At 69.8% G+C, this 56,032-nt stretch carries 56 protein-coding genes and 2 pseudogenes (1 of these 58 cut by a window edge); 22 read left to right on the plus strand and 36 right to left on the minus strand.

The genetic code is table 11. From position 1 onward, the window contains the following. Together AB0I59_RS13030 and AB0I59_RS13035 are read left to right on the plus strand one after the other, a co-directional pair. Positions 1-636, plus strand: a 636-nt coding sequence (locus AB0I59_RS13030) for a hypothetical protein (protein WP_358132530.1), incomplete at its 5' end; no start/stop codon positions are given. Between the two features lie 1,247 nt (positions 637-1,883). Next, positions 1,884-2,852, plus strand: a complete 969-nt coding sequence (locus AB0I59_RS13035) for a pirin family protein (protein WP_358132532.1) — start codon at positions 1,884-1,886, stop codon at positions 2,850-2,852. Between the two features lie 84 nt (positions 2,853-2,936). Here AB0I59_RS13035 and AB0I59_RS13040 read toward each other — a convergent pair whose 3' ends face one another. Further along, the gene (locus AB0I59_RS13040; RefSeq protein WP_358132534.1) at positions 2,937-3,461 is read right to left on the minus strand and encodes a hemerythrin domain-containing protein; all 525 of its coding nucleotides are present in this window, start codon (positions 3,459-3,461) and stop codon (positions 2,937-2,939) included. A 298-nt stretch (positions 3,462-3,759) separates the two neighbouring features. Here AB0I59_RS13040 and AB0I59_RS13045 point away from each other — a divergent pair, with 298 nt between their 5' ends. Together AB0I59_RS13045 and AB0I59_RS13050 are read left to right on the plus strand one after the other, a co-directional pair. Continuing rightward, positions 3,760-3,984 (plus strand): hypothetical protein, encoded by a 225-nt coding sequence (locus AB0I59_RS13045; RefSeq protein WP_061259103.1) that lies wholly within the window; start codon positions 3,760-3,762, stop codon positions 3,982-3,984. 180 nt (positions 3,985-4,164) lie between these two features. After that, the gene (locus tag AB0I59_RS13050) at positions 4,165-4,890 is read left to right on the plus strand and encodes an SDR family oxidoreductase (protein ID WP_061259102.1); all 726 of its coding nucleotides are present in this window, start codon (positions 4,165-4,167) and stop codon (positions 4,888-4,890) included. Positions 4,891-4,907: 17 nt separating this feature from the next. Here the strand turns inward: AB0I59_RS13050 and AB0I59_RS13055 are convergent, their stop codons facing one another. After that, positions 4,908-5,564, minus strand: a complete 657-nt coding sequence (locus AB0I59_RS13055; RefSeq protein ID WP_358132536.1) for a response regulator — start codon at positions 5,562-5,564, stop codon at positions 4,908-4,910. Next, entirely contained in the window at positions 5,561-7,147 is a 1,587-nt protein-coding gene (locus AB0I59_RS13060) for a sensor histidine kinase (protein WP_358132538.1), read from the minus strand. Before AB0I59_RS13060 ends, AB0I59_RS13055 begins: the two co-directional genes overlap by 4 nt. Positions 7,148-7,281: 134 nt before the next feature. Between AB0I59_RS13060 and AB0I59_RS13065 the strand changes: the two genes are divergently transcribed. The 6 genes from AB0I59_RS13065 to AB0I59_RS13090 all read left to right on the plus strand — a co-directional run bounded on the left by AB0I59_RS13065 (position 7,282) and on the right by AB0I59_RS13090 (position 13,672). Next, positions 7,282-7,947, plus strand: a complete 666-nt coding sequence (locus AB0I59_RS13065) for a DedA family protein (protein ID WP_358132540.1) — start codon at positions 7,282-7,284, stop codon at positions 7,945-7,947. 127 nt (positions 7,948-8,074) lie between these two features. Continuing rightward, complete coding sequence (locus tag AB0I59_RS13070; RefSeq protein WP_061259098.1) at positions 8,075-8,932, plus strand: DMT family transporter; 858 nt, start codon at positions 8,075-8,077, stop codon at positions 8,930-8,932. A gap of 24 nt (positions 8,933-8,956) precedes the next feature. Beyond that, complete coding sequence (locus AB0I59_RS13075) at positions 8,957-10,204, plus strand: glycosyltransferase (RefSeq protein WP_358132542.1); 1,248 nt, start codon at positions 8,957-8,959, stop codon at positions 10,202-10,204. Beyond that, complete coding sequence (locus AB0I59_RS13080; RefSeq protein WP_358132544.1) at positions 10,201-10,881, plus strand: DUF998 domain-containing protein; 681 nt, start codon at positions 10,201-10,203, stop codon at positions 10,879-10,881. The genes AB0I59_RS13075 and AB0I59_RS13080 overlap by 4 nt, the downstream gene beginning before the upstream one ends. A 9-nt stretch (positions 10,882-10,890) precedes the next feature. Then, the gene (locus tag AB0I59_RS13085) at positions 10,891-11,772 is read left to right on the plus strand and encodes a phosphotriesterase family protein (protein WP_358132546.1); all 882 of its coding nucleotides are present in this window, start codon (positions 10,891-10,893) and stop codon (positions 11,770-11,772) included. Positions 11,773-11,797: 25 nt separating this feature from the next. Then, positions 11,798-13,672, plus strand: coding sequence for a propionyl-CoA synthetase (locus AB0I59_RS13090; RefSeq protein WP_358132548.1), 1,875 nt, complete (start codon positions 11,798-11,800; stop codon positions 13,670-13,672). A gap of 42 nt (positions 13,673-13,714) precedes the next feature. On the opposite strand, the gene AB0I59_RS13095 is transcribed toward AB0I59_RS13090, so the two are convergent. The 6 genes from AB0I59_RS13095 to AB0I59_RS13120 all read right to left on the minus strand — a co-directional run bounded on the left by AB0I59_RS13095 (position 13,715) and on the right by AB0I59_RS13120 (position 20,891). Continuing rightward, complete coding sequence (locus AB0I59_RS13095) at positions 13,715-15,109, minus strand: NAD(P)/FAD-dependent oxidoreductase (RefSeq protein WP_061259093.1); 1,395 nt, start codon at positions 15,107-15,109, stop codon at positions 13,715-13,717. A 154-nt stretch (positions 15,110-15,263) separates the two neighbouring features. Then, complete coding sequence (locus AB0I59_RS13100) at positions 15,264-16,043, minus strand: ABC transporter permease (RefSeq protein ID WP_061259092.1); 780 nt, start codon at positions 16,041-16,043, stop codon at positions 15,264-15,266. Then, the gene (locus AB0I59_RS13105) at positions 16,040-16,903 is read right to left on the minus strand and encodes an ABC transporter permease (RefSeq protein WP_061259091.1); all 864 of its coding nucleotides are present in this window, start codon (positions 16,901-16,903) and stop codon (positions 16,040-16,042) included. Before AB0I59_RS13105 ends, AB0I59_RS13100 begins: the two co-directional genes overlap by 4 nt. A 76-nt stretch (positions 16,904-16,979) precedes the next feature. Next, on the minus strand, positions 16,980-18,239 hold the full coding sequence (locus AB0I59_RS13110; protein ID WP_061259090.1) for a polyamine ABC transporter substrate-binding protein: 1,260 nt from the start codon (positions 18,237-18,239) through the stop codon (positions 16,980-16,982). Between the two features lie 27 nt (positions 18,240-18,266). Beyond that, positions 18,267-19,409, minus strand: a complete 1,143-nt coding sequence (locus tag AB0I59_RS13115; protein WP_358132551.1) for an ABC transporter ATP-binding protein — start codon at positions 19,407-19,409, stop codon at positions 18,267-18,269. Positions 19,410-19,457: 48 nt separating this feature from the next. Further along, a complete protein-coding gene (locus AB0I59_RS13120; RefSeq protein ID WP_061259088.1) occupies positions 19,458-20,891 on the minus strand; it encodes a gamma-aminobutyraldehyde dehydrogenase in 1,434 nt (477 codons plus the stop codon). Positions 20,892-21,114: 223 nt separating this feature from the next. Between AB0I59_RS13120 and AB0I59_RS13125 the strand changes: the two genes are divergently transcribed. Beyond that, positions 21,115-21,603, plus strand: a complete 489-nt coding sequence (locus AB0I59_RS13125) for an Lrp/AsnC family transcriptional regulator (protein ID WP_061259087.1) — start codon at positions 21,115-21,117, stop codon at positions 21,601-21,603. 43 nt (positions 21,604-21,646) lie between these two features. On the opposite strand, the gene speB is transcribed toward AB0I59_RS13125, so the two are convergent. From speB to AB0I59_RS13145, 4 genes are all read right to left on the minus strand, one after another. After that, positions 21,647-22,597 (minus strand): agmatinase, encoded by a 951-nt coding sequence (speB, locus tag AB0I59_RS13130; RefSeq protein ID WP_358132554.1) that lies wholly within the window; start codon positions 22,595-22,597, stop codon positions 21,647-21,649. Between the two features lie 41 nt (positions 22,598-22,638). Continuing rightward, a complete protein-coding gene (locus tag AB0I59_RS13135; RefSeq protein ID WP_082777347.1) occupies positions 22,639-23,310 on the minus strand; it encodes a cyclase family protein in 672 nt (223 codons plus the stop codon). 45 nt (positions 23,311-23,355) lie between these two features. Continuing rightward, positions 23,356-24,882 carry a purine-cytosine permease family protein gene (locus tag AB0I59_RS13140; RefSeq protein ID WP_061259085.1) on the minus strand — a complete coding sequence of 509 codons (1,527 nt, stop codon included), beginning with the start codon at positions 24,880-24,882 and terminating at the stop codon, positions 23,356-23,358. A gap of 488 nt (positions 24,883-25,370) precedes the next feature. Beyond that, complete coding sequence (locus AB0I59_RS13145; protein WP_358132556.1) at positions 25,371-26,168, minus strand: MHYT domain-containing protein; 798 nt, start codon at positions 26,166-26,168, stop codon at positions 25,371-25,373. Positions 26,169-26,445: 277 nt separating this feature from the next. Between AB0I59_RS13145 and AB0I59_RS13150 the strand changes: the two genes are divergently transcribed. Beyond that, positions 26,446-27,900: a PucR family transcriptional regulator gene (locus AB0I59_RS13150; RefSeq protein ID WP_061259083.1), complete on the plus strand. Its 1,455-nt coding sequence runs from the start codon at positions 26,446-26,448 to the stop codon at positions 27,898-27,900. A 9-nt stretch (positions 27,901-27,909) separates the two neighbouring features. On the opposite strand, the gene AB0I59_RS13155 is transcribed toward AB0I59_RS13150, so the two are convergent. The 4 genes from AB0I59_RS13155 to AB0I59_RS13170 all read right to left on the minus strand — a co-directional run bounded on the left by AB0I59_RS13155 (position 27,910) and on the right by AB0I59_RS13170 (position 31,330). Beyond that, on the minus strand, positions 27,910-29,298 hold the full coding sequence (locus AB0I59_RS13155) for a M1 family metallopeptidase (RefSeq protein WP_061259082.1): 1,389 nt from the start codon (positions 29,296-29,298) through the stop codon (positions 27,910-27,912). Positions 29,299-29,376: 78 nt separating this feature from the next. Further along, positions 29,377-30,153 carry a DivIVA domain-containing protein gene (locus AB0I59_RS13160; protein WP_358132559.1) on the minus strand — a complete coding sequence of 259 codons (777 nt, stop codon included), beginning with the start codon at positions 30,151-30,153 and terminating at the stop codon, positions 29,377-29,379. Between the two features lie 110 nt (positions 30,154-30,263). Then, the gene (locus AB0I59_RS13165; RefSeq protein WP_061259080.1) at positions 30,264-30,560 is read right to left on the minus strand and encodes a DUF397 domain-containing protein; all 297 of its coding nucleotides are present in this window, start codon (positions 30,558-30,560) and stop codon (positions 30,264-30,266) included. Beyond that, complete coding sequence (locus AB0I59_RS13170; protein ID WP_061259079.1) at positions 30,551-31,330, minus strand: helix-turn-helix domain-containing protein; 780 nt, start codon at positions 31,328-31,330, stop codon at positions 30,551-30,553. Before AB0I59_RS13170 ends, AB0I59_RS13165 begins: the two co-directional genes overlap by 10 nt. 378 nt (positions 31,331-31,708) lie before the next feature. Between AB0I59_RS13170 and AB0I59_RS13175 the strand changes: the two genes are divergently transcribed. From AB0I59_RS13175 to AB0I59_RS13185, 3 genes are all read left to right on the plus strand, one after another. Then, a complete protein-coding gene (locus AB0I59_RS13175) occupies positions 31,709-32,254 on the plus strand; it encodes an ATP-binding protein (RefSeq protein ID WP_358132562.1) in 546 nt (181 codons plus the stop codon). Between the two features lie 96 nt (positions 32,255-32,350). Further along, the gene (locus tag AB0I59_RS13180) at positions 32,351-33,103 is read left to right on the plus strand and encodes an ATP-binding cassette domain-containing protein (protein ID WP_061259077.1); all 753 of its coding nucleotides are present in this window, start codon (positions 32,351-32,353) and stop codon (positions 33,101-33,103) included. Next, positions 33,100-33,762: a hypothetical protein gene (locus AB0I59_RS13185; protein WP_358132565.1), complete on the plus strand. Its 663-nt coding sequence runs from the start codon at positions 33,100-33,102 to the stop codon at positions 33,760-33,762. The genes AB0I59_RS13180 and AB0I59_RS13185 overlap by 4 nt, the downstream gene beginning before the upstream one ends. A gap of 55 nt (positions 33,763-33,817) precedes the next feature. On the opposite strand, the gene rlmN is transcribed toward AB0I59_RS13185, so the two are convergent. The 7 genes from rlmN to AB0I59_RS13220 all read right to left on the minus strand — a co-directional run bounded on the left by rlmN (position 33,818) and on the right by AB0I59_RS13220 (position 40,506). After that, the gene (gene rlmN / locus AB0I59_RS13190; RefSeq protein WP_061259075.1) at positions 33,818-34,942 is read right to left on the minus strand and encodes a dual-specificity RNA methyltransferase RlmN; all 1,125 of its coding nucleotides are present in this window, start codon (positions 34,940-34,942) and stop codon (positions 33,818-33,820) included. Positions 34,943-35,184: 242 nt separating this feature from the next. Next, positions 35,185-36,084, minus strand: coding sequence for a phosphatidate cytidylyltransferase (locus AB0I59_RS13195; RefSeq protein WP_082777345.1), 900 nt, complete (start codon positions 36,082-36,084; stop codon positions 35,185-35,187). Positions 36,085-36,215: 131 nt separating this feature from the next. Next, entirely contained in the window at positions 36,216-36,773 is a 558-nt protein-coding gene (gene frr, locus AB0I59_RS13200; RefSeq protein WP_061259074.1) for a ribosome recycling factor, read from the minus strand. Positions 36,774-36,782: 9 nt separating this feature from the next. Further along, complete coding sequence (gene pyrH, locus AB0I59_RS13205) at positions 36,783-37,481, minus strand: UMP kinase (protein WP_228638085.1); 699 nt, start codon at positions 37,479-37,481, stop codon at positions 36,783-36,785. Positions 37,482-37,619: 138 nt separating this feature from the next. Next, complete coding sequence (gene tsf, locus AB0I59_RS13210) at positions 37,620-38,453, minus strand: translation elongation factor Ts (RefSeq protein ID WP_061259073.1); 834 nt, start codon at positions 38,451-38,453, stop codon at positions 37,620-37,622. A gap of 163 nt (positions 38,454-38,616) precedes the next feature. Next, on the minus strand, positions 38,617-39,534 hold the full coding sequence (gene rpsB / locus AB0I59_RS13215; protein WP_358132569.1) for a 30S ribosomal protein S2: 918 nt from the start codon (positions 39,532-39,534) through the stop codon (positions 38,617-38,619). Positions 39,535-39,843: 309 nt separating this feature from the next. Further along, positions 39,844-40,506 carry an ArsR/SmtB family transcription factor gene (locus AB0I59_RS13220; protein ID WP_061259071.1) on the minus strand — a complete coding sequence of 221 codons (663 nt, stop codon included), beginning with the start codon at positions 40,504-40,506 and terminating at the stop codon, positions 39,844-39,846. 72 nt (positions 40,507-40,578) lie between these two features. Between AB0I59_RS13220 and AB0I59_RS13225 the strand changes: the two genes are divergently transcribed. After that, positions 40,579-41,877, plus strand: coding sequence for an MFS transporter (locus AB0I59_RS13225; protein ID WP_358132571.1), 1,299 nt, complete (start codon positions 40,579-40,581; stop codon positions 41,875-41,877). Here the strand turns inward: AB0I59_RS13225 and AB0I59_RS13230 are convergent. After that, entirely contained in the window at positions 41,768-43,279 is a 1,512-nt protein-coding gene (locus AB0I59_RS13230; RefSeq protein WP_358132573.1) for a CoA transferase, read from the minus strand. The genes AB0I59_RS13225 and AB0I59_RS13230 overlap by 110 nt on opposite strands. Before the next feature lie 341 nt (positions 43,280-43,620). Here AB0I59_RS13230 and AB0I59_RS13235 point away from each other — a divergent pair, with 341 nt between their 5' ends. The 5 genes and pseudogenes from AB0I59_RS13235 to AB0I59_RS13255 form a co-directional block, all read left to right on the plus strand. Further along, the gene (locus tag AB0I59_RS13235) at positions 43,621-43,974 is read left to right on the plus strand and encodes a YraN family protein (RefSeq protein WP_061259069.1); all 354 of its coding nucleotides are present in this window, start codon (positions 43,621-43,623) and stop codon (positions 43,972-43,974) included. A 1-nt stretch (position 43,975) separates the two neighbouring features. Continuing rightward, positions 43,976-45,529, plus strand: a complete 1,554-nt coding sequence (locus AB0I59_RS13240) for a YifB family Mg chelatase-like AAA ATPase (RefSeq protein WP_061259068.1) — start codon at positions 43,976-43,978, stop codon at positions 45,527-45,529. Beyond that, complete coding sequence (gene dprA / locus AB0I59_RS13245; protein WP_358132576.1) at positions 45,529-46,794, plus strand: DNA-processing protein DprA; 1,266 nt, start codon at positions 45,529-45,531, stop codon at positions 46,792-46,794. Before AB0I59_RS13240 ends, dprA begins: the two co-directional genes overlap by 1 nt. A gap of 48 nt (positions 46,795-46,842) precedes the next feature. Then, positions 46,843-47,142, plus strand: a pseudogene (locus tag AB0I59_RS13250) (site-specific integrase); the annotation flags it as partial. A 480-nt stretch (positions 47,143-47,622) separates the two neighbouring features. Beyond that, a pseudogene (locus tag AB0I59_RS13255) lies at positions 47,623-48,132 on the plus strand (tyrosine-type recombinase/integrase); the annotation flags it as partial. Positions 48,133-48,370: 238 nt separating this feature from the next. On the opposite strand, the gene AB0I59_RS13260 reads toward AB0I59_RS13255, so the two are convergent. Next, the gene (locus AB0I59_RS13260; RefSeq protein ID WP_061259067.1) at positions 48,371-48,784 is read right to left on the minus strand and encodes a RidA family protein; all 414 of its coding nucleotides are present in this window, start codon (positions 48,782-48,784) and stop codon (positions 48,371-48,373) included. A 72-nt stretch (positions 48,785-48,856) separates the two neighbouring features. On the opposite strand from AB0I59_RS13260, the gene AB0I59_RS13265 reads away from it, so the two are divergent. Next, positions 48,857-49,756 (plus strand): LysR family transcriptional regulator, encoded by a 900-nt coding sequence (locus tag AB0I59_RS13265; protein ID WP_358132578.1) that lies wholly within the window; start codon positions 48,857-48,859, stop codon positions 49,754-49,756. Here the strand turns inward: AB0I59_RS13265 and AB0I59_RS13270 are convergent. The 10 genes from AB0I59_RS13270 to rpsP form a co-directional block, all read right to left on the minus strand. After that, a complete protein-coding gene (locus AB0I59_RS13270) occupies positions 49,713-50,288 on the minus strand; it encodes a murein hydrolase activator EnvC family protein (protein ID WP_358132580.1) in 576 nt (191 codons plus the stop codon). The two genes, AB0I59_RS13265 and AB0I59_RS13270, sit on opposite strands and share 44 nt — an antisense overlap. A gap of 503 nt (positions 50,289-50,791) precedes the next feature. Next, positions 50,792-51,115: a DUF2469 domain-containing protein gene (locus AB0I59_RS13275; RefSeq protein ID WP_030511723.1), complete on the minus strand. Its 324-nt coding sequence runs from the start codon at positions 51,113-51,115 to the stop codon at positions 50,792-50,794. Between the two features lie 39 nt (positions 51,116-51,154). Then, positions 51,155-51,880 carry a ribonuclease HII gene (locus AB0I59_RS13280; protein ID WP_061259128.1) on the minus strand — a complete coding sequence of 242 codons (726 nt, stop codon included), beginning with the start codon at positions 51,878-51,880 and terminating at the stop codon, positions 51,155-51,157. 68 nt (positions 51,881-51,948) lie between these two features. Further along, positions 51,949-52,542, minus strand: coding sequence for a signal peptidase I (lepB, locus tag AB0I59_RS13285; RefSeq protein WP_061259065.1), 594 nt, complete (start codon positions 52,540-52,542; stop codon positions 51,949-51,951). A 16-nt stretch (positions 52,543-52,558) separates the two neighbouring features. Further along, entirely contained in the window at positions 52,559-53,419 is an 861-nt protein-coding gene (gene lepB / locus AB0I59_RS13290) for a signal peptidase I (RefSeq protein ID WP_358132583.1), read from the minus strand. Between the two features lie 111 nt (positions 53,420-53,530). Then, entirely contained in the window at positions 53,531-53,896 is a 366-nt protein-coding gene (rplS, locus tag AB0I59_RS13295) for a 50S ribosomal protein L19 (protein WP_061259063.1), read from the minus strand. A 203-nt stretch (positions 53,897-54,099) separates the two neighbouring features. Beyond that, positions 54,100-54,921 (minus strand): tRNA (guanosine(37)-N1)-methyltransferase TrmD, encoded by an 822-nt coding sequence (trmD, locus tag AB0I59_RS13300; RefSeq protein ID WP_358132585.1) that lies wholly within the window; start codon positions 54,919-54,921, stop codon positions 54,100-54,102. Next, positions 54,922-55,440, minus strand: a complete 519-nt coding sequence (gene rimM / locus AB0I59_RS13305) for a ribosome maturation factor RimM (RefSeq protein WP_061259061.1) — start codon at positions 55,438-55,440, stop codon at positions 54,922-54,924. Positions 55,441-55,518: 78 nt separating this feature from the next. Next, the gene (locus AB0I59_RS13310; protein ID WP_061259060.1) at positions 55,519-55,761 is read right to left on the minus strand and encodes an RNA-binding protein; all 243 of its coding nucleotides are present in this window, start codon (positions 55,759-55,761) and stop codon (positions 55,519-55,521) included. 1 nt (position 55,762) lies between these two features. Then, positions 55,763-56,032, minus strand: partial view of a 30S ribosomal protein S16 gene (gene rpsP, locus AB0I59_RS13315; protein ID WP_061259059.1) — the 3' portion only. It continues 192 nt past the right edge of the window; only the last 270 of its 462 coding nucleotides appear in the window; the start codon falls outside the window, past its right edge; its stop codon occupies positions 55,763-55,765.

Here is a 56,032-nt window from a genome sequence, read left to right on the forward strand (position 1 = left end):
ACGCTCGACGAAGTGCCGGCGAAGCACCGGACGCTCCACGAAGTGCCGGCGAAGCACCGGACGCTCCACGAAGTGCCGGCGAAGCACCGGACGCTCCACGAAGTGCCGGCGAAGCACCGGACGCTGGACGAACGCCCGACGCTCCACGAACGCCCGACGCATCCGCGGATGCTCGACGATCCGCCGCTCCACGAAGTGCCGGCGAAGCACCGGACGCTCCACGAAGTGACGACGGAGCACCGGACGCTCCACGAAGTGCCGGCGAAGCACCGGACGCTCCACGAAGTGCCGACGGAGCACCGGACGCTGGACGAACGCCCGACGCTCCACGAACGCCCGACGCATCCGCGGATGCTCGACGATCCGCCGCTCCACGAAGTGACGACGGAGCACCGGACGCTCCACGAAGTGCCGGCGAAGCACCGGACGCTCCACGAAGTGCCGGCGAAGCACCGGACGCTGGACGAACGCCCGACGCTCCACGAACGCCCGACGCATCCGAGGATGCTTGGCGACGCGGACTTCCTTGACGTACGTCCTGCGGAACCTCGGCTTCTCGACGTAGAGGCGCTCCTGGACGAGCACCCTGCGGACCCGCGTCTGACGATGGCGGCAGGTCTCGCAGCCCCTTCCTGACCAGCAGCCGACTGCGGAACTCGTGACGTTCGACGCGGCGATCGCAGAGGGGGTGACGGCCGCGTTCGCGGGCTGGGAGGAGATGATCATCGGAACGGAGAGGGCAGAAGCCACCATTACGCCGGTGGCGAGAGCTTGTCTGAGCATGAAGATCACTCCGTGTGGTGGTGATGGTTCCACGCTCCCGCTCATGCGCGGGGCTGTGTCTCACGTGACACCGGGCCTGCTGGATGCTCGGCCTGGTCTCAGTCACTACTGATTGACGGAGCGTCGAATCGGTCTTCCGGGAAGACGCCGAAACGGCGTATTGACCTGTCCTCACGGTAGAGGGCACCACGCCGAGCCGGACACCCGTAATAGGCAAAGGGCTCTATTGATGCTGATTACCTCTGTTCGTAAACAGAATTCGGGACTCCGGCACATCGGCGCGGTTCCGCACCGTTCTGGACGGGGAGATCACGTCGCCCACGTACTGATAACCACCTGTCTCACCAAATGTTCTCACCCATGCGGCTCAAAATGATCAACCGGAGCTATGCAGGCCGATCTGGAAAGGCCCTGCGAGGGTGGCCCCTGCGGCGGGCGACGTCGGCCGGAGTGGGCCGAGGACACGGGAAACGACACGGCACAGGCGGCAGCAGTTCCCAGGCGCCACGCGATCGTGGTCGGCGCGCGCGTCTTTCGGAGAGCTCACCGGGTCATGCCATCAGTCGCCTGTGCCGTTCGCGACAGACCGCGACCCGCTTCGCCGGGGTGAAAAAGACTCAGGGGCGATCAGCGTTACGACACCGGAAAGTCTCGCCTGTGAAGAAAACGCATCGGTGAAGCTCGATTCACCTACCACCGTCTGGCCGCACCGACCCGGCCGACGTCGTTAATGCATCCATACACGGCAATGACCGTCCGCGCGATTCTCCCCGCATGACTTCCGGAGAAGGTTGCCCTCGCATGACTGCCGAAGAATCCGCTCCGACCGCGCAGCACCGCGGCAGGTGCCGGTGCACCTGTGACCACGCACACGCTCCGGGCCGGACCCACGGTGATCACGCCCGTTCAAACGGTGACGACGGACCGACACGTGCCCACCCACCATAGAATTCCCAGCCGTGTCATCGAGATCGGCCGGAGTGTCGCCGTTCCGCCCGGTCATCCGCGGATGGACCGGCAAGCACCCGGAGTACCTTGACCTGGTGCCGGAAGAGCGACGTGAGTAGTTCCGGCTCCCGGCCGGGAAGGGATGAGAACCAGTGAGCGACCTCGATCAGCGACCCGCCGTACGCGAGTGCGGTGGTCGTGCCGACATCTCCGCGAAACCCGTTCACGAGCTCCTGGAGCCCCGTGCGGTCCCGCTCGGTGGAAGCACCAAGGTCCGTCGGCTGCTGCCGAACCTCGGGCGGCGGATGGTCGGCGCCTGGTGTTTCGTCGATCATTACGGGCCTGACGACATCGTCGATCTCCCGGGCATGCAGGTGCCGCCACACCCTCACATCGGCCTGCAGACCGTCAGCTGGCTGCACGCGGGTGAGGTCCTCCACCGCGACAGCCTCGGCAGCGAGCTGACGATCCGGCCGCGGCAGCTCGGTCTGATGACCTCCGGCCGGGGGATCTCGCATTCCGAGCAGTCACCGGCGGGTCACGGCCCGGTTCTGCACGGCGCGCAACTGTGGGTGGCACTGCCCGACGCCAGTCGCGACATCGCCCCCGCGTTCGAGCACCACGCCGACCTGCCCGTCATCACCGCCGACAGGCTTCGCGGCACCGTGCTGCTCGGCGAGGTGGACGGTGCCGTCTCGCCCGGGACGGCCCACACGCCCATCGTCGGGCTCGACCTCACGCTCGGCGACGGCGCCGAGGTGCGGCTCCCGGTCGAGCCCGACTTCGAGTACGCGGTTCTCACCATGTCGGGCAGCACCGAGGTCGACGGCGTCCGGCTGGATCCGGGCTCGATGCTCTATCTCGGCTGCGGCCGTTCCGAGCTGCCCCTGCGCGCGTACGGCGACAGCGGGCTGATGCTGCTGGGCGGCGAGCCGTTCGAAGAGAAGATCGTCATGTGGTGGAACTTCATCGCCCGCACCGGCGACGAGATCACCCGGGCACGGGCCGACTGGATGTCGTCAGGCGATCGTTTCGGCATCGTCCGTGGCTACGACGGCGATCCGCTCGCCGCCCCGTCCCTGCCCGACACCCCTCTCAAGCCGCGCGGCCGTACCCGCTGAGCCCCTTCGGGCGCTGATCCACTCCGTCGCATAGTCGACCATGAGACGACCCTCCCGGCGGCCGGGCGGTGCCACGGGAGCCGGTCAGCGCTCCGCGTCGTCGGTGTGCAGAAAATCGGGCCGGGAACGGTTCCAGCCCGGCGCGTTCAACGCGTTGAGCGCCGAGACGATGCGTTTCTCCTCGTAGACGAAGTGCGTCTCCATCAGCGCGGCGAGGCTGTCCAGCTCGGTTCGTACGCCGACGGGGTCCGCGTGCCGGTCCAGACCGCCGAGGAGCGCCTCCAGGCGTTGGAGGGAGTCCTCCACCAGCCGGTGGTCGCGGCGCAGTTCGTCCAGGACCGGGCGCAGCTCGGGAAACCGCTCGGCCAGCCTCGGGAACGCGTCGGCGTCCTCGCCGGTGTGGTGCCTGGTCAGAGCGGAGCAGAAGGTCAGGCAGTGGGTCCGCAGCTCGCGGGGGCGCACGCCGCCAGCGAGGTAGGCGTCGACGCCCTCGCGCAGTGCGGCCAGTTCCTCGCGGAGCCAGAGGTGTACGTCGATCAATTGGTAGCCGAAGGCGGTAAGGCGCTCGTCGGGTGTTTCCATGGTCGTCCCATGTTCCGGCGCCTCCATGCCCTCGATGATCTCTTTACCGGGTGCACCGCGACGCTGGCGGGAACTTCATCATCGTTCCGGCGATCAGTCAACCCGACGATCGGGATCAGCATGCCGACGATTCGTGGGGAGTCCGCTGAGCGGTCGGTTGGGCTCGCGGAGGCGGCCGACCGGGCAGCCTGAACCGGCCCGTATTGCTTGAGGTAGCGCTTTTACCGCGTTCTGTCATCAGATGCCGCTGATAAGCGACTCGATGGGGAAAAGTCTGATCAGTGCCCGGCGTTCCGGCCGGGCGGGGACATCCACGGGGGTAGTCATGGCGGTTACTGCGGACCTGGCCAAGCTGCTGGACAAGGAGTACGAGAACAAGTCCCTCGCGGACCTGATCAAGGCCCCGGTGTCCGCGCTGTCGGGAGTGAGCGAAGGCGACGCCCGGCTGCTCAAGGAGGCCTTCCACATCAACACGATCGGCGACCTGGGCCGCAACAAGTTCTTCCGGGCGGCCACCGCTATCGCCGATCTGGCCGACAGCGCCAAGTAGGGCCCGCGGCCGGCTTCCTGACGTCCACCGCCCCCGCGGGGTGAGGGCCGCTCTGTGAAAGGCTCCTCCCGAAGACGGAGGAGATCACCGTAGCCGGGGCCGCGCTCGACCGCGGACGCTCCGCGCGGCCCGCCCGCGTGAGCGTCGCGCGGCGGTTCCTCCCGGAATGAGAGGAATCCGATGGGAACCGCACTCGTCACCGGCGCATCGCGGGGTCTCGGCGCGATCATCGCCGAGCGGCTCGCGGCCGACGGCTGGGACGTCGCCGTGAACTACGCCCACGACACCGCCGGGGCCTCCGCCGTCGTCGAGCGGATCCAGGCCAAGGGCGGCTCCGCACGGCTCGCCCGCTTCGACGTGACCACCGAGGAGTCCGTACACCAGGGCGTCGCGGAGATCGGCCGGGTGGACGCCGTGGTGAACAACGCGACCGGCCCGCAGCCGATGATGCCCGTGGAGAAGCAGACCTGGGACGACCATCTCGACCAGCTGCGGTTCTTCGTCAAGGCACCGCTGCTCATCCTGCAGGCCGTACTGCCCGGCATGCGGGAGTCCGGGGCGGGGCGGATCGTCAACATCGGCAGCGAGGTCACCGATCTCGGTAACCCCGAGTTCGGCCACTACGTGTCCGCGAAGGCCGCGCTGCACGGCCTGACCCGCTCCTGGGCGCGCGAGCTCGGCCCGTACGGGATCACCGTGAACACGGTGGAGCCGGGATGGATCCCGGTGGAGCGGCACGCCGACATCCCCGCCGAGGACTACGACGGCTATCTGAACGGCGTGGCCACCGGCCACATGGGCGTGCCCGCCGACGTCGCCGAGGCCGTGGCCTTCCTCGCGTCACCCGGCGCCCGATTCGTCACCGGGCAGCGCCTCGCGGTCAACGGCGGCAAGACGATGAGCTGACCCCTCCCCGAGGGGCGTCAGCTCTCCCGCACCAGACCTGCCTCGTACGAGACGATCGCGGCCTGGACCCGGTTGCGCACCTCCAGGCGCGCGAGGATCTCGCTGACGTACGCCTTCACCGTGCCCTCCACCAGGTGGAGGCGCGCGCCGATCTGGGCGTTGGACAGCCCGGCGCCGAGCAGCGCGAGCACCTCACGTTCTCGTGGGGTGAGCCGCGTGATCCGGCTCCGGGCATCCGCCCCGCGGGTCATCCGGCCGCCGCCGAGCTCGATGATCACCCGGTACGCCACGGGCGGCGAGAGGTAGGCCCCTCCCCCGGCGACCGCGTGCACCCCGGCGACCAGCTCTCTCGGATCACCCGACTTGAGCAGGAATCCACCGGCGCCTCCGCCGATCGCGCGGGCGATGTAGTCGTCCTCGCCGAAGGTCGTCAGGATCACCACCCCGGTGTCCGGGGCGACCCTGCGGATCTCGGCGGTGGCGGCGATGCCGTCGAGCCGGGGCATCCTGATGTCGAGCAGCGCGACGTGCGGCCGGTGGGCGCGGGTCAGTTCGACCGCCTCCCGCCCGTCCGCGGCCTCGGCCACCACCTCGATGCCGGGGTCGGTGGCCAGGATGGCCCGTACTCCCGCCCGGATCATGGCCTCGTCGTCGGCCAGCAGTACCTTGATCAAACCGGTCCTCCCTGGGCGTGCGCTTCCGGCGCGGACGCGTCAGACGGCGGTCCCGGCTCTGCCGCCGTGAACCGTGACGCGGTGAACCGTGACGCGGTGAACCGTGACGCGGTGAACTGCGACGGCGCGAACGGTGACGGCCCCGACCGGAGCGCGGGGCCGGACCGGAGCGGCACGCGGGCGGTCACCTCGAACCGGCCGCCCCGCGCGCCCGCGGCGAACACGCCTCCGGCCAGATCGACCCGCTCGGCCAGCCCGATCAGCCCGCTGCCCTCCCCCGCGGGCGTTCCCGGCGCGGGATTGGTCACGGACACGGTCAGCTCCCGGTCCGTACGACCCAGCGTGACCGTCACCGGGGCGCCGGGGGCGTGCTTGGCGGCGTTGGTGAGGGCCTCCTGGACCACCCGGTGGACCGCGCGACGAGCCGCCCGGCGAGCCACGTCACCGGCCGCGTCATACGCCGGGCCACGGGCCGAATCGCCGGTCTCATCACCGGCCGGATCATGAGTCATGTCACCCGCCGTCCCATGAGTCACGTCACCGGCCGGATCAGGGGACGGGTCGCGGGCCGGGGGTTCCGCCCAGGAGGGGTCGTGCGCGTCCCCTCGCAGCTCGATCGTCATGCCCGACGCCGCGGCCCGGTCGATGAGCGCGGCGACGTTCTCGTCCGCCGGTGCCAGCGGCGCCGTCTCCGCGTCGTCGCGGAGCAGGCCGATGACGCCGCGGAGCCGCTCGGTGGTGGCTCCGGCCGCCTTCCTCAGCTCGGCCGCCGCGGCGCGGCTGCGGTCGTCGAGGTCGGCGGACATCTCCAGCGCGCCGGCCCGGAGCGCGATGAGGGCGAGTTCGTGACCGAGGGAGTCGTGCATGTCCTGCGCGATGCGGGCTCGTTCCCGCAGCCGTGCCCTCTCCGCGGTCATCCGCCGCTCACGGTCCCGCCGTTCCACCCGCTGCCGCAGGTGGTGGCCGACGGCCCAGGGCAGCACGCTGGTGAGCAGCACTCCGGTCAGGATGGGGACCCACACCTGCCACACGTGGTCGTCGGTCGGCTGGGGGCCGCACGTCGAGACGAGCGCGAGCAGGACGCAGGCGCCGAGGATCCCCGCGAACAGCCGCGACGCCATCCGGGAACCGGCCATCCTGCGGCCCGCCAGATAGCTGAACACGACGATCGCCAGGGAAAAGCCGTTCACCGGGCCGACCTTGACCGTGGTGTTCAACGGCCACAGCGAGACGGTCGCCAGCGCGTCGGTCGTGGCCCACGGGCCCATGACGAGCACGACCAGCATGGAGGCGAGCGGGGCGGCCCGGCTCACCAGCACGGCGAGGGCGAGCACCGCCGTACCGGCGACGATCACGCCGGCCAGGCGGTGCCCGGTGAGCGGCTCCCAGTCATAGGGGTCGCCGGGAGCCGCGACCATGGGCAGGCAGAGCACCACCCAGAGCAGCAGGTCGAGCCGCGTCTGCCGCCGGTCCGCCCGCCGCGACAACCGTCCCACCGCCGCGCACACCCGCGCCGGGGCACGGCCGCGGCGCCCGGACGGGAAGCGGCGTTCCGCGCTGATCACCCGCGCCTTCCACAACACACCCGAGACGCTACAAGCCGGGCCGGGTGCCCGCCTCCGCCTGAAGGAGCAGGTCGCCCCCTGACGAAGGTCAGGGGTGACCGGTGCCGATCGTGCGCGGCGGCCCGCCCGTCCCCGCTCCTAGCGTCGAGCCCATGACAGACGCGATCCTCGACGGCCTGCACCAGGCCATGACCTCGCCGTGGGTGTATCTGGCGATATTCGCCCTCGCGGCACTCGACGGGTTCTTCCCCGCCGTACCGAGCGAGACCGCGGTCATCACGGCCGGCGTGTACGCGGCGTCGGGCGCGCCCGACCCGATCCCGGTCATCGTCGTCGCCGCGGCCGGGGCGTTCGCCGGAGACCACGTCTCCTACCTCATCGGACGTACCGCGGGCACGCGGCTCCTGCGGCGGTTGAAGCCCGGTGGCAGGAAGCGGGCGGCCTTCGGCTGGGCGGAACGCGCTCTCGCCGCACGCGGCGGGCTGCTGCTCGTGGTCGCCCGCTACATCCCCGGAGGCCGTACGGCGGCCACGATCACGATGGGCGCGGTCCGGTTCCCCATGCGCGCGTTCTCGCTGTTCGACGCGGTCGCGGCGATCTCGTGGGCCGTCTACTCGACCATGGTGGGCCTCGTCGGCGGCATGGCGTTCGAGCGGGACCCCTTCAGGGGCCTGCTGCTGGGGCTGGGCATCGCCCTGACGGTCACGGTCATGACGGAGATCGTCCGCCACGTCCGACAACGCGGGAACCGCCGGGGGAACCGACGGGGGGACATCCCCGAGACCGACACCAGGGAATCCACGCCCATTTCAGGGTGATCCCCGATGGCCGCGCCCCGGCGGCGTGGAGCACGCTCGGGATTGGTCCCACGTTCCCTTTCCGGCCGCCCACGCGAGGTGTTCCGGCCATGTCCCCGTGTCGTCATACAAGCGAGAGGAGTAGCCCATGATCGTGCTGGCGGCGGCCGTCGCGTTGCTGGGCTCCCTGTTCTTCGCATTGGGCGCGGCGCTGCAGCAGTTCGAGGCGGCCCGCGCCGGAGAATCCCGCCTCCGCTTCCTCCTCCGCAGGCCGCGCTGGCTGCTCGGCGGCGTGTCGGTCCTGACCGGCGGCGCGCTGCACATCGTCGCGCTGAGCCTGGGACCGCTGACCGTGGTGCAGCCGATGGGCGTGGCCAGCCTCCTGTTCGCGCTGCCGATCGCCGCCGCGCTGCACGGCCGCAGGCCGGCGCGCGCCGAACTCGTCGCCGCGTCCGTGGTGGCCGCCGGTCTGATCGGCCTGGTCCTGCTGGTCCCCGCCCCCACCGGTGCCCCGACGCTCACCGGGCCGGGCGGGGCCGCCATGCTCGCCGGGGCCGCCCTCGCCGCGCTGACCTGCTTCGCCGTCGCCCGTCGTGCCGCTCCCGCGCTGGGCACCGCGTTGCTGGCGGTCGGCGCGGGCGTCATGTACGGCGCGACCGCGACGATCACCCGGGTCCTGGTCGACCGGGTCGTGGTCCACGGGAGCGGATGGGACCCGTGGCTGCTCGCTGCGCTTCCGCTGCCCGCCCTGGCCGCGTTGATGCTGCTCCAGCGCGCGTACGCGACGCCCTCCCGTGACCCGGAGGCGGGCGGGCACTTCCCCGTGGCCTTCGCCGCGCTGCAGGTGACCGACCCGCTCACGGCCGTGACCTTCGGCGTGCTCCTCCTCGGTGAACCGCTTCCCGTCAACACCCTGGCCGCCGTGGCGGCCGCCGTACTGGCCGGGGCGGGGACCGTCGCGCTGGCCCGCACCACACCGCTCTCCCGGGCGGCCACCCCCTCCTGACCACCGCACCCATCGGAGAACCCCATGACCGCCGTGCACATCCTGAACTCGCCGAACACGGAGAACGCCGGCCCGGCCTCCCCCGCCGGACCGGGACGCCGCGTGCTGATCGCGACGGACACCTACCCGCCGGACGTGAACGGCGCCGCGTACTTCACCCACCGGCTCGCGGCCGGGCTGGCCGAGAGGGGGGACGACGTCCATGTGGTCTGCGCCTCCGACACGGGACCGCCGCGCGGCGACTCCGCCGACGGGGTGACCGTTCACCGGCTGCGGTCGGCTCCCCTCCTCGTCCACCCCACGATGCGGGTCAGCGTCCCCGCCGGGCTCGGCCGTACGATGTCGCGGCTGATCGAGCGGGTACGGCCCGACGTGGTGCACATCCAGGGACACTTCGTCGTGGGACGGGCCGCCGTCGGCGCGGCCCGGCGCGCCGGGCTCCCGGTGGTCGCGACCAACCACTTCATGCCGGACAACCTCTTCCAGTTCGCGCACGTCCCCGCCGGGCTGCGGGACCGGGTGGGCCGGATGGCCTGGCGGGACTTCACGCGGGTGTTCTCCCGCGCCGACCGCGTCACCACGCCCACCCGGATCGCCGCCGGGCTGCTCTCGGCCAAGGGGTTCACCGGTGAGGTGGAGGCCGTCTCCTGCGGCATCGACCTGCACCGGTTCCAGCCCCGGCCGTGGGACCGGAGCCGGGCGTTCGAGCGGTTCGGGCTGCCCGACCTGCCGACCATCCTCTTCGTCGGCCGCCTGGACGAGGAGAAGTGCCTGGACGACCTGGTCCTCGCCCTGTCGCAGGTGCTGAACCGGGTGGACGCGCAGGTCGTACTGGCCGGGACCGGTGGGCGGAGGGCCGCCCTGGAGCGGCTCGCGGCCAGGACCGGGGTCGGCGAGCGGGTGCGCTTCCTCGGGTTCGTTGCCGACGCCGATCTGCCTCTGGTCTACGCGGCGGCCGACGTCTTCGCCATGCCGGGGACCGCGGAACTGCAGAGCATCGCCACCCTGGAGGCGATGGCGAGCGGCCTCCCGGTCGTCGCCGCGGACGCGATGGCGCTGCCGCATCTCGTGGACGGCAACGGCCGCCTGTACGCGCCGGGCGACGTGCGGGCCATGGCCCGGCACCTGACGGCGATCCTGACGGACCCGGGGCTGCGGGCCGCCATGGGACGGGCGAGCCTCGCCCTGGCCGCTCCCCACGACCATCGGCGGTCGCTCGCCCGATTCGAGGAGATCTACGCGGAACTCGCCACGAGGAGTGTGAAAGCGTGACCGGAACGGGCAGGCGGATCGCGGTCGCGGGCCCGATCCTCACTCTCAGCGTCATGATCTGGCTGCATGTCGCCTTCCCCGGCACCGTCGACCCGATGAACGCCGTGATCAGCGACTACGCCTGGGTGGACGGCGCGGGTCCCCTGTTCGCGCTCGGCGTCCTGTCGCTGGGGGCGGGCACGGCCGGCGTGACGTACGTGCTGGCCAAGGTGGAGCCGGCACGGAGCGCGGCGGCGCGGGTGCTGCTCGCGGGCATCACGGTGGCGCTGGCGCTGACCGCGCTGTTCCCGACCGATCCCTCGATGGGCGTCAGCTCGGCCACCGGCGAGATCCACCGCTGGTCCACGGCGCTGGTGTTCACCGGCCTGCCGTGCGCGGGATGGATCCTGGCCAGGCAGACGAGGGTGCTGCCCGGCTGGAGGAACATCGGCCGCGTGCTCACCGCGGTCAGCATGGTCTCCGTGCTCACCCTGGTCGTGTTCCTGCTGAACCATCCCGGCTCCCCGATCGCCACGCTGACCGGCGGCGCCGCGTTCTACGGCCTCGTCGAGCGGTTCCTGGTGATCTCCGAGGTCGTGCTGGTGCTCACCATGGCGGCGGGAGCCACGCGAGCCCGCCCGTCCGCGATCAGGCGGTCCACCCCCTCCAGGTCGCTCGCCAGGGGAAACATCCGCTAGTGTCCCCGCATGTCCGAGGCGTACTTCCCCCGTGTCCAGACCGTCACGGGCGCCCTGCCCGTCTCACTGATCGAGGGGCCCGTCCTCCCCGGTGAGCACCTGCGCACCGACACGCGCTGGGGAACGGGCGGCGAGTCCGACCCGTACCGGTGGCTGGACGAGGAGGCGCACGTCACCTCGGAGCTGACGGATCTCGGCCGGGAACAGGCGCTCGCCCTGGTCGTCGAGCACACCTGCCTCGGCATGGGCCGCGACGTCACCGCGCTGGCGCGCGTCGCGACCGCGGCCAGGGTCGCCGTGGTCGCCGCGACCGGGTTCGCCGCCGAGCCGTTCAGTGGGGAGCTGATCCGCCGGTACGGCGTGGACGATCTCACCGCCGACCTGCTCAGGGAGATCGGCACCGGCCTCGACGGCACGGCAGCGCGCCCCGGGATCATCGTCGCGGCGGCGTGGGGTGAGACCCCCACCCCGGCCGAGGCGCGCGCGATCACCGCCGCCGCCCGGGCGTCCACGCGCACCGAACTGCCGGTGGCCGCCGAGGGCCTCGACATCCTGGAGAGGCTGCTGGCCGAGGGCGTTCCCCCTGGCAGGCTGAGCGCGCGCGCCGCCGATCCCCTCGTCCAGCGGAAGATCGCCGAGTCGGGGGCGTACGTCGCCGTGACCGACGCCGAGCACGCGCTGGCCCTCGTCGAAGCGGGCCACGCCGCGCGGATCCTGCTCAGCAGCGGCGTCTCCCGGCAGGGGGACGTCCGGGCCTACGGCGGGCACGGGTACGGCCGGCTGTTCGAGGAGCTCCTTCCCGCGCTGCGAGCCGCGGGGACGGGCGAGGACACTCTCGCACTGATCACTCACCGCAACCCGCTGCGTTGGCTCACGGGGCTCGACCGCTGAACGCGGCCGGGGCGAAAATGGCGCTATGCCGTACGCCGACGTCCATGCGCGCAGTGTCGAGGATCCCGAGAGCTTCTGGAGAGAGGCGGCGGCCGCCGTCACGTGGTACCGCGAGCCCGAACGCGCCCTCGACTCCGCTCGCCCGCCCTTCTACCAGTGGTTCCCCGGCGGGGAGCTGAACACCTGCTACAACGCCCTCGACCGGCACGTCGAAGCCGGCCACGGCGACCGTCTCGCCCTCGTCTACGACAGCCCGATGACGGGCATCTGCCGCGGCTACACCTACGCGGAGCTGCTCGACCAGGTGGCGCGGTTCGCGGGGGTACTCCGCGACTCCGGCGTCTCCAAGGGCGACCGGGTCGTGATCTACATGCCGATGGTGCCGGAGGCGGTGGTGGCGATGCTCGCCTGTGCCCGCCTCGGAGCCGTCCACTCCGTGGTCTTCGGCGGCTTCGCGCCCAAGGAGCTGGCCCTTCGGCTGGACGACGCGCGGCCCAAGGTCGTCGTCTCCGCGTCGTGCGGCATCGAGCCGAACCGGATCGTTCCGTACAAGCCGATGCTGGACGCGGCGCTGGAGCTCTCCGGGCACACGCCGGACAGGTGCGTGATCCTGCAGCGCGAGCAGGAACGCGCCGAACTGCACGAGGGACGCGACCTGGACTGGGACGCGGCGATGGCGTCGGCCGAGCCCGCCGCGTGCGCGCCGGTCGCGGCCACCGACCCGCTGTACATCCTCTACACCAGCGGCACGACCGGGAAGCCGAAGGGCGTCGTGCGGGACAACGGCGGGCACGCCGTCGCGCTCCTGTGGAGCATGCGCAACGTCTACGACACGCGTCCCGGCGAGGTGTTCTGGGCGGCCTCCGACGTCGGCTGGGTCGTCGGGCACTCCTACATCGTGTACGGCCCGCTGCTGCTCGGCGCGACGACCGTGCTGTACGAGGGCAAGCCGGTGGGCACCCCCGACGCCGGGGCGTTCTGGCGGGTGGTCTCCGAGCACGGGGTGAACACGTTGTTCACGGCGCCGACCGCGATCCGGGCGATCAGGCGGGACGACCCGTCCGCGGTCCTGCTCGAGAAGTACGACATGTCGTCGTTGCGCGCCCTGTTCCTGGCCGGGGAGCGGCTGGATCCCGACACCTATCACTGGGCCGCGGAGAAGCTCGGCATTCCGGTGATCGACCACTGGTGGCAGACCGAGACGGGCTGGGCCATCGCCTCCAACCTGCGCGGGCTGGATCCCATGCCGGTCAAGCCGGGGTCGCCGACGGTGCCCGTCCCCGGATACGACGTGCGCGTCCTCACCCCGCTCGGAGAGCCGTGCGGTTCCGGCGAGGAGGGCGCGATCTGCGTACGGCTGCCGCTCCCGCCGGGCACCCTGCCCACGCTATGGGCGGACGACGAGCGGTACATCGCGTCGTACCTGTCCGCGTTCCCCGGTTACTACCTGACCGGTGACGGCGGCTATCTCGACGAGGACGGCTACCTGTTCGTCATGGGCCGTACGGACGACGTCATCAACGTCGCCGGGCACCGGCTGTCGGCGGGGGCCATGGAGGCCGCGCTCGCCACCCATCCGGCCGTGGCCGAATGCGCGGTGATCGGCGTCACCGACCAGCTCAAGGGCCAGGTCCCCCGCGGCTTCGTGGTGCTCAAGAACGGCGTCACGACCGATCACGACACGCTGTGCGCCGAGCTGGTCGCGCTGGTCCGCGAGCAGGTCGGCGCGGTCGCCGCGCTGAAGCGGGTGGACGTCGTCGCCGGGCTGCCCAAGACCAGATCCGGCAAGATCCTCCGCAAGACCATGCGGGGCATCGCCGAGGGCGCCGACGAGCCGGTGCCCTCCACCATCGAGGACGCCGCGGTCCTCGACGTGCTCCGCTCGACCCTCGGTCTGTAGCGAGCCGGCGCTCCCCCTGGCGGGGGAGCGCCGGTCACGCCGTCAGGAATCGAAGCCGAGTCCCATGGCGTCGAGCGTGCGCAGCCAGAGGTTGCGCCGCCCCTGGTGGGCGTCGGCCCGCGCCATCGACCAGCGGGTGAGCTGGATGACCCCCGACCGCGCCGGTTCCGGCGGGAACGGCACCGGCTTGGTCCGTACCATGCGCAGCCGGGTCCGCTCGGTGCTCTCGCCGCCGAGCAGGTCCAGCATGACGTTCGCCCCGAACCTGGTGGCGCCGACCCCCAGGCCGGTGTACCCCGCCGCGTACGCGAGGCGGGAGCCGTACGCGGTGCCGTAGAAGGCGGTGAACCGGCTGCAGGTGTCGATCACCCCGCCCCACCTGTGGGTGAAGCGGATGCCGTCGAGCTGCGGGAACGTGGTGAAGAAATGCCGCGCCAGCTTCTCGAAGGTGGCGTCCCGCTGGTCGTATCCCGGTTTGATCAGACCGCCGTTGTGATAGACGGCGTCGTAGCCGCCCCACAGGATCCGGTTGTCGTCGGTCAGCCGGTAGTAGTGGAACTGGTTGGCGGAGTCGCCGATGCCCTGCCGGTTGCGCCAGCCGATCTCGGCGAGCTTCCGGTCCGGCAGCGGCTCCGTCATCAGGACGTAGTCGTACACCGGGACGAGGAAGTGCCGCAGGCGCCGGAGCAGCGGCGCGAAGACGCCCGTGCCGAGGGCGACGTTGCGGGCCCTGACGGTGCCGTGCGGGGTGACGATCTCCAGCCGCTCCCCGCCGTCGGTGATGGACCGGGCCGGGGTGTGCTCGAAGATCCGCACCCCCATCCGGAGGCAGGCGTCCCGAAGGCCCCAGGCCAGTCGGGCCGGATCGACCATGGCGACGGAGTCCCGCTGCCACATCGCGCCCAGGTATGTCGGGGAGTTCACCTCGGCCCGCACCTCGTCCCGGTCGAGGTAGCGGACGTCCGTCCCCAGTTCCCCGGCGGCCCGCTCGGCCGAGCGCAGCCCGTCGAGCTGCCACTCCTCGGTGGCGACGTTCAGTTCGCCGGTCCGCTCGAACGAGCAGCGGATGTCGTACCGGTCGACGGACGCCTCGATCTCGTCGAGGTTCTCCCGCCCGAGGCGTTCCAGAGTGGCGATCTCCTCGGGCCAGCGCTCCATACCGTTGGCGAGCCCGTGGGTGATGCTGGCGGCGCAGAATCCTCCGTTGCGCCCGGAGGCGGCCCAGCCGACGCTCTTGCCCTCCAGCAGGACGACGTCCCGCGACGGGTCTCTCTCTTTGGCCATCAGCGCGGTCCACAGACCGGAGAATCCACCTCCGACGACGGCCAGGTCGGCGGTGATGTCATTGGTGAGCCGCGGCGACGGCTCCGGTGCCCCTGACTGGTCCAGCCAGTACGGCGTGCGCTCCGCGTCAGCAAGAGCCTTCAGCGGATCCACAATTCCACTTCCCTACGTTTTGTTCAGTTGATTGGTTGCGCGATCCCGTGTACGGCCGATCGCGCGCGGGTTCCCCCTCGCTCTGATCTCACCTCTCCCTGAGTGCGGATGCGGCGGAACCCCCTCGCCGCGCGGCGAGGGGGCTCCGGTCGGGCTATCGGCGGCGGCGTGCGACGACCGCGTTGCCCACGGCGATCAGCAGGCCGACCGCGAAGATCAGCGTGCCCATCACGTTGACCTGGGGCGGGATGCCCACGCGGGTCGCGCCCCAGATCCACAGCGGGAACGTCACCGTGCCGCCCGAGTTGAAGTTGGTGATGACGAAGTCGTCGATGGACAGCGCGAACGCCAGCATCGACCCGGCCATCACACCCGGGAAGATCATCGGCAGCGTCACCAGCCGGAACGTCGTCCAGGTGCCCGCGCCGAGGTCCCTGGCCGCCTCCTCCAGCGAGGCGTCCAGCGTCATCACGCGCGCCCGGACCGTGATGGCCACGAACGAGATCGAGAACATCACATGGGAGATCACGATCGTCCAGAAGCCGAGTGGGACGGCGAGGGTGACGAACAGCGAGAGCAGGGACGCGCCCATCACGATCTCGGCGCAGGAGATGGCCGCGAACATCATGACGTTCATCGCGCCGGCCCCGCGGAAGCGGTAGCGGCCGAGCGCCAGACCGATGAGCGATCCGAGCACACCCGCGATCACCATCGTCAGCACGGCGATGAGCAGCGAGTTCACCAGCGCCTCGGTGAGGTCGCCGATCTCGAAGAGCTTGCCGTACCACTTGAGGGTGAAGCCCTGGAACGCGGTGTTGTACCGGCCCTTGGTGTCGTTGAACCCGAAGAGGACCATCACCGCGATCGGGACGACCAGCCAGGCGATGACGAGCCAGGTGTAGATCTGCAGCCCGCGGCCACGGAAGATCTTCATCGCGCCGCCACCTCCAGCACGTCCTCCGTGCCGAGGGCCTTCGCGTAGGCGAAGATGCCGAGCAGCAGCAGCGCCATCAGCGTGAAGGACAACGCCGACGCCGTCGGATAGTCCTGGGTGACGAGGTACTGGTTCTGGATGACGTTGCCGATCATCGTGGTGCTCGTGCCGCCCAGCACGGACGCGTTGACGTAGTCCGAACTGGCCGGCACGAACGTCATCAGCACCCCGGCGAACACGCCGGGCAGTGACAGCGGCAGCACCACGCGGAGGAACGTCTGGAACTTGCCGGCGTACAGGTCGTTGGCCGCTTCCAGCACCCGCGGGTCGATGCGCTCCAGCGCCACGTACATCGGCAGCACCATGAACGGCAGGAAGTTGTACGCGAGTCCGCCGATCACGGCGTACGGCGTGGCCAGGATGCGGAAGTCGTCCGGCAGCAACCCGATGTTCTTCAGCGGGCCGAGCAGCATGCCGTTGTCCGAAAGGAGGAACTGCCACGAGATCGTCCGCAGCACGAACGACACGAGGAACGGCAGCAGCAGGAGGAACAGGTAGATCGACTTGTGCCTGCCGCCCTTGAACGCGATCCAGTACGCCACGGGGAAGCCGATGATGATCTGGATCACGGTCGCGGCCAGGCCGTAGACCAGCGAGCGGATGATCTGGTCGTGGTAGTTCGTCAGCCCGTCGACGTACGACTGCCAGTTCCAGGTGAAGACGAACCCGTCGGCGACGTTGCCGGACTGGAGCGACAACGACAGCATGACGACCGTCGGAACCACGAAGAAGATCGCGAGCCAGACACCGCCGGGGAAGATGAGCGCGTACGGCGTCAGCGCCGCCCTCACCCTGCTCATGACGCCTCCTCGCCTAGCGGCTCGGAGCCGCACGAGCAGGAGGCGCAGTGCATATCGATTCTCTCGCTTCGCTCGTTCATGACGTGGTGATCGGCTGGAAGGTGCTCTCGAACTGCTTCTGCTCGGTGGCGTCCGCGAGCGTCCGGTAGGTGCGCAGCTTGCTGTACACCTCGGGGCTCGGGAAGACCAGCGGGCTCTCGGCGATCATTTCGAGCGTCTTCTTGTCGTCACCGGAGGCCTTGGCCGCGTCGGCGAGGATGAACTCCTTGGCCGTGGGGACCGGCGGGACGTAGTTGATGTACTCCGCCAGGCTGGCCGCGTTGACCGGCTCGTAGAAGAAGTCGATCAGCGTGATCGCGTCGACCGGGTTGGCGGCCGTCTTCGGGATCATGAAGTTGTCGGTCCAGATGGTGGCGCCCTCCTCGGGGATCACGAACTTCAGGTCCGTGCCGTCGGAGAGGTTCTTCTGGAAGACGTCGCCCGACCATGCCTGGCAGAGCCAGATGTCGCCCTTGGCCAGCGGATCAATGTACGACTGATCGTAATATTTCCGGACGATTCCGGAGTCGCGCTGCTCTCTGAGCTTGGCCGCCGCCTTGTCCCAGTCGGCCGGGGTCGACTTCTCCGGGTCGATGCCGAGCAGGAACATCGCGAAGTTGGCGATCTCCTGGGAGTCCGACATCATGCCGACCTTGCCCTTGTACTTGGGGTCCCACAGCGCCGCGTAGCTCGTGGGCGGCGTGTCGATGTACTTAGGGTTGTAGGCGATGCCCGTCATGCCGGAGGCCCACGGGACGGTGTAGACGTTGCCCGGGTCGAAGGCCTCGTTCTTGTAGCGCTCGCCGACGTTCTTGGTGAAGTTCGGCATCTTGGAGTGGTCGAGCGGGACCAGGTAGCCCAGCTTGATCAGCTGGGTGAGCTGGATGCTGTTGGTGACCACCATCAGGTCGTAGTCGATGGACTGCCCCGCCGCGAGCTGCGGCTGGATCTTGGCGAACCAGCTCGGGGTCTCCTGGATGACCTCCTTGTAGGTCACCGTGATCCCGGTCTGCTTGGTGAACTTCTTCAGCTCCGGCTGCTTGGGGTCCATGTAGAGCGGCCAGTTGGCGAAGTCGACGTGGCCGTTCTTGACCTTGTCCGCCCAGTACTTCTCCACCTCGGACTGTGCCTGCGCGGAGGTCGTCGGCCGGGCCACGCCCTTCCCCTTCACCCCGCAGGCGGCGAGAGCGAGCCCGGCCGCGGAGAGCCCGGCCACGCGAAAGGCGTCGCGGCGGCCGAGACGGGGCTGGGTCAGACCACGGAGGAACGAGGGGTCCTGCATTGAGGGGTTACTCATGGGGTTCGTGCTCCCGTTTCGAGAGTGTTACTGCAGCGCGTAGGAGTGCTGCGGCTGCCAGGACAGCCAGACCGTGTCGCCTCGCTCAGCCGTGGTGGTGCTGTCGTGCGCGTTCTGCTGGAAGACGGTGATCTCCGCGCCGCCGGCGAGGGCGACCGCGTAACTGTTGTAGGTGCCGAGGTAGACCACCTCGGAGACCGTTCCCTCCACCATGCTAAGGTCACCGCCGGGCTGCTCGGTCGAGATGGTGATCTTCTCCGGACGCACGGTCAGTTCGACCGTGTCCCCCTCGGCGACGGCGCCCTGGACCGGCACGACGACACGGTCGGAGGGCCCGAGTGCGAGCACGGCGGAGGCACCGTTCACCGCACGCACGACACCGCCGAGCAGGTTGGACGTCCCGATGAATCCCGCGACGAACTTGGTCGCGGGTCGCTCGTAGATCTCCCGGGGGCCGGCGAGTTGTTCCACGAGACCGTCGTTCATGACGGCGATGCGGTCGCTCATCGTGAGCGCCTCGCTCTGGTCGTGCGTCACGTAGACGAACGTGATGCCGACCTCACGCTGGATGCGCTTGAGCTCGATCTGCATGTGCTGGCGGAGCTTGAGGTCGAGCGCTCCGAGGGGTTCGTCCAGCAGGAGCGCGCGCGGCCGGTTGACCAGGGCGCGGGCGAGGGCGACGCGCTGCTGCTGGCCGCCGGACATCTCGCGGGGGCGCCGCTTCTCCCGGCCGACCAGGTCGACGATCTCGAGCATCTCACCGACGCGCTGCCTGATCTCACCGTCGGGGATCTTCTTGCGCTTGAGCCCGAACGCCACGTTGTCCCACACGTTCATGTGGGGGAAGAGCGCGTAGGACTGGAACACCATGTTGATGTCGCGCTTGTTCGGGGGGACGTTCGTGACGTCCTGCCCGTGGAGCCGGACCACGCCGCGGGTGGGCTCCTCGAAGCCCGCGATCATGCGCATCGAGGTGGTCTTGCCGCACCCTGACGGGCCGAGAAGGGAGAAGAACTCGCCTTCGCCGATGGCCAGGCTGACGCCCTTGACGGCCTGTACGACCTCACCGTGTGAGACGTACTCCTTGACGACCTCGTCGAGTTCGATGGCGGGCACCTGGTCGGGGGCAGCCACACCGGCTGCCCCCGTACCCGCCTGGATCTCTGTCATTCCAGGCATATCCCTCTTTCAGGAGGCCGTACGGCTGTGCCGACCGACCTATTCGCCGATGTAGTGCATCACGTGCTTGACGCGCGTGTAGTCGTGCAGTCCGAAGACCGAAAGGTCCTTGCCGTAGCCCGAGTGCTTGAAGCCGCCGTGCGGCATCTCCGACACGAACGGGATGTGGGTGTTGACCCAGACCACGCCGAAGTCGAGGCGCTTGGACATCCGCATCGCGCGGCCGTGGTCGGTGGTCCACACCGAACCCGACAGGCCGTACTTGACGCCGTTGGCCTTGGCCAGGGCGTCCGCCTCGTCGCTGAACGTCTGGACGGTCATGACGGGGCCGAAGACCTCGTTCTGCACCATCTCGTCGTCCTGCTGGAGGCCGTCCACGACGGTCGGCGCGAAGAAGTAGCCCTTCTCGCCGACGCGGTGGCCGCCGGTCAGCACGGTGGCGTGCTCGGGCAGCCGCTCGAAGAACGACGAGACGCGCTCGAGCTGGTTCGCGTTGTTGAGGGGGCCGAAGTAGGCCTCCTCGTCGTCGAGACCGCCCATCCGCGTGGCGGCCGCGGCCTCGGCCAGCGCGGCGGCGAACTCGTCGTGGATGCTCTCCTGCACCAGCACACGGCAGGCGGCGGTGCAGTCCTGGCCGGCGTTGTAGAGACCGGCTCCCGCGATCGCCTCCGCGACGGCCTTGATGTCCTTGACGTCCTCGAACACCACGACCGGGGCCTTGCCACCGAGCTCCAGGTGGACACGCTTGAGGTCCTCGGCCGCCGACCTGGCGACCGCCATGCCCGCGCCGACGGAGCCGGTGATCGCGACCATCGACGCGTCGGGGTGGCTCACCACGAGGCCGCCCGTCTCCCGGTCGCCGGTGACGACGTTGAAGACGCCGGCGGGGAGGACGTCACCGATGATCTCGGCGAGCTTCACCGTGGAGACCGGAGTGGTGTCCGACGGCTTAAGGACGATGGTGTTCCCGGCGGCCAGCGCCGGTGCGATCTTCCAGACCGCCATCATCATGGGATAGTTCCACGGGGTGACCTGACCGATGACACCGATCGGCTCATGCCGGATCATTGAGGTGTGGTCGGCGAGGAACTCACCGGCGGTGGGGCCCTCCAGCGTCCGGGCGGCACCGGCGAAGAAGCGGAAGTGGTCCGCCGCGACGGGCGTCTCGTCTTCCGCCATCCGGGCGCGCGGCTTGCCGGTGTTGCGGCACTCGGCCTCGTTGATCTCGTCGGCCCGCGCCTCGATCGCGTCGGCGATCTTCAGCAGCAGGGCGGAGCGCTCCGCGGGCGTGGTCTGACCCCAGGTCTCGAAAGCGGCGGTCGCGGCGGCGTAGGCCGCGTCGACGTCCTCCTGGCCCGAGATCGGGGCCTGCGCGTAGACCTCACCCGTTGTGGGATCGATCACATCGGAGAAACGGCCGCTCACGGCGTCGACGAACTTCCCATTGACGAAGTTCTGCAGACGGGTGGTCACCTATGACCTCCTGGAGGTGTGCTGGTTGTCGCGACTCTGACAGAATAACTTGGCCATAACAAGGGATTTCGTGGTGAAGATACCAAACCGCTACGAAATCGCTTGACACAAGCGCCGGAACTGACAACATGTAACAACAGGAAGGCAACATGTCAGGAACCGCCTCGTAACACAGGCGCGTTACGGCCTGACGCAGCCCCTCCGAGAGAGGAACTCCCCCGGGATGACGACTCCACCCAAGGTACGCGCGACCGGCAAATCCGGTCCGGTGGTGCTCGACGACATCTCCAAGCAGATCGTCGAGCAGCTCCAGATGGACGGCCGCAAGCCGTACGCCGCCATCGGCAAGGCGGTGGGGTTGTCCGAGGCGGCCGTACGGCAGCGCGTGCAACGCCTGCTCGACCTCGGCGTCATGCAGATCGTGGCCGTGACCGACCCGCTCACACTCGGCTTCCCCCGCCAGGCCATGATCGGCATAAAGTGCGAGGGCGACCTCGACATCGTGGCGCAGGAGCTCTCCTCCATAGAGGAGATCGACTACGTCGTGTTGACCGCCGGATCCGTCGACATCATGGTCGAGGTGGTCTGCGAGGGCGACAGCCACCTGCTGGAGATCCTCGGAAAGATAAGGGCGATCCCCACCGTGCGGGCGACCGAGACGTTCGTCTACCTCAAGCTCCACAAGCAGACGTACACCTGGGGCACCCGCTAGGGCGGAGCCGCCGTGATCACCGCATATTCGGTGATCTTTCGCCTCAGGCCCGCTTCTCGTTGAGAGCGAGCAGGCTGACCAGGTCGTACGCCACGTGGGACGCCGCGACCGACGTGATCTCGGCGTGGTCGTACGCGGGGGCGACCTCGACGACGTCCGCGCCGATCAGGTTGCTTCCCGCGAGGCCGCGCAGGATCTCCAGCAGCTCACGGCTGGTCAGGCCACCCGCCTCGGGGGTCCCGGTGCCGGGCGCGTGCGCCGGGTCGAGCACGTCGATGTCGATCGACAGATAGAGCGGCCGGTCGCCGATGCGCTGACGGAGAGCGTCCACCACCTCGTCCACGCCGCGCCGCATGACGTCGGCGCTGGTGACCACGCCGAAGCCCATCCGCCTGTCGTCGTCGAGGTCCTTCTTGGCGTACAGCGGACCGCGGGTGCCGACGTGGCTGAGCGCCTCGGTGTCGAGGATGCCCTCCTCCACGGCGCGGCGGAACGGCGTGCCGTGGGTGTACTCGGCGCCGAAGTAGGTGTCCCAGGTGTCCAGATGCGCGTCGAAGTGCAGCAGCGCGACCGGCCCGTGGAGCCGGGCGGCGGCGCGCAGCAGCGGCAGCGCGATGGTGTGGTCGCCGCCGATCGTGACCAGCCGGGTCCCGTCCGCGGCCAGGCCGGACGCGGCCTCCTCGATGGTCTCCACGGCCTCGTTGATGTTGAACGGGTTGCACGCGATGTCCCCGGCGTCGGCGACCTGCTGGGTCGCGAACGGCGAGACGTCCAGGCCCGGGTGGTACGGCCGGAGCAGGCGGCTGGCCTCACGGACGGCCGAGGGGCCGAACCGCGCGCCCGGACGGTAGGAGACTCCGGTGTCGAACGGCACACCCACGACCACGACGTCGGCGCGTCCCACCTCGTCCAGGCGGGGCAGCCGGGCGAAGGTCGCCGGGCCGGCGAAACGCGGAACGCGGGAGGAGTCGACAGGCCCCCGAGGCTCGGTCATTCTGGTCGGTCCTTTCACTATCGACAGGTCACACGCGCGGATCACACGGGTGGGTTCGTGCGGTTGTGGTGCGGTCCCACCCGGGCCACGGCGCGCACGGGCGCGCCGTCCGCGCCGGGCAGGCGCAGCGGAAGCAGCGAGACCTCGATCTCGTGGCCCGCCGCCTGGTGGTCCACGAGCCGGTCGAGGTGGCGCAGATTCTCGGCGATGACGGCGTGCGCGCCGCACAGCACGCGGTGGGCGGGAAAATCCTCCGCGGGCGTCGGGTCGACGCTCAGCGCGTCGATCCCGACCGTGCGGACCCCCGACCGGATGATCAGCTCCGCCGTCTCCTCGGTGAGATACGGATGGGCGTGGTAGTCCTCGCTCCCCCAGCGGGACGCCCATCCCGTGGCGATCAGCAGGATCGTCCCCGGCCGGAGCGCGCGGGCCACGACCTCGATCGGGACGGGCGAGCGGGGCGGAAGCCCGCGAGCGTCGGCGATCGACGCCGGGCCGAGGAAACGGTCGAGCGGCAGGTCGTCGAGTGTGGGGAGCGCGTCGTCGACGTGGAACGGCGCGTCCACGTGGGTGCCCGACTGCGACCCGAGGTGCAGGCCGAGGACGTTGACCCCCTCGGCCGCAACGGTGAGCGCGGGCCCGATCTCCACCTCCGGATCGCCGGGATAGACCGGCATCCCGGTCACGATGGGCACCGACAGATCGATGATCACACTGTCCCCCTGGGTCGCGGCAGGGCCTGATGGGCCGGGCACGGCCTACGCCTCCGCGAGGACCCTGTCGGCGTCCACGATAGGCGGCACCGGGGTCTCGGCCGCGCGCACCAGGCGCGGGCCGGCCGGGCCGTACACCGCGCGCGGCTCGGGGAAGGCGGACAGCAGGCCGAGATAGAGGAGCGCGGCGAGCGCGAGGCCGAGCGGCAGCGAGATGTCGATGCCTCCCGCGATCTCGCCGAACGGCCCGACGAACTGGCCGGGGATGTTGGTGAACAGCACGGCGGTGAGCGCCGCGACCAGCCACGCGGAGATGCCGCGCCAGTTCCAGCCGTGGGTGAACCAGTAGCGGCCGCCGCGCTGACGCCGGTTGAAGACCTGCAGCGCCTCCGGGTCGTACCAGCCGCGCCGGGTGACGTAACCCAGAATCATGATCACCATCCAGGGCGCGGTGCACGTGATGATGAGGGTGGCGAACGTCGAGATGCTGGCCGTCAGGTTCGCGGCGAACCGGCCGATGAAGATGAAGATGATGGACAGCGTGCCGATGAAGACCGTGGCCCGCACTCGCGTGAACTTCGGGAAGACGCTGGCGAAGTCGAGGCCCGTGCCGTACAGCGAGGTGGTCCCGGTGGACATGCCGCCGATCAGGGCGATGAGGCAGACGGGAAGGAAGTACCACGTGGGCGCGATCGCGAGCAGCCCGCCCACGTAGTTCGGAGCCGCCGGGTCCAGGTACGGCGCCGCCTTCGTGGCGATGATCGACGCGGTGGTCAGCCCGAAGAAGAAGGGCAGCACGGTCGCGATCTGGCTGCAGAACGCGGCGATCATCACCCGCTTGCGCGGCGTCGAGGCCGGGATGTACCGGGACCAGTCCCCCAGGAACGCGCCGAACGAGACCGGGTTCGACAACACGATCAGGGCCGCGCCGATGAAGGACGGCCAGAACATCGGGTCCGCCGTCGAGGCGAACGTGCCCGGGTACGACGGGTCGAAGTCGCCGGCGAACGCGAAGACGCCGAGGATGAACAGCGCCGAGGCCGCCGCTACCGCGATCTTGTTGACGAAGAGCATGAAGCGGAAGCCGTACACGCAGACCGTGAGGATGAGCGCCGCGAACACGGCGTAGGCGGCGGCGTAGCTCAGCTCGTTCTCCGGCAGCCCGGCCAGCCGGGCGGCGCCGCCGACGAGCGCGTCACCGGAGGACCACACCGAGATCGAGAAGAACGCGATGGCGGTGAGCAGGGACAGGAAGGAGCCGACGATCCGCCCGTGCACGCCGAGATGTGCCGAGGAGGAGATCGCGTTGTTGGTGCCGTTCGTCGGTCCGAAGACCGAGAGCGGCGCGAGGAGCAGCGCGCCCACGACGAGGCCGAGGAGCGTCGCGGCGACCCCCTGCCAGAACGACAGCCCGAACAGGATGGGGAACGCGCCCAGCACGCATGTGGCGAAGGTGTTCGCACCGCCGAACGCCACCCGGAACAGGTCCAGCGGCCGGGCCGTACGGTCGGCGTCGGGGATGCGCTCGACCCCGTATGTCTCGATCTCGGTAATCGACGGCGCCTCGGCCACGGCCTCTCCTATGAGGGTTACAGGACGCAAAGTTCCTGGTCAGGACAGCGATCCCTCAAGTCTCGGCGAACCCGTCATCAATCGACAATTGGGGCCGACACGGAGAATCGCCGTGGAGTTGTGGCCGGCGACAAGCCGACCGCACTCCCCGACGCTCGGGGACATGCCGGACGCCGGGCCGAACGGCTCACCGCCCGCCCGGCCGTGTCGACCAAACGCCGACCAGAACGTCGGCAGAAGGTCATCGGGAGGACCGAGCGGCCACGTCCCGACCCCGCGAAACACATGAGGTTGATTACGCGTAACGATTCAGCATATCCGCCGCGCAGGCGAGGAAATTCCCCCCGAAACTCCCGCCGCGGTCCGACGTGTAATGCCCGGGGGACTATTTCAATACAGCGAACTGTAATAACTTCTGCCTCAGTGATCCCTCCTTGCACCGGTGCCGCGCGGAACGGCCGGCACCGATGCCGCGAAGAACGTGGAGATCAGCTCAGCCAGTCGGAGTTGCGTCGCCGCCGGGCCGCGATCAGCGCCTCGAGTTCCGCCTCCTCACGAAGCTCGCGCGACGACGGCGAGAGGAACAACACGAGCAGCAGGCCGATGGTGAGCAGGCTGATCCCGACCAGGAGGGGAAGCAGGAAGTCGACCGCCTCGGCCCCGCCCGGCAGGACGCCGGTCGCCAGGGGCTCGACGCTCAGCGAGAACATTCCGATGTAGTGCATGGCGTTCACCGCGATCCCCATGAGCAGGGCGGCACCGACGGTGGCGCGGACCCCATCCACCCGGACGGCGAACCAGAGCGCCGCGATGGCCGCCACCACGGCGACGAGCACGGAGGCCACGACGATCAGCGGGTCGTAGCTCGCGTGGGCCGACATGTTCATGGCCGCCATGCCGAGGTAGTGCATGCCCACCACGCCGAGCCCCGCGAGCAGGCCCCCGAGGACCAGAGCACCGGCCCGCCCGCCGCCCGAGGAGACGAGCACCAGCCCGCCGCCGACGGCCACGATCGCGATCAACGCGGACACGATCGTCAGGGACACGTCGTAGCGGATCGGCGTGCCCGCGACCTTGAAGCCCAGCATCGCGACGAAGTGCATGACCCAGACGCCGGTCCCGCCGATGGAGAACGCCGCCCCGGTGAGCCACCACAGCCGGGACGTGCCCTCGACGGACCGGGCGCGCGCCGCCATCAGGAGGCCGATCAGCGAGCCGAATACCGACATCACGTACGCCAGGGCGGGCGTCGCGAAGCCGTGGGAGAAATGATCAATATGCGACACGGAACTACTCATTTCAGGGAGATGATCGGCGACATGATGGCAAAAGATCGTTTCTCACCTGATCGCCGGGGCGCCGTTTCCACTCCGGAAAGTGCCATTTCCGGCCCTGCTTCGCGGCGCAGAGGGAGAGGAGCGTGAATTCGCTGACAATATGCAGCCCGATTTTGCATTTTGTCGGAACCTCGGGCATGGCTTTCGGCCTCCTGCGGCGCTCCCGCGCGGCCGCCGCGAGGGTACCCGGGCGACCGGCACGGGCACGGAGAACTAGCGTGTGATTGTGGGTGACAACAAGCTGACAGTGGAGGATCTGGTCCGGTTCCCCGCACTGCAGCTCCGGGTCCTGGCCGGCGAGCACGGTCTCGGGCGGTCGGTCTCCTGGGCGCACGTGAGCGAGCTGGAGGACCCCACTCCGTGGCTGCTCGGCGCGGAAGTGATCATGACGACCGGCATCGGGGTCCCCCGCGGCGCCGCCAAGCAGCGGGCGTACCTGTACCGGCTCGACGACGCGGGTGTAGCCGCGCTCGCGCTGAGCGCCGGGCTGCATGTGCCGCCGCTCCACCCGGCCTTCCTGGAGGCGGCCGAGGAGCGCGGCTTCCCGATCCTGGAGGTGCCGCTGGCCGTGCCGTTCATCGCCGTCGCGCAGGAGGTGGCGGCGGCGGTGCAGGAGGACGCGCGGCAGCGGCTCGGCGCGCAGTTGCAGGTGTTCGGGGCCCTGCGCTGGCTGGCCGCGGAGCGCCTCGACGCCGCCCAGCTCTTCAAGCGGCTGGAACGGCTGTCGGGATACGACGTCTACCTGAGCACCCCGCAGGGACGGCCGCTGCTCCCCGGCGTACCCGTCCCGCCGGACATCGCGTCGCTCCCGCCCTCCGTGGACGCCCCGCCCACCATCCCCGGCGGCTTCGCGGTCCCCGTGAACGCCCCCGGCGGCCCCGCCGGTTTCCTGGTGGCCTTCGAACGCGAGGGCGCCCGGCCCGCGGGACTGGCCGTCGTCCAGCACATCGCCACCGTCGCCGCGCTGCAGGTCGCCATGGTCCGGCACGAGCGCGAGACCCTGCGGCGTCAGGGCGCGGAGACGCTGGCCGAGCTGCTGCAGGACGTGCTCGACCCGGCGACCGCCCGGCGCAGGCTGGCGCGGATGGGCATGTCACCCGATGTGGACGTCGTGCTCCTGGTGGTCAGGAACACCGACGAGGACGCGGTCGTCCGGGCTCTCGACGAGCATCCGCACCTGATGCTCGGACTCCACCCGGACCTCTACGTACTGGCCCACGACGCGACCCCGCTGCGCGAGATCCCTGGGATCACGGCCGGCGCGAGCCGGCCCCTCCCGCCGGGCTCCTCGCTCAAGGTCGCCCAGCGGGAGGCGCAGTGGGCCGCCGCCCGCGCCGCCGAGTCCGGCCAGCCCGTCGTGTCGTACGGCGACGACACCACCGGCCGGTGGCTGCCCGAGGATCCGGGCGTGCTGGCCGGCCTGGTCGAGCACGTGCTCGGCGAAGCCCTGCGGTACGACGCCGCCCACGGCTCAGAGCTGATCGCCTCGGTGCAGACCTGGATGGAACGGGACCGTCGCACCGACGACGCCGCGCGGGCGCTGCACATCCACCCCAACACGCTGTCGTACCGCCTGCGCCGCTTCAGCGCGCTGACCGGCCGCGACCTGGCCGCGTCCGGTGACTTCACCGAGGTGTGGCTCGCCATGCGCGCCGCCCAGCAGCTCGGCCGGGTCCCGTGACCCCCGGTGTCACAGGGCGGGCTTCTTCGAGCTGTACAGCCAGGCGTCGAACAGCGGATCGAGGTCCTGCCCGGACAGCTCCTCGGCGAGGTCGATGAAGTCCCGGGTGATGACCGTCGTGTGGCGGTTGCGCTCCGCCCAGGTCTTCACCAGCGAGAAGAACGTCTCGTCGCCGATCTTCTTGCGCAGCGCGTGCAGCGTCATCGCCCCGCGCTGGTAGATGGCGTCCCAGTCGAACATGTTCTTCATGCCCGGGTCGCCGGTCTTGACCTTCCAGAACTCGTTCTTGTTCTTGTAGAGGCGGGCGAACGTCTTCTCGGCCTTCGGACCGCCGTGCTGCTCCACGTACAGCCACTCGGCGTAGCTGGCGAAGCCCTCGTTGAGCCAGATGTCCTTCCAGCTCCGCAGGCCGACGCTGTTGCCGAACCACTGGTGGGCCAGCTCGTGCACGATCTCCAGATCGTCCGTCGGGCCGCCGTCGTAGACCGGACGCCCCTGCGTCTCCAGCGCGTACTGGACGTTGACCTTGTCGCCGATCCCTCCGGTCGAGGAGAAGGGATAGTCGCCGAAGACCTTCTCGCCCCACGCGACGACCTTGGACGTGGTCCGGTGCAGGTACTTCGACTTCTTCGCCACCGAGGGGTCGTAGGCCGTGAGGTTGAGCATGCCGTTCACGGTGCTCTCGGTGACCTTGAACTTCCCGATCGCCACCATCGCGAGGTAGGTGGCCATGGGCTGGCTCATCTCCCACTTCACCGTGGACCAGCCGTTCCGCACGGAGGCGATGCCCGGGTTCTTGGGCTCGCCGTTCGCGAGGACGGTCAGCCCCACCGGCGTCGAGACGGTGAACGTGAACGTCGCCTTGTCCGTCGGGTTGTCGTTCGCCGGGAACCAGCTGCGCGCCCCGTCGGGCTGGGAGAGGACGACCGCGCCGTCCTTGGTGTTGATCCACCCCTCCTTGCCGAGGGCCTTGTCGTTGATCGCCCGCGGCTTGCCGGCGTAGGCCACCTTGACGGTGAACTTCTCACCCGAGGGCAGCCCGCTCTGCGGGGTCACCACGAGCTCCTGGCCCTTGCGCTTGTACGCGGCCTTCTTGCCGTTCACCTCGACCTTTTTGATCTTGGGCCCCGAGTAGTCCAGGTTGAACCGGGACAGGCCCTGAGTGGCGGTCGCGGTGATCGTGGCCGTGGCGCTCAGATGGCGGGTCTTCGGGTCGAACCGCAACGCGAGATCGTAGTGCGCCACGTCGTAACCGCCGTTGCCCGCGTTCGGGAAGTACGGGTCACCGAGCCCGGCCGTACCGGGCGTGAACGTGTCCGCGTGGGCGGCGGTGGGGGCGATCAGAGCCAGGCCGGCGGCGGCGGCGATCGCGGCGAGGGGGGTTCGTCTGGGAAGCATGCGCCCTATGGTGCTATATCGCCGTACCGGATTGGTCACACGAGATCCATGGCCATCCGCGCCGACACGCGCCCCCGGCTACGCGCGGCGCTCCAAGTCGTCGGCGATCTCGGCCAGGAAGGCGTCCACGTCGGCGATGGCGTACCCCGTCTTGAACACGACGGTGGCGAACGTCGCCTTCCTGACCTGGTCGGACGTCACCGGCCGGTGGGCGGTCCCGCGCAGCGTCGCGACGACGCGGTCCAGGAACGCGTCCACCTCGTCCTCGTCGTAGCCCATGCCGAGCCGGCCCGGCCGGAACGCGACCCGTTCGATCCGCTCCGCCTGGGCCTCGAACCCTCCGTCCCCCCACCCCACTTCGCCGTCCCGGCCCGCCGTACGGGAATCCGGGAGTGCGGGATCCACCCTCCGGATCTCCTGATCGTGTGAAGCCTCGTGGGCGGCGGGCTCCGCTGTCTCCACCACCACAGGCGGCGCCGCTTCCACCACCGATCCGGGTGTCACCGAACCTGGCGACGACATCGGATCCGAGACCACCGGGTCCGGGTGCGCGACCTCCGAGACCACCGGATCCGAGACCATCGGGAGCGCGGGCTCCGAGACCACCGGGTCCGGAGCGCGGGCCGCGAGGGCTTCCACGGCGACGACGAAGGCGTCGAGCGCGAAGTCGACCGCCGTCTCGTTGTAGCCACCGCGCCTGACCCTGAAGGCGGCCGACCGGATCTCGTCGGCCGTGATCGGGGGGCCGTCGAGCTCGGTCCGGCCGAGCGTGCCCTCGATCCGGTGGACGAGATCGTCCACCTGGGCGGGGTCATAGCCCAGCCGCACTCCCCTGACACGTGGAAAGCGGTTCACGCACGTCCTCCCGGGCCCGGCACGGTAAACCCTGTCCATTCTGGACGTACGTGGAAGACCGCGCGAGCCGGGACATCACGCGAACCCCACGCACCGTCCCGAGCCCGGCACTACCGGCCGCGATCGAACTCGTCGGCCTTCACGCCGTCGAGGAATGCGTCCCATTCCGCGGGGGTGAAGAACAGCGTGGGGCCGTCCGGGTCCTTGGAGTCGCGTACGGCGATCAACGGGCCGTGACCCGTTTTGTGATCGGGAGCGTCGACACGGCGGGCTCTGTGACCCGGGCCGCCGCCATGGCCGACCGTTCGAAAGTCCGCGACGCCGGTCAGCTCGGCGACTTCGACGCAGTTCCCGCCGTTGTCACCGGAGAAGCTCGACTTACGCCACCGCGCATTGCTCAGGTCCATCGTTCCTCTGCCGTTCTCTTAATGAGCTCAATGGACATGCCCAGCGGCAACGCTTCGGTACGAATGGCCTCAAACCGCTCGACCGCCGCGCTGACGTCCTCCTGGTCGCTGGTGGTGATGCCCCGGACGGCCGTCTCCGCATAAAGTACGGCGGCTCCCCCGTCCAGGGTCGCCAGGACGAAGGCGCCGAGCAGTCCGGAGTGCATCCCGTGCGGGACCACCTGCACGCTCAGCCGCGGGCCGATCATCCCGACCAGATGGCCGAGTTGCTCCCGCATCACCTCCGGCCCGCCGATCGGCCGATGGAGCACGCCCTCGTCGATCACGCACCGGAAGGTCGGCGGCTCGGGCTCCTCGCGGGTCAGGATGAGCTGCCGGTTCAGGCGGCCGGACACGGCCGCCTCGTCACCGCGCAGCAGCACCCGCGCGTACGCCTCGGTCTGGAGCAGGCCCGGGATCAGCAGCGGCTCGTAGGTCCGCAGCGTGGTGGCCATCCGTTCCTTGTCGCGCCACTTGCCGAACCAGGAGGGGAAGACCTGGCCTCGCCGCCAGTCGAGGAGCCGGTGCAGTGCGCCGCCCGTTCCGAGGGCGTGGTCGCAGCACTGCGAGAACTCCTGGCTGGCCGGGATCTGGCCGGTCTCCACCCCGCTGATCAGGGATTCGCTGAAGTGGATCCTCTCGGCCAGCTGGGCCTGCGTCAGTCCGGCTTCCTGCCGGTAGTGGCGCAGCTCCCTGCCCCATATCGCCTGCGGTGAATAGAAATCCCCCACAATGCCTCCTTTGCCGGAGTTCAACGACACGGGTGCGGCCTTCAAAACATGGGCTTGGTAACGAATCCCCTACTGACAGTAGTCCCGGCTCGGCAGTCTGGACCGAGAAATCCAAGACCGGGAGAACATCTGTGACTCCTCCGCCCGCGGTGCTCCAATGCGGCGTCGTACAGCCGACGATGATCCTCAAGGCGTGCGGCGAGCGCGGCGGCCCGCGTGCCGACGGGGTGCGGCAGGGACGTGAACGAGCCACGCACACCCATCTCCCACCATCAGTGACCAGGCCATCACGCCGTCGACACGCACCCACGAAATCCGAGGGGAGGGAGCGCGGATTCCTCCGCCGGCCACAGCAGGCGGCCCCACCGCGCGAACCTGATGGAAGAGGCGCTCAAGGTCGGTACGGCATTCGCCGAACGCCGACGCACACCGGATCCGCGCGTTCCCGTCCTTGGCGAGAAGTGGATCCCGCGCGACGGGAGATGCCTGGCCTCCGCCCGCCGGTTCGTCCGTGACGTCGCCGCCGACTGGAACGCGGCGGAGGACGTCCAGGAGGTCGCCGAACTCCTGGCCTCCGAGCTCGTCACCAACGCCTTGACCCACGGGGCCGTGGGCGTGCCGGCCACGAGCACCGTCCGCGTCACGGTCGGCCGCGAGCGGGAGTTGATCGTGGTGGAGGTCCACGACTGCTGCGCGGCCCTCCCGCGCCCGCGCCGGGCCACGGATTCCGAGCTTCGCGGCCGAGGACTCGCCATCGTCCAGGCCCTCTCCCACGACTGGGGCTGGACCCTCACCCCGACGGGCAAGTCCGTCTGGTTCCAGCTCGTGGCGTGGCCGGGCAACGACCTGGTCGCGGCCGCGTCCAAGGCCTGTGCCGCGCACCTGTGGCGGGCGGACTCCACGGCGGTCATGACGAACACGTAGGCAGGGTTCGATCACGAAGAATCATGCCGAACCGCGAATATGTTCATCATGGCGACGCCAGCGGATGTCGGCCCCGCCGGATATCCTGCGGAACCTATGCGCGTCTCGAACCTGTCCTTCCGGTATCGGCGCCAGGACCCCTGGGTGCTCTCCGACGTGGACCTGACCCTCGCCCCCGGAGACGTGGTCGAGATCGTGGGACGGAACGGCGCGGGCAAGTCCACCCTGCTGCGGCTGCTGGCGGGACTGCTGACCCCCGTCGACGGCGTGATCGCCGACCGTCCCCGCGTCGTCGGGTACGCGCCTGAGCGCTTCCCGGCGGAGCAGCCGTTCACGGTGGCGGGCTATCTGCGCCACATGGCGGGCATCCGCCGTATCGACCCTCGCGCGGTGGAGATCTGGGCCGAGCGGCTCGGCATGGAGCACCTCCTCGGCCACCGACTGCCCGACCTGTCCAAGGGCAGCGCGCACAAGGTGGGCCTGGCGCAGGCACTCCTGTGCGGGCCGGAACTGCTGATCCTCGACGAACCCTTCGCCGGACTGGACGCCGCGACCCGCACGGAGCTGCCCGTGATCATCGGTGAGGTGGCGGAACGCGGCGGCACGGTGGTCCTCAGCGACCACCAGGGAGACCTACGCGGCTTCTCCGGGCTGCGCCGCGTCGAGGTCGGCGAGACAACCGCGCGTGAGGTCGCGCCGGGTCCTGACGATCCGGGAGAGGCCGAGCCCGCGGAGAGGGTGACCATCCTGGAGGTCACGGTCACGGCCTCGCGGGCCCGCGAGCTGGCGGCCCGCCTGCGTGAAGAAGGCCACACCGTACGGATGTCCGAGGCGGAGGTGGCGGAATGATCGCCCTGGCGCGGTTCAGGATCGCCGCGTACGTGAGATCCCACCGGGCGTTCCAGCCGCTCATCGGCCTCCTGGTCCTGCTGGGCATCCTGTACGCGGGGCCGGTGCCCTCCGGCGCCGAGCTGGGGGCCATGGCCGATTCGGCCGCCATCCTGATCCCGGTCTTCGCCTGGGCCGCGCGCGGGCTCCTGGACGGCGAGCCGGACGAGCAGCGGATGATCGCCATCACGGCCGTCGGCCGCGCGGAGGCGACCGCCGGGATCGTGGCGGCGTGGATCTTCAACTCCGGGCTGGCGGCGATCTCCTTCGCCGCGCTCGTCCTACGGCTGTCGGACGGACCGAGCACCGCCGCCGTGCTCGCGGGCGTCGGACTGCACCTGCTCGCCATCCTGGCGGGCACCACGCTCGGCGCGCTGACCAGCCGTCCGATCCTCAGCTCGCCGGCGACCTCCACGCTGGTGCTGCTCCTCGGCTACCTCGCGGTGCTGCTGCTCAGCATGTCCGGGCTTCCCTGGCTCACGGTCCCGGTCATGACCTGGATGCGCGAGGCTCACCACGGCGAACTGCTCGCGCACTTCCCCGCGCTGGCCGCGTGGTCGCTCCTGTGGCCGGTGCTCGGCCTCGCCGCGTACGCCCGGCTGCGCCGTACCCGTCCCTGAGACGACGGTCTTCAGCACCGCAGGCGAGCCGGGCTCAGGACGTGTACGGCCGGGCTCAGGACTGGGGTGACGCGGCGGCGAGCTGGCCGCAGGCGCCGTCGATCTCGCGGCCGCGGGTGTCTCGGACGGTGACCGCGACGCCGTGCGACTCCAGACGGCGGACGAAGGCACGCTCGTCCTCGGGCCGGGAGGCGGTCCACTTGGATCCCGGCGTGGGGTTCAGCGGGATGAGGTTGACGTGCGCGAGCTTGCCCTTGAGCAGCCGGCCGAGCAGATCGGCCCGCCACTCCTGGTCGTTGATGTCCTTGATCAGGGCGTACTCGATGGAGACCCGGCGCTTGGTCCGCGCGGCGTAGTCCCAGGCCGCGCCGAGCACCTCGGCGACCTTCCACCGGGTGTTGATCGGCACCAGGGTGTCGCGCAGCTCGTCGTCGGGCGCGTGGAGTGACACTGCCAGCGTCACGGGCAGCCCCTCGCCCGCCAGCTTCTCGATCGCGGGGACGAGGCCCACGGTGGACACGGTGACACCACGCGCGGAGATGCCGAGCCCTTCGGGCGAGGGATCGACGAGCCGGTGGACCGCGCCGATGACGGCCTTGTAGTTGGCCATCGGCTCGCCCATGCCCATGAAGACGATGTTGCTCACCCTGCCGGGTCCGCCGGGGACCTCGCCGGCCGCGAGCGCGCGGGCTCCGGCGACGACCTGCTCGACGATCTCGCCCGTCGACATGTTCCTGGTCAGGCCGGCCTGGCCGGTGGCGCAGAACGGGCAGTTCATGCCGCATCCGGCCTGGGAGGAGACGCACATCGTGACGCGGTCGGTATAGCGCATCAACACCGACTCGACGAGGGAGCCGTCGAACAGCTTCCACAGCGTCTTACGCGTCATGCCGTCGTCGCAGGTGATCTCGCGTACGGGGGTCAGCAGCGACGGCATCAGCTGCGACACCAGCCGCTCGCGGGTCTCACCCGGCAGGTCGGTCATCTGGTCGGGGGACGCGGTCAGCTTCGCGAAGTAGTGCCGGGAGAGCTGGTCCGCGCGGAACGGCTTCTCACCCAGCTCGGCGACCGCCGCACGGCGCTCGGCCATGGTCAGGTCGGCCAGGTGCCGCTGCGGCTTGGCACGGCGCGGCGCCACGAGGGTGAGCTGGGCGGCGTTCCTGGTCGGCTGCTCGCTCACGCGGTCACTTCCGATCTCTCGCTCGTCTGGTCTGCCGGATTTTCGGGGATCCGTCCTCGCCCGGGACGCTCCGGCCCGGGATGGCCCGAGCCGGCTTCCGGCGAGCCGTACCCGGGGGCCTCGTGAACGCAGCGGTGATCCGCTTCCTGGGACGCCGCGTCCGGGCCGTCGTCGCCGGGCGGGCCCAGGCGTCCTCGTAGCTTACCTTCGCGATCCGCGCGGAACCGCCGGTGAGATCCCCGTCAGGACGGGATGAACAGCTGCAGCAGCAGCCAGACGGGGACCAGGGTGAAGAGCAGGGAGTCGAGGCGGTCCATCACACCGCCGTGGCCGGGCAGCAGCGTGCCCATGTCCTTGATGCCGAGATCTCTCTTGATCACCGACTCGATCAGGTCGCCGAGCGTGGCACAGACGACCACGACCGCGCCGAGGAGCGCGCCCTGCCAGTACGCCCCGTCCAACAGGAAGTGCACGAGCAGCGCACCCGCGACGACGCAGGCCACGGCGGACCCGGTGAACCCTTCCCAGGTCTTCTTGGGGCTGATGATCGGCGACATCTTGTGCTTGCCGAAGAGAATTCCCGCGAAATATCCCCCAATATCACTGCAAACTGTGACAGCGATGAAGATGACCACGCGGTCGGGGCCATCGTCGGGGACGAGCAGCAGCGCGACGAAGCCGGCCAGCAACGACGGGTAGGCGGCGACCAGCACACTGCCGGTGGCGTCACGGACGTAGCCGTCGATGCCCTGGAACATACGCCAGGTCAGCAGCACCATCACGGTCAGCGCGAACGCGCCGACCAGGGACACCGGCCCGCCCCAGTACGCGCCGCCGAGCATGGCGGCCGTACCGGCGAGCGACGGGACGAGCGGCGCGCGCACGCCACGGGCCGCGAGCGCCCGGACGAGCTCGTGGACGCCCAGCCCCACGGCCGCCAGCACGACCAGCAGGAAGACGACCTTGACGACGTACAGCGAACCGATGACCAGCACGCCCAGCGCGACGCCGACCGCTATCGCGACCGGCAGGTTCCGGCCGGTACGGCTCCCGCCGGCCGCCGGACCGGGTGACCCGTTGGGCGAGCCGTTGGATGACCCGTTTCGTGCGGCATCGCGCCCATCGCTGGAGGAACCGGCCATGTTCTCGGCCGAGTCCCGGTCGCCAGCAGCCGTTCCGTCCAACCTGCTCTACTCCCTATACACGTAATCCTTGTGCCGCGCTGTTCCGTGAACAGCACGGCACAAGGATCACGGCTGTGCCCAGGCGCTGCCTAGACTTCCAGCAGTTCGGCTTCCTTGTGCTTCAGCAGCTCGTCGATCTTGGCGACGTGCTTCTGGGTCAGGTCGTCGAGCTCCTTCACCGCGCGGTGGACCTCGTCCTCACCGGCCTCGCTGTCCTTGACCAGCTTGTCGAGGGCCTCCTTGGCGTGGCGGCGGATGTTCCGCACGGAGACCCTGCTGTTCTCAGCCTTGTTACGGGCGACCTTGATGTACTCCTTGCGGCGCTCCTCCGAAAGCTCGGGGAAGACGACGCGGATCACAACACCGTCGTTGCCCGGGTTGACGCCCAGGTCGCTGTCCCGGATGGCCTTCTCGATCGAGGTCATCGCGCCCTTGTCGTAGGGCTGGATGAGGACCATGCGGGCCTCGGGGACGTGGAACGACGCGAGCTGCTGGATCGGGGTCGGCGATCCGTAGTAGTCCACGTTGATCTTGTTGAACATCGAGGGCGTGACGCGGCCGGTGCGGATGCCCGCGAAGTCTTCCTTGGCGACCGTTACCGCCTTGTCCATCTTCTCCTCGGCCTCGAGGAGGGTTTCGTCGATCACAGCGGCTCCCTATTTCCCTGCCGGACTCACCAGCGTGCCGATCTTCTCACCGCGGACCGCCCGCAGGATGTTGCCGTCGCCCATGAGGTCGAAAACCACGATGGGCAGGCCGTTGTCCATGCACAGGCTGATCGCCGTGGCGTCCATGACCCCGAGGCCCCGCGTCAGCACCTCGCCGTACTCGAGCCGGTCGAACCGGACCGCGTCGGGGTTCTTGCGCGGGTCGGAGTCATACACTCCGTCAACCTGTGTGCCCTTGAGCAGCGCCTCGGCGCCGACCTCCAGAGCGCGCTGCGCGGCGCACGTGTCCGTGGAGAAGAACGGGGATCCGAGCCCGGCGCCGAAGATGACCACTCGGCCCTTCTCCAGGTGACGGATCGCGCGCCGGGGCAGGAACGGCTCGGCGACCTGCTGCATCGTGATGGCGGTCTGCACACGCGTCTCGATGCCGCGCTTCTCGAGGAAGTCCTGCAGGGCGAGACAGTTGATCACTGTGCCGAGCATGCCCATGTAGTCGGCGCGGCCGCGGTCGATGCCGCGCTCCGACAGGGCGGCGCCCCGGAACATGTTGCCCCCGCCGACGACCACCGCGACCTGGACGCCCTCGCGGACGGCCTCGGCGATGGAGTCGGCGAGCTGGGCGACGACGGTCGGGTCGATGCCGAGCGCCTCGCTCCCGGCGAACGCCTCACCGGACAGCTTCAGCATCACCCGCTTCCAGCGCAGCGGGCCGGACTGCGACGAAGCCGCCGGCGTGGCGGGTTGGTTGTTCTCCTGCACGACGGCGGCCTCCTCGGTGATTCTGCGGGTCAATGGGCTCCTGGCTCTTCGGGCCGTGTCCCTAGCCTAAGCCTGGCCGACCTTGAAGCGAGCGAAGGCCAGGACCTTGACGCCCGCCTCGTCGGCGTACTTGGCGATGCTCTTCTTGTTGTCCTTCACGAAGGCCTGCTCCAGCAGCGTGAAGTCCTTGTACCAGCCGTTGACGCGGCCATCGACGATCTTGCCGATGGCGGCCTCGGGCTTGCCCTCCTCGCGGGTCATCTCCTCGAAGAGCGCGCGCTCCTTGGCGATGACGTCGGCGGGGACCTCGGCCGGGCTCAGGAACTTCGGCGCCATCGCGGCAGCGTGCTGGGCGATGTCCTTGGCCACGTCCGGCTTGGCGGTGTCGAGCTGGACGAGCACGCCCACCGCCGGCGGCAGCTGCGGGTCGGTCTTGTGCATGTAGGAGCCGACGTAGCCACCCTCGAGCACCGAGAAGCGGCGGATCTCGATCTTCTCGCCGAGCGCGGCGTTGGCCTCGTCGAGGAGCTCCTTGACGGTCTTGCCATTGAGCTCGGACTCGAGCAGGGTCGGCACGTCGCTCGGCCGGGTGGCGAGGATGTGCGCGACGACGTCGGCGGCGAGCTCCTGGAAGCGCTCACCCTTCGCCACGAAGTCGGTCTCGCAGTTGAGCTCGAGCAGGGCGGCGGCGGAGTCGCCCTCGTGCTTGACGGCGACAAGCCCGTTGGAGGCGGTGCGAGCCTCGCGCTTGCCGACATCCTTGGCGCCCTTGAGGCGCAGGAGCTCGACGGCGCGGTCGAAGTCGCCCTCGGACTCCTCGAGCGCCTTCTTGCAGTCCATCATGCCGGCGGCGGTCAGCTCGCGAAGCCGCTTGACGTCGGCCATGTTCACGGAAGCCATTGTCCTAATTTCCTCTTCGGAACCCTGATGGGAAGTCGTTCCTGATCCCAGACGTCGGCATGAGATCAGATGTCTCGTGGACGAGGTGGGCGCACCCGCTGGCGGACACGCCCACCCCGTGGAGTCTTCGGATCAGTACGGCGGTGCCGTACCGGACCTGGGACTAGGCCTGCTGCTCGCCCTCGGCGGCGGGAGCCTCCGCGGCCGGAGCCTCGGCGGCCGGAGCCTCGGTGGCCGGAGCCTCGGCGGGGGCCTCGGCGGGGGCCTCCGCGGCGGCTTCGGCCGGAGCCTCGGCGGTCTCGGCGGGGGCGAGCAGCTCGCGCTCCCACTCGGCCAGCGGCTCGGCGGCGGCGACACCCGCGGGCTTCTCGTCACCGCGGCCGGCGCCCGCACGGGTCATCAGGCCGTCGGCGACCGCGTCGGCGATGACGCGGGTGAGGAGGCTGACGGCGCGGATGGCGTCGTCGTTACCCGGGATCGGGTAGTCGACCTCGTCGGGGTCGCAGTTGGTGTCGAGGATCGCGACGACCGGGATGCCAAGCTTCTTGGCCTCGTTGATCGCGATGTGCTCCTTCTTGGTGTCCACGATCCAGATCGCGCTGGGCACGCGGGCCATGTCACGGATACCGCCGAGGGTGCGCTCCAGCTTCTCCTTCTCGCGGCGGCGCATCAGGAGCTCCTTCTTGGTGAGCCCGGAGCCGGCCACGTTGTCGAAGTCGAGCTCCTCGAGCTCCTTCAGACGCTGGAGCCTCTTGTGCACGGTGGAGAAGTTGGTGAGCATGCCGCCCAGCCAGCGCTGGTTCACGTACGGCATCCCGACGCGCGAGGCCTGCTCGGCGATGGACTCCTGAGCCTGCTTCTTCGTGCCGATGAACATGATGGAGCCGCCGTGCGCGACGGTCTCCTTCACGAAGTCGTACGCCCGGTCGATGAACGACAGCGACTTCTGCAGGTCGATGATGTAGATGCCGTTGCGCTCGGTGAAGATGAAGCGCTTCATCTTCGGGTTCCACCGACGCGTCTGGTGGCCGAAGTGAACGCCGCTCTCGAGCAGCTGTCGCATGGTGACGACAGGGGCCATGGTGATGGTCCTCCAGAACTCGGTTCCATGCGGGAGCCCACGGCCCCCGCCCTGACGCCCTGAGCCGTTCCAGCCGGAAGAACCGGACCGAAGGGACAGCTCGTGAATGGGCGTGCGTATTCGGCCCGCATGCCGCAGGCCGTCGAACAGTCTACCCGGATCCGTCCCGTCGGATGACCGGCGACTTGACTGTCCCGGCGTCGCCGGGCGGGGCGTTTCGGCATGGAACCTCCGCCGTCCGACCGGCGCGCGCGGGGCCGTCCGCGCGGGGGACCGGCCGCCCGTTCCGCGGCTCACGGACGCGCCGGGTCATCCTTCCCCGGGGTCGCCCGTGGAGGTCCCGTTCGCTGTCTTCTTCGCCGCCTCCCCCGGGGCCGGATCGCGCCGGCGGGGCGTCCTGGGGAACATGCGCAGATGGATCTCCGCCAGCCGGGCCCCGGTCGGCGCCTCCCCCGGATCCCGCTCGGTCACGCGGTACGGACGGATCACCTCGTTGATCCGCTCCGCGATCTCCCGCAGCTCCTCGGCGTCCACGCGCAGCACCCCGTGGGTGAGCCAGGCGGACCCCTTCCACTCTCGGGACTCCTGGTCCGAGTTGGCCAGATAGTCGCGGAGCCGCTGGTCGGCCTCCGCCAGGACCGACTCGATCACGGCGTTCTGCGCCTCGATGATGTCGGGAGACTCGACCTCTGGGGTTTGGAATCCCCACGACCGCTGCAGCGCCCGCCAGACGCGCTCCCTGCCGTCCCCCCGCGGCGGCGCGTCCGCCACGAACCCGTGCTTGGCCAGTTGGCGCAGATGGTAGCTGCACGCGCTCGGGGACAGGCCGGTGACCTCCGCGCACTCGGTCGCGGTGGCCGGCCCCTCCGTCTGGAGCCGGCTCAGGATGGCCAGCCGCGCGGGATGCGCCAGCGCCCGCAGCACCCCGGCGTCGGTGACCTGCCGGGAGCCCTCCGGCCATGTGCTCGTCATGCCTCCCAACGCTACCGCCGGACCAGATATGAAGTATTGCTTTCACAACTATGAAGCATTACCTTCATAGTTGTGACGACTCCCCTGATCCCCCTCCGCCGTCAGCGCGACTACCGGCTCCTGTGGTCCGCCCGCGCCGTCTCCGAGACCGGAAGCGAGGTCGCCAGACTGGCCGTGCCCCTGACGGCCGCCGTGGCGCTGGACGCCTCCCCGATCCAGATGGGCGTGCTCGCGGCCGCCTCGACGTTCCCGTTCCTGCTGGTCGGCCTGCCGTCCGGCGCCATGGCCGACCGCGTGGCCCGCCGCCGGCCGGTGATGGTGGCCTGCGAGCTGATCGCCGGCCTCGCGGCCCTGTCGGTGCCGATCGCCTGGCTGACCGGGATGCTGACCATCCCCTGGCTGATCACCGTCGCCTTCGCGATCGGCATGTGCACGGTGGTGTTCCGCACGTTCAACACGCCCCACCTCGCCACCGTGGTCGCCGAACCTCAGCGGACGGCGGCCATCGCGGGTTTCCAGTCGGTCTTCTCCATCGCCCAGATGGGCGGTCCCGGGCTGGCGGGCCTGCTCGTCGCCCTGCTCACCGCGCCGGTCGCGATCGTGGTCAACGCGGTCTCGTTCCTGGTGTCCGCGTTCTGTCTGCGAGCCATCCGTACGCCCGAGAACGGCACCACGGCCAAGGGGCGCGGGCTCGGGCGGGAGATCGCCGAGGGGTTGCGCGTCCTCATAAACCACCGCGTGCTGCGTGCGCTCTGCGCCACCGGAATGATCGTCAACGTGCTGGGCGCGGCCGAGATGGCGCTCTTCGTGCTCTTCGCGGTGAACGTCCTGGGCCTGCCCGCTCCCCTGGTGGGCATCGCGGCGATCGGCTTCGGTGTCGGCGGCCTTATCGGAGCCGCGATCGCGCCCAGGCTCGCCGGCCGATTCGGCGAGAACCGGGTGCTCCTCGGCTCCGTGCTCTTCTTCCCCTTCGGATTCGTGGCCACGGCGGCGGCGGGCGGCCCCCTCTGGCTCGTCGTCTGCCAGCTCGGCGCCGCAGAGGTGATCACCGGTGTGGCCGTCGTGTGTTACAGCGTCTGCGCCGGCTCCGTCACCATGCGCGAGGCGCCGGAGGGGCTGCTCGGCCGGGTCAACGCCACGACCAACTTCGCCACGCAGGGCGTGATGGCTCTAGGCGGCGTCCTCGGAGGCGTGCTCGGCGAGATGCTCGGACTCCGGCCCGCGATCTGGGCCTGCGCGGCGGGATCGCTGCTCTGCATCGTCAGCCTGTGGTCGTCGCCCATCCGGCGGGGTGCTCGCCCTGGCGCGGCGGAGGAGTCGCCCAGTACGGCTCCGCACCCTCGATCCGACCCGGCGGCCTCACGTACGTGAGCGTGCCGAAGGGACTGTCCATGCTCGCCATCAGGTCGTCCACCGAGGGCCCCGGCTCGCCGTCGAGCACCTGCCCGCCGCGCTCGATCCCACTCGGCCCGCTCTCCCCGGGACCGGTACCGTCCGACGTGGCCCGCTCCGGATCGACCCTGCCGAGATCGTCGAACCACCGCGCGGTCCGGGCGAGGGACAGCTCCACTTGCCAGGAGCCCCCCTCGTCCGCACGGCGGAGCAACCCGGCGACCGCGCCGAAGGCGGCCAGGTATCCGGTGGCGTGGTCGAGTGCCTGGCACGGAAGAGGACGCGGGCGTGTCCCGTCCCCGCCCTCGTGGGCGATGCCGCACACCATCTGCACAAGACTGTCGAACCCCCTCCGCCGCCCCCATGGGCCGCGGGAGCCGTACGCGGAGATCTCGACGGACACGATGCCCGGCCTGAGCCCGGCGAGATCCTCCGGCCCGAAGCCCCGATCCGCGAGCGCCCCGGGGCGATACCCCTGGACGACGACGTCGGCTCGCCGTACCAGCTCGCGCAGCGTCTCCGCCTCGGTGCGCAGGTCGATGTGGCACGAGCGCTTTCCGAACGCCGTTTCCACCACCAACCCGGGCACCTCGGGCACGTGCGCGGCCCCCACCCGAAGCACTTCGGCGCCGTGCGCGGCCAGGATCCGCCCCGCGACCGGTCCCGCGATCACCCTCGTCAGGTCGAGCACCCGTACGCCCTCCAGCGGGCGGCCGACCCGACCGGGACCCGTTGGATCACGTCGTAGTGGGTTCCGGGCGGCCGAGCCGGGCCGCAGCGCGACGTCCAGGCGAGACAGCGCGACCACCGGCGTCCGGGAGATCTCCTGGGCCTGCGGGTGGTCGAGCCACTCCGCACGGCTGCGCATCGCTGCCGCGCAGCCGCCCTCACGGGTCACCGCGTCCTCGATCTCCGCGCTCGTACGGCTCTCGCAGGCACTGGAGACCCCGGCTCGGCCGGCGTCCGCGGGGAGGCGGAGCGCCCGGAGAACGGCGTCCCGATGATGGTCGAAGTTGCAGTGCAGCTTGATCCACCCGTCCGACGTCCGGTAGTCGCCCGACAGAGGTGCCCACAGGCCCATCCCCTCGCCGTCGATCCGGAAGTACCGCTCGCTCAGGAACGCCGCCGCGGCATGCCGTACGTCGACGCTCACCTCCGGCATCGCGGCGTCTGGGTCCGCCTGCGGGTGCCCTGCTCCTACTTGCCCGCCCTGTCGGGTCCAGTACAGCGCCGCCGCCGCGGTGACCGCGCCCACGCAGGCTGCGGCTGCCGTTCCGATGCGGAACACGGACGGCAGGACGGGATCCGCTCCGGTCACCCGTACGTCGGGCAGGCCGACTCCGGCCTCCTCGCCCAAACGCTTGATCAGCGCCTCTGTCACTGTGATCCCTCCTGGCACTCCCCCGCCAGTGTCCTCCTTCGTCCTGTTCATCCGTAACCGCCCCGCCTAGGTACGCAGCGGGCCGACGGCCCGCGCCGTCGCGACGCCCGCCGGGATTCCTGTCGAAGCGCCCTGTGGCCGGATCGGGAGGACCCTCACGCGACCCGCCGGGACGCCATCGGCTGGGAGAGACCGGGGCGGCGCCGGACGACAGACCGGGGCTGCGTCGGGAAGGGTGGCGCGGCGAGGTCTGTCCACAGGTCGCGGATATCCACAGGACGGCGTCACGCCTCTCGGCACGGGGCCGTGGTGCGCGAGTGTCTGGGACCGGAGGTGGTCCCATGGCCGCGAAAGACGAGCTGGGCAGGCAGGGTGAGCGACTCGCCGCCGACTTTCTCAGATCGAGAGGCATGCCCGTCCTCGCCCGCAACTGGCGGTGCAAGGAGGGGGAGATCGACATCGTCGCGCGCGACGGGCGCGCGCTGGTCGTGGTCGAGGTCAAGACCCGCTCGGGGCGCAGCCACGGCACGGCCTATGAGGCGGTCGGCCACGCCAAGCTGCTCCGGCTGCGGTCACTCGCCGCTCGATGGCTGGCCGGGCAACAGGAACGGTTCGACTCCGTCCGGGTCGATGTGATCGCCCTGGAGCGGTTCGCCGGTGACTTCGCGATCCGCCACGAGCGCGGGGTGATCTGACATGGCCGTGGCACGCACCCGCTGCGTCACGCTGATCGGCGTCACCGCCCACACCGTCGAAGTCGAGGCCGACGTGGGCCACGGACTGGCCGGCACGCATCTCATTGGCCTGCTGGACACCGCCATCAACGAGGCCCGTGACCGCGTCCGATCAGCGCTGCTCAACAGCCGTTTCGGTTGGCCGGACGCACGGATCACCGTCAGCCTGTTCCCCGCCAGCCTGCCGAAGCGGGGCTCGATCTTCGATCTGGCCATCGCGATCGCCGTACTCGGCGCCGCGGGGGCCGTTCCCGCGCAGCGCATCGCCCAGCCGTTCTTTCTCGGCGAGCTGGGACTGGACGGCAAGGTCAGGCCCGTGCGTGGCGTGCTTCCCGCCGCACTCGCCGCAGTCGGGGCGGGGGCCCACACGCTCGTGGTGCCCTCGCTGAACGCGGCGGAGGCGGCGCTCGTTCCCGAGCTCACCGTGGTGCCGGTCGCGAACCTGTCCGAGTTGGTGGAGTGGCTCAGGGAGGACGAGCTCCACCGGCTGCCTATCACGGCGGAGGCGGCCTGTCTCGACGGGCGCGAGGGCGCCTCCCCTGGCGTGGACGACGACCGCGACATCGATCTCCGCGACGTCGCGGGGCAGGCGACCGGCCGCAAGGCGCTGGAGGTCTGCGCGGCCGGAGGGCACAACCTGTGGATGCTCGGCCCTCCGGGCACCGGCAAGACCATGCTGGCCGAGCGGTTGCCGACGCTCTTGCCGCCTCTGCGGCGGGAACAGGCCCTGGAGGTCACGGCGATCCACTCCGTGGCGGGCACGCTTCCCCCTGGCCGCCCGCTGCTCGTCCGGCCGCCCTTCGTGGCTCCGCATCACACTGCGACGGTGGCGGCCGTCGTGGGCGGCGGGAGCGGCCAGGTGCGGCCCGGCGCGGTGTCCCTCGCGCATCAGGGGGTGCTCTTCCTGGACGAGGCGCCCGAGTTCTCGACCAGCGTGCTCGACTCGCTGCGCCAACCCCTCGAGTCCGGCAAGGTCACGGTGGCACGTGCGGCGGGCACGGTGACGTTTCCCGCCCGATTCATGCTCGTTCTCGCCGCCAACCCGTGCCCGTGCGGTGAGGCCGGCACTCCGGGGCACCGCTGCCGCTGTACGCCCACGGCGCGCAGGCGCTATCTGGCGAGGTTGTCCGGACCGCTGCTCGACCGGATCGACGTCAAGGTCCGGGTCGCCCGCGCCACTCGTGCCGAGCTGATGGCGGATCGGCAGGTCGCCGAGTCCAGCCCCATCGTGGCCGAGCGGGTGCTGGCGGCCCGCGAGCGCGCGGTCAAGCGTCTGGCCGGCACTCCCTGGCGGAACAACGCGGACGTGGGCTCGGCCGCGCTCCACACCGATTTCCGGTTGCCGACCGGCGCTCTCGCACCCCTGCATCGAGGGCTCGATCTCGGGACCCTGAGCGCTCGCGGCGTCGATCGTGTTCTCCGCGTGGCATGGACGATCTCTGATCTGGCGGGCAAGGACCGCCCGGGCGAGTCCGAGACATCGGCCGCCCTCGCCATGTGGTTGGGGGTGAACTGATGGCGACACCACGTGAAGCCGACCGCGCGCCCTCCTCGTCGTCCCCGGCGGACGTACCGACGACGGCGAGCCTTCCCGAGGAGAGTGCCCCGTCGAGCCGTGCCACGGAAGCGGAACTGCTGGCGTGCGTCGCCCTCATGCGGATGGCGGAGCCGGGAGAGCGGGTGATGGGAAGGCTGGTCAGGCGTTACGGTGCCGTGGCCGCTGCCGACCAGGCACGACGAGGCGTCCTCGACCCCGAGTTCGCCTCGGCGGAGACGAAGCGTGCCCGGGCCGCGGGGCGCATGCCCGCGCTGGATCGGCTCGCCGCGTCGTGGGCGGCCCGTTACGCCGATCCAGTCCGCGACCTGGCCGAAGGGCGCGAGCAGGGCGCCCGCCTGGTGGTCCCAGGAGATCCGGAATGGCCGACCCAGCTTGAGGACCTCGGGGACGAGCGTCCCTACGGGTTGTGGCTCGACGGCGCGGTCAACCTGCGATTCGCCTGCCTTCGATCAGTGGCGATCGTCGGGGCCAGAGCCGCCACGGCGTACGGCGCGCAGGTGGCGGCCGAGCTGGCCTCCGGCCTCGGTGACCGCCGGTGGACCGTGATCAGCGGCGGCGCGTACGGCATCGACGCCGCCGCGCACCGGGGCGCTCTCGCGAGCGGGATGCCGACCGTCGTCGTCCTCGCCTGCGGCACGGACGTCTGCTATCCCACCGCGCATCAGGACCTGTTCCGTGTGGTGCGGTCACAGGGCGTGGTGATCAGTGAGGTTCCCATGGGGTCCCGGCCGACGCGGCCACGCTTCCTGGTCAGGAACCGGCTGATCGCCGCGCTGTCACGCGGCACCGTGGTAGTGCAGGCCGCCGTACGCAGCGGAGCGCTCAACACCGCCGGCCATGCCTCTGAGCTGAACCGGCATCTGATGGCGGTGCCCGGTCCGATCACCTTGGAGGTTTCCGAGGGTTGTCACGACCTCATCCGGCAGGGACGCGCCGTCTGTGTGACCTCCGTCCAGGAGATCACCGAGCTGGTCGGGACGATCGGCGGTGATCTCGCCCTGGAACGGCGCGGCCCCGTTCATCCTCGTGACGCCCTGAACGACGAGACCAGGCGGGTTCTGGAAGCGGTCCCCTCCCGTGTGGGAACCGGCCCCGCGGCCATCGCCGTCTCCGCGGGCGTGGATCTCACCACCACGCTGAGCTGCCTCGGCCGGCTTGCCGCCGCCGGTTTCATCGACCAGAGCGACCGGGGCTGGCGCCTGCGTCGCGAACAGGACCGGTGATCCACGTGCACCAGATCAATGATCGGGCAGGTCGCTACCATGACTCCCATGGCCGACGGCGTCTTCCACGGCTCGACCCCGACCCCGGACTCCTCGTTCGAGACCGTGCTCGCCGAGTTCGAACGGCATCTGCGGCTGGAACGGGATCTCTCGCCGCACACCATCCGCGCGTACAACGGCGACGCGTCCGCGCTGCTCGGCCACCTCCGCGCGGCCGGGCACGAGCGGCTCGCCGCCCTGGACATCGCCGTCCTCCGCGAATGGCTCGGCGAACAGCACCAGGCCGGGCGGTCGCGAGCCACGCTCGCACGCCGCTCAGCCTGCGCCCGCGTCTTCACCGCCTTCTGCCATCGCCGCGGCTGGTTGACGAGCGATCCCGGGCTGCTCCTGGGCACCGCGAAGGCTCCTCGCCGCCTGCCCACCGTCCTCAGTCAGGACGAGGCCAAGGCCGTGCTGGACCGGAGCGGTGCCGGTCGCACGCGACCTTCGGACCCCCGGCGGAGTTCGGACCCCCAGCAGCATTCGGACCTCCAGCAGCGCTGGGACGTCCAGCAGCATTCGGACTCCCGGCCGTACTCGAACCCCCGGCCGCGTTCGGACCCCCGGCAGAGTTGGGACCCCCGGCCGCGTTCAGGTTCCGGGCAGCGCTCGGACGCCCCTGATTCGATTGCTTGGCAAGGTTCAGGTATCCCAGCGAGCGCAAATGCCACAGCGATGCCAATCGGCACAAATGCCAGCGCTTCGCCGAGTTCGGAGGAACCTCCCCTGCCACAGGAACCTCCGGCGCCGCACGGACCACGAAATACGGGAGCGCCGCTGGCAGCAGGCGATCCGAGGGAACTGCGGGACACCGCGATGCTCGAACTGCTCTACGCCACTGGCATGCGGGTCGGTGAGCTGTGCGGTCTCGATGTCGACGACGTGGATCGCGACCGCAACACCCTGCGCGTCCTCGGCAAGGGGCGCAAGGAACGGATCGTGCCGTTCGGCCTGCCCGCACTGCGGGCCCTGGACGCCTGGTGCGTACGAGGCAGGCCATTGTGGATCCGTGAAGGCACCGGCCCGGCCCTTTTCCTTGGAGTGCGCGGCGGCCGGATCGACCAGGGCACCGTGCGCAAGGTGGTGCACGCCCGGCTCGCCGAGGTGGAAGGCGCTCCCGACATGGGGCCGCACGGGCTGCGGCACACCGCCGCCACGCATCTCCTGGAGGGCGGGGCGGACCTGCGCAGTGTCCAGGAGATGCTCGGGCACGCCTCTTTGGCCACGACCCAGATCTACACGCACGTCTCAATCGAACGGCTCCGCATGGTCTACCGGCAAGCCCACCCTCGCGCCTGAGATCACTTCCCGGCGCCGTAGCCGCGTGTGACCTCGGTAAAGAACCGGTCTCGCCACCCTTCACAACCCCGGGCACCGTCAGCCTTCACAACCAGGCGCGATCACATTCACAACCTCCGGCACGATGCCCCTTCACGACCTCGTGTGCCGCGTACATCCCGTGATCGCCCGTAGGAAAGGCACGCGCCAACACGCGTGAGCGGCAGCGCGTCGGTCACGCCGACGTTCACCCTCGCGGTCAGTCAGCCGTGAGCGTCGGCCCAGATGTTGCGGTACGGCGCGCGTCGACCTCAATTTCGATCTTCATGCGGGGATCGGCGAGACCGCATACGAGCATCGTCGCGGCCGGGCGGATGTCTGCGAAGCGGCGGCGCAGGGTCGGCCAGCACGGCTCGAAATCCTCCCGGTCAGGTAGCAGGTACCGCACTCGGACGACGTCCGAGAGCGAGCAACCCGCCTCGGCCAGGGCCGCTTCGATGGTGCGCAGGCACTGCTCGACCTGCTCGACCACATCCTCGGAGATCGTCATGGTCGCGTAGTCGAACCCCGTGGTCCCCGACACATGAACCCAGTCACCGTGCACCACCGCACGGGCGTATCCGATCTCCTCCTCGAAGGTGGAGCCGCTCATGATCGCACGTCGCTCTGTCATGCGGCGCACACTAAACAACCAGGCATGATACGTCCAATATGTTCGCTAGATCGGCGTGATATCTCTGCACGTATGGATCGCCCTGAACTCGCGCTTCACCAGCTGTACGCCTTCACCGTGCTCGCGGAGGAGCTCCATTTCGGACATGCCGCCCAGCGTCTGGGCATCGCACAGCCCCCGTTGAGCCAGCAGATCCGGCGGTTGGAGGAGAAGGTCGGGCACCCGCTGTTCGACCGGGCATCGGGTCGAGTCGCGCTGACTCCGGCAGGACGGGAACTCCTGCCCTCGGCCCGGCGCGCGCTTGATGAGATCGCGGAGGGACTGGAGACAGCACGGCGCGTGGGCAACGGAGAGGTCGGTCGCATCCGGATCGGATTCGCGGCGTCGCTTGCGCTGACCATCCTCCCGGTGCTGTTGCGCGCCTACCGTGATCGGTATCCGGACGTGGAGACGGAGATCCACGAGATGACGACCGCTCCTCAGATCTCGGCCCTGCACGAGCAGGGCATCGACATCGGACTCCTGCGAGAGCCACCGGCGGATCCGGGCCTGGTGGCCGAGCCGATCCTGTCCGAGAAGTTCGTCGCGGTCCTGCCGTCCGGCCATCCCCTCGCCGCCGAACGCGTCGTTCCCCTGGTGGCACTGGCGAATGAGCCCTTTGTTCTCCTCCCACGCGCCACAGGGCCGACGCTTCACGACCGCATCCTCGGCCTGTGCCGCGATGCGGGCTTCGAACCCCGCATCGGCCAACCCGCGGTGGAGTGGCAGACGGTCGCCGCACTCGTTGAGGCGGGCCTTGGCATCTCCCTCGCCCCGGCGAGCATCCGCCGGGTCCGGCTCGGGGGCGTGGCCTACCGGGCGATCGAGCCGAACACCGCGCGTACCACCGTCGCCATGTGCTGGCGCCGCGACGACAGGAATCCGCTGATCAGGCGATTCCTTGACGTCGCTCGCCGTGAATCACTCGAGTGAGGGCACTGCGCTGAGCGAGGGCCGGGGGGCGGCCGCCCTGTCGGGGACCGACTGCCGGCCCCGATGGCAGCAGGCGGACCTGGCCCAGCCCCAGAAGCAGAAGGGGGTCCAGATACGCGTCCCCGCGCAGGAGACCCCAGTGCAGGCAGGGCGTCGGGCAGTGGCCGGGGAGGTCCTCTGCGACGCCTATCGGGGCACCCGCCTCGACCGCCTGTCCTGGCTGGACCGAAGCCCGGACGGGCATGTACGTCGTCCGCAAGCCTCCCGGGTGGATCACCGTCACGACCCCGCGCCCGGCCAGCGGGGCCGCGTAACCGACGACTCCGGGCCCGGCCGAGCGCACGGTCTCACCGGGCAGCGCTCCGACGTCCACGCCCCGATGCCCGGCCAGCCATCGCTCTGGAGGCGGCTGGAACCGTCTGATCAGAACCGGGCGACCCGCCAGCGGCCACTGCCAGCGTGGCGGATCTCCGGTGATGCGAGCCGGGGACGGCCATGCGAGGAGGGCCACCATCACGGCCAGAATGCGCATGACAGCAGGGTGGCCCGGCGGCACCGCATGCTTACCGACCGAACCCCATTCTGTGGAAAGTGATGACTATCCACAGGCGGTCGCCGACCCGACTCCTCGCCTTATGGCCGGAGCCGGCCGAGCGCCACCCTCTGGCCAGGGGCCGATCCAGGCCGCGCCTCCGGGCAGGATGGGCCCACGCTCCAAGCCGTAGGCCCGACCAGCAACCGACAGTCAGACCATCACCACAGCCGAACCGGGGATCGGCGGTCGACCATCAGCGCAGCCACCAGGGCTCGCACCCAGCCCTCAGACCGGTCACGCGGGCTGATGCCGGAGTTTCGGCCAACCACCACAGCCGACTGGGGATCCAACCTCAACGTCAGGCAGGCCAGCGGGCCGATGCGCGAGCCCCGGTCAGGCATGTTCGTGCCCCCGGTCCCGCCCAACGTCAACCGACCGGGCCCGGACTTCAGTCAGTCGGGCCCGTCAGCGGCGGATCGGACCCGATCACGGGCAGGTCGTCAGCTGGAGAAGCCCTCCTTGGGCATCTCCAGGTCCGGTTTGGCCAGTTCCTCGACGTTGACGTCCTTGAACGTCACGACCCGGACGTTCTTCACGAACCTGGCCGGCCGGTACATGTCCCAGACCCAGGCGTCCTGCATCTTCACGTCGAAGAAGACGTCGCCGTTCTCCGCGGTGCGTACGTCGAGATCGACGGAATTGGTGAGATAGAAGCGCCGCTCGGTCTCGACGACGTAGGTGAACAGCCCGACCACGTCGCGGTACTCCCGGTAGAGCTGCAACTCCATCTCGGTCTCGTATTTTTCGAGATCCTCTGCGCTCATTCCGGTCCTCCTGTTTCGCACCCCGCCAAGGCCGCGCGGTCAGACGACACCGGCCTCCGTTCCATTCTCTCGCATCTCCTCGTCCTCCCCCGTCAGACCACGGCGGACCACGACGGAGAGACCCGTACGCGTCCCGGTGACGGTCACGAAGGAGAACCGGTGATGCGGGGTAGGACCATGATCGGCTAGCGCCCGCCGATGGGCCGCCGTCACATATCCCTTATGTACGGCGAAGCCGTACTCGGGGTGGACGTCGTCCAAAGAGCGCATCAGCCGATCCCTGGTCACCTTCGCCACGATCGAGGCCGCCGCCACGCACGCGGCTACCTGGTCCCCCTTCCAGATCGCCAGGGACGGCGCGGGGAGACCGGGTACCGGGAAGCCGTCGATCAGCACGTATCCCACGTCGATCCCCAGGCCGGCGACGGCGCGGCGCATTCCCGCGATGTTGCATCTGTGCAGGCCGCGACCGTCGATCTCCTCGGGAGGGATGACGACGACGCTCACCGCCCTGGCCTTCGCCGTGATCAGGTCGTACAGCCGCTCGCGCCTGGCGGGGGACAGCAACTTGGAATCGCCCAAACCCTCGATCTCGCGCCCGAGGATGACAGCGGCCACCACCAGCGGTCCGGCGCAGGCGCCTCGACCGGCCTCGTCCACACCGGCGACCGGCGTGAACCCTCGCCGAGCCAGTGCACGCTCGTAGCCGTAAAGTCCCGAATCCCGCCGGACGACGCTCGGGCGCGGGCGATACGCAACTGTCATGACGAACAGCAGCGTACGCCCCATTCCGCCCGGGCGGTACGGCTCTGGCCGCGCGACGCCGCCGGTTGTCAGTGGACCTTGGAGAACGTCTCCGGACGGGAGAGGAAACCGAAACGGGAGAACGGCCAGTAGCGAACGAACGCCCGGCCGACCAGGTCGTCCTCCGAGATCGTGCCCTTGTACTGGTCGTCCATGTACGCCCGAGAGTCCCGCGAGTTGTTCCGATGGTCGCCCATCAGCCAGACCCGGCCCGGGGGAACCTTCACCTCGAACTGCCGCTTCGACGGGTAGACGCCGGGATAGAGGTAGACGTCCTCCTCGTCGATCGGCGTCCCATTCACCGTGATCCGACGTTTGGCGTCGCAGCACTTCACCGTGTCTCCGCCGACGCCGATCACCCGCTTGATGGTGTCCTCGCCGTCCCATCCCTTGAAGACCACGATGTCGCCGCGCTCGACGTCGCCGAACTTGTAGGCGAGCTTGTTCACCACGACCCTGTCGTTGATGAGGAGCGTGTTCTCCATCGACTCCGACGGGATGTAGAACGACTGCATCACGAACATGTGCACGAGCAGTGCCACGACGACACCGCCCAGCGTGAACAGGATGGAGTCACGCAGGCCGGAGGGCTTCTTGGCGGGGGGATCCTTCTCTTCGGTCATGGTCACCTGCGGCAGGTTACCGCCTGCGGCGTAGGCGGCGCCTAAGCGCCATCAGGGGAACCGCCCCCGCGAACCCCGCCAGCACCGGGGCGGCGCCGCCCAGCGCTCCGACGGCGTGCAGGGCGGGCTGGTTGAACGTGTCGGGGATCGGCAGCACCTTGGCCCGGTCGAACGGCCACACGATCACGAAAGCCCGGCCGATCACCTGGTCCACCGGGATGGTGCCGCCGCCGGGATCGCCCTGATGGGACCGCGAGTCCAGCGAGACGGACCGGTGGTCGCCCATCACCCAGAGACGGCCCTGCGGCACGGTGACCTCGAAGTTCGACAGCGAGGGCACGTCGCCGGGATAGAGGTAGGCCTTCTCGTCGAGCGGCGTTCCGTTGACGGTTATCCGCCCCTGGGCGTCGCAGCATTTCACCTTGTCGCCGGGAACCCCGATGACCCGCTTGATGTAGTCCTTCTCGCCGGGGATCACGCCGAAGGAGGTGCCCACCCAGCGGAAGAACCCGACGATCGGGTTCGCGGGCTCCTCATAGGGCACCTCGCCCTCCCAGGAGTCGACCCCCGAGAAGACCACCACGTCGCCGCGCTCGATGTCGCGCACGTGGTAGACGAGTTTGTTGACGAGCACCCGGTCGTTGACCAGCAGGGTGTTCTCCATCGACTCCGACGGGATGTAGAACGCCTGGACCACGAAGGACTTGATGAGCAGGGCCAGCACGAGAGCGACCACGATGAGAACGGGCAGTTCCTTCCAGAAGGAACCCTTTTTCTCCCTGCCGTCACCGGCGGCCTGCTGGGTGTCTTCCGCGACCACGTCCACCCCGTCCTCGGCCGGGCGGCGCGTGCCTGACCCCGGTACCTCGCTAGTCATCGCTGCTGAGCCTAGATGATGTCCCTGACGGTAACTGTCGCCGACTCGGCATCATCGCGGAAAAGAAAATGGCCCGCACCACAGGGGGTACGGGCCACCACCTCGATCGCCTTACTTGGCGGCCGGGACCGCTTCGCGCTTCTCGCGGATGCGAGCGGCCTTACCGCGCAGGTCGCGCATGTAGTAGAGCTTGGCCCGGCGGACGTCACCGCGGGTCAGGAGAACGATCTTCTCGATGACCGGGCTGTGCACCGGGAAGGTGCGCTCGACACCGACGCCGTAGCTGACCTTGCGGACGGTGAAGGTCTCCCGCGCACCGCCACCCTGGCGGCGCAGGACGAAGCCCTTGAACACCTGGATACGGGACCGGTTGCCTTCGACGACGCGGACGTGGACCTCCAGCGTGTCACCCGGACGGAAGGCCGGTACGTCGCTGCGGAGGGCAGCCTTCTCGAGCTCCTGGATCTGCGTGTGCATGACAGCGGTTCCTCATTGACATGGGCGCGCGGAGGTCCACCCGGCCGGGCCACAGGCTCGGCGACAAGGGGGACACGCGCGCTTGGCTTGATACGTCCTGGGAGCCGGGTCTCCGCCCGGCCCTGCCGCCACGACACGTCGGCAGCAGCGATTCAGTTTGCCATATCTTCGGCCGTCACGCGAAACGAAGCGCGTGTCACGGCTCACAGAGCGTGCGGATCCCCGCCTGGACCGGCCTTCTCGCGGATTTCCCCGAGAAGCTGCCGGTCGTGCTTGTCGAGGCTGTCCGGATCCAGCCTGGCGAGCAGTTCCGGCCTCTTCTCCGCCGTACGGCGAAGCGCCTCGTCGCGGCGCCAGCGAGCGATCTTCCCATGGTGGCCGGACAAGAGGATCTCCGGCACGTCGTGGCCGCGCCAGGTGGGAGGCTTTGTGTAGACCGGGCCTTCGAGCAGGTTCTCCATCGTCCCCGGCGCGAACGAGTCGTCGGCCACCGAGGCCGCGTTGCCGAGAACGCCGGGCAGCAGCCGTCCGACGGCTTCGACCATGACCAGCACGGCCGCCTCACCGCCGGCGAGGACGTAGTCGCCGATGCTCACCTCGTCCACTCGCAGGCGGAAGCCGTACTCGGCCATGACACGGGAGTCGATCCCCTCGTATCTGGCAGGGGTGAACAGCAGCCAGGGCTCCTTGGCGTACTCCAGCGCGACTTCCTGAGTGAAGGGCCGCCCGCTCGGCGTCGGCACGATCATCCTCGGCGCGACGGCACCCTCAGGCGCGGCCTCTCCCCCGGCGGCGGCCGCGCCGACCACGGCGTCGATCGCCTCACCCCAGATCTCGGGCTTCATCACCATGCCCGGCCCGCCGCCGTACGGCGTGTCGTCCACGGTCCGGTGCACGTCGTGCGCCCAGTCCCGGAGCTGGTGGAGGCGGATGTCGAGGATGCCGCGCTCGCGCGCCTTACCCATGAGCGAGACGTCCAGCGGGGCGAAGTACTCCGGGAAGATCGAGATGATGTCGACGCGCATCTATTCGGCCTCGTCGAGATCCAGCAGCCCGGGAGGCGCGTCGACCACGAGCACGCCCTTCTCCAGGTCGATCTCGGGGACCAGCGCCTTGACGAACGGCACGTACGCCTCGGCGCGGGACGGGCGGCGCACGACGAGCAGATCCTGGCCGTGGTGCAGGACGTCGGCGACCTCACCGACCGGCTCGCCGCCGACGGTGACCACGGTGAGCCCGACCAACTCGTAGTCGTGGAACTCGTCCGGGTCGCCGGACGGGGGGAGGTCGGCCGAGTCGATCACGAGGAGCGTGCCGCGCAGCGCCTCGGCGGCGTCGCGGCCGTCCACTCCGGCCAGGCTGAGCAGCAGGATGCCCTTGTGCCAGCGGGCACCCTCGATTTCCAGCGGCCCGGCCGTGGCGGGGTCGGTGGCGAGAGCCGTACCGGGGGCGAAGCGCAGCTCCGGATCGTCGGTGCGCACCTCGACGGTGACCTCACCGCGGACCCCGTGCGGTCGGCCGATCCTGCCAACGACTAGCTGCACTTCTCGTCTTCCTCCGATCATGCCGAAAAGCAAGCCGGGGGACCCCCTGACGAGGGTCCCCCGGGTGTGAGGTTCTCCTTAACGGGCCTCGTTCAGGTCGACCAGGTCGACCCGGACGTACTTGCCGTCGGACAACGCGTTGACGACGGTGCGCAACGCCTTGGCCGTACGGCCCCCGCGGCCGATGACCTTGCCGAGGTCGTCGGGATGGACCCGGACCTCGAGGACGCGCCCGGTGCGGATGCGACGGGCACGAACCCGGACATCGTCGGGATGCTCGACGATGCCCTTGACCAGATGCTCGAGGGCCTCCTCGAGCACCTCAGGCCTCGCCTTCCGACTTCTCCTCGCCGGCCGGGGCCTCGGTGACATCGGCGGCCTCGTCGGCCTTCACGGGCTTCTTGGCCTTCTTCGGCGTGGTGGCGGCGGCGCCGGTGTCACCGGACAGCGCCTCCTTGGCCGCGGCCTCGTAGAGGGCGTGACGGTCCGGCTTCGGCTCGGCGACCAGGAGCGGCGCCGGGGCGGGCTGGCCCTTGAACTTCTGCCAGTCACCGGTCAGCTTGAAGAGCTTCAGGACCGGGTCGGTCGGCTG

Source organism: Microtetraspora glauca, assembly GCF_040656155.1.
GTDB lineage: Bacteria > Actinomycetota > Actinomycetes > Streptosporangiales > Streptosporangiaceae > Microtetraspora > Microtetraspora glauca.

Excerpts from the sequence above, each read along its gene's own strand:
- AB0I59_RS13180 (WP_061259077.1), top strand. The coding sequence starts at position 32,351 with ATGCGCGTCTCGAACCTGTCCTTCCGGTATCGGCGCCAGGACCCCTGG.
- AB0I59_RS13185 (WP_358132565.1), top strand. The coding sequence starts at position 33,100 with ATGATCGCCCTGGCGCGGTTCAGGATCGCCGCGTACGTGAGATCCCAC.
- AB0I59_RS13165 (WP_061259080.1), bottom strand. The coding sequence starts at position 30,560 with ATGGACCTGAGCAATGCGCGGTGGCGTAAGTCGAGCTTCTCCGGTGAC.
- AB0I59_RS13195 (WP_082777345.1), bottom strand. The coding sequence starts at position 36,084 with ATGGCCGGTTCCTCCAGCGATGGGCGCGATGCCGCACGAAACGGGTCA.
- AB0I59_RS13065 (WP_358132540.1), top strand. The coding sequence starts at position 7,282 with ATGACAGACGCGATCCTCGACGGCCTGCACCAGGCCATGACCTCGCCG.
- AB0I59_RS13275 (WP_030511723.1), bottom strand. The coding sequence starts at position 51,115 with ATGAGCGCAGAGGATCTCGAAAAATACGAGACCGAGATGGAGTTGCAG.
- AB0I59_RS13100 (WP_061259092.1), bottom strand. The coding sequence starts at position 16,043 with ATGAAGATCTTCCGTGGCCGCGGGCTGCAGATCTACACCTGGCTCGTC.
- AB0I59_RS13090 (WP_358132548.1), top strand. The coding sequence starts at position 11,798 with ATGCCGTACGCCGACGTCCATGCGCGCAGTGTCGAGGATCCCGAGAGC.
- AB0I59_RS13075 (WP_358132542.1), top strand. The coding sequence starts at position 8,957 with ATGACCGCCGTGCACATCCTGAACTCGCCGAACACGGAGAACGCCGGC.
- AB0I59_RS13050 (WP_061259102.1), top strand. The coding sequence starts at position 4,165 with ATGGGAACCGCACTCGTCACCGGCGCATCGCGGGGTCTCGGCGCGATC.
- lepB (WP_358132583.1), bottom strand. The coding sequence starts at position 53,419 with ATGACTAGCGAGGTACCGGGGTCAGGCACGCGCCGCCCGGCCGAGGAC.
- AB0I59_RS13265 (WP_358132578.1), top strand. The coding sequence starts at position 48,857 with ATGGATCGCCCTGAACTCGCGCTTCACCAGCTGTACGCCTTCACCGTG.
- speB (WP_358132554.1), bottom strand. The coding sequence starts at position 22,597 with ATGACCGAGCCTCGGGGGCCTGTCGACTCCTCCCGCGTTCCGCGTTTC.
- AB0I59_RS13155 (WP_061259082.1), bottom strand. The coding sequence starts at position 29,298 with ATGCTTCCCAGACGAACCCCCCTCGCCGCGATCGCCGCCGCCGCCGGC.
- trmD (WP_358132585.1), bottom strand. The coding sequence starts at position 54,921 with ATGCGCGTCGACATCATCTCGATCTTCCCGGAGTACTTCGCCCCGCTG.
- AB0I59_RS13070 (WP_061259098.1), top strand. The coding sequence starts at position 8,075 with ATGATCGTGCTGGCGGCGGCCGTCGCGTTGCTGGGCTCCCTGTTCTTC.
- AB0I59_RS13105 (WP_061259091.1), bottom strand. The coding sequence starts at position 16,903 with ATGAGCAGGGTGAGGGCGGCGCTGACGCCGTACGCGCTCATCTTCCCC.
- AB0I59_RS13270 (WP_358132580.1), bottom strand. The coding sequence starts at position 50,288 with ATGCGCATTCTGGCCGTGATGGTGGCCCTCCTCGCATGGCCGTCCCCG.
- tsf (WP_061259073.1), bottom strand. The coding sequence starts at position 38,453 with ATGGCTTCCGTGAACATGGCCGACGTCAAGCGGCTTCGCGAGCTGACC.
- lepB (WP_061259065.1), bottom strand. The coding sequence starts at position 52,542 with ATGACCGAAGAGAAGGATCCCCCCGCCAAGAAGCCCTCCGGCCTGCGT.
- AB0I59_RS13115 (WP_358132551.1), bottom strand. The coding sequence starts at position 19,409 with ATGACAGAGATCCAGGCGGGTACGGGGGCAGCCGGTGTGGCTGCCCCC.
- AB0I59_RS13280 (WP_061259128.1), bottom strand. The coding sequence starts at position 51,880 with ATGACAGTTGCGTATCGCCCGCGCCCGAGCGTCGTCCGGCGGGATTCG.
- AB0I59_RS13175 (WP_358132562.1), top strand. The coding sequence starts at position 31,709 with ATGGAAGAGGCGCTCAAGGTCGGTACGGCATTCGCCGAACGCCGACGC.
- AB0I59_RS13260 (WP_061259067.1), bottom strand. The coding sequence starts at position 48,784 with ATGACAGAGCGACGTGCGATCATGAGCGGCTCCACCTTCGAGGAGGAG.
- AB0I59_RS13045 (WP_061259103.1), top strand. The coding sequence starts at position 3,760 with ATGGCGGTTACTGCGGACCTGGCCAAGCTGCTGGACAAGGAGTACGAG.
- AB0I59_RS13110 (WP_061259090.1), bottom strand. The coding sequence starts at position 18,239 with ATGAGTAACCCCTCAATGCAGGACCCCTCGTTCCTCCGTGGTCTGACC.
- AB0I59_RS13220 (WP_061259071.1), bottom strand. The coding sequence starts at position 40,506 with ATGACGAGCACATGGCCGGAGGGCTCCCGGCAGGTCACCGACGCCGGG.
- rplS (WP_061259063.1), bottom strand. The coding sequence starts at position 53,896 with ATGCACACGCAGATCCAGGAGCTCGAGAAGGCTGCCCTCCGCAGCGAC.
- rpsB (WP_358132569.1), bottom strand. The coding sequence starts at position 39,534 with ATGGCCCCTGTCGTCACCATGCGACAGCTGCTCGAGAGCGGCGTTCAC.
- AB0I59_RS13125 (WP_061259087.1), top strand. The coding sequence starts at position 21,115 with ATGACGACTCCACCCAAGGTACGCGCGACCGGCAAATCCGGTCCGGTG.
- AB0I59_RS13235 (WP_061259069.1), top strand. The coding sequence starts at position 43,621 with ATGGCCGCGAAAGACGAGCTGGGCAGGCAGGGTGAGCGACTCGCCGCC.
- pyrH (WP_228638085.1), bottom strand. The coding sequence starts at position 37,481 with ATGCTGAAGCTGTCCGGTGAGGCGTTCGCCGGGAGCGAGGCGCTCGGC.
- AB0I59_RS13040 (WP_358132534.1), bottom strand. The coding sequence starts at position 3,461 with ATGGAGGCGCCGGAACATGGGACGACCATGGAAACACCCGACGAGCGC.
- AB0I59_RS13085 (WP_358132546.1), top strand. The coding sequence starts at position 10,891 with ATGTCCGAGGCGTACTTCCCCCGTGTCCAGACCGTCACGGGCGCCCTG.
- dprA (WP_358132576.1), top strand. The coding sequence starts at position 45,529 with ATGGCGACACCACGTGAAGCCGACCGCGCGCCCTCCTCGTCGTCCCCG.
- AB0I59_RS13240 (WP_061259068.1), top strand. The coding sequence starts at position 43,976 with ATGGCCGTGGCACGCACCCGCTGCGTCACGCTGATCGGCGTCACCGCC.